The organism is Sphingomonas glacialis (assembly GCF_014653575.1).
Lineage (GTDB): Bacteria > Pseudomonadota > Alphaproteobacteria > Sphingomonadales > Sphingomonadaceae > Sphingomonas > Sphingomonas glacialis.
This window is the reverse complement of record NZ_BNAQ01000001.1, coordinates 512,470-569,230: the sequence shown is the minus strand read 5'-3', so window position 1 is coordinate 569,230 and position 56,761 is coordinate 512,470. Positions and strand designations below refer to the sequence as shown.

Annotated in this window: 53 protein-coding genes and 1 tRNA gene (2 of these 54 running past the window's edge); 39 read left to right on the top strand and 15 right to left on the bottom strand. The window is 64.9% G+C overall.

Going from position 1 to position 56,761, the window contains the following annotated elements:
- A protein-coding gene (locus IE187_RS02625; RefSeq protein WP_189674972.1) for a putative bifunctional diguanylate cyclase/phosphodiesterase crosses the window boundary here: on the top strand, positions 1-1,647 show its 3' portion. 249 nt of this gene lie to the left of the window's left edge; 1,647 of the gene's 1,896 nt are visible here — the last part of the coding sequence; the start codon falls outside the window, past its left edge; it ends in the stop codon at positions 1,645-1,647.
- Positions 1,647-3,509 carry a sensor histidine kinase gene (locus IE187_RS02620; RefSeq protein ID WP_229839190.1) on the top strand — a complete coding sequence of 621 codons (1,863 nt, stop codon included), beginning with the start codon at positions 1,647-1,649 and terminating at the stop codon, positions 3,507-3,509. The genes IE187_RS02625 and IE187_RS02620 overlap by 1 nt, the downstream gene beginning before the upstream one ends.
- A gap of 7 nt (positions 3,510-3,516) precedes the next feature.
- Here IE187_RS02620 and IE187_RS02615 read toward each other — a convergent pair whose 3' ends face one another.
- Complete coding sequence (locus IE187_RS02615) at positions 3,517-3,957, bottom strand: copper chaperone PCu(A)C (protein ID WP_229839189.1); 441 nt, start codon at positions 3,955-3,957, stop codon at positions 3,517-3,519.
- Between the two features lie 164 nt (positions 3,958-4,121).
- Between IE187_RS02615 and dnaK the strand changes: the two genes are divergently transcribed.
- Positions 4,122-6,020: a molecular chaperone DnaK gene (dnaK, locus tag IE187_RS02610; RefSeq protein ID WP_189674970.1), complete on the top strand. Its 1,899-nt coding sequence runs from the start codon at positions 4,122-4,124 to the stop codon at positions 6,018-6,020.
- Between the two features lie 139 nt (positions 6,021-6,159).
- Complete coding sequence (dnaJ, locus tag IE187_RS02605) at positions 6,160-7,275, top strand: molecular chaperone DnaJ (RefSeq protein WP_189674969.1); 1,116 nt, start codon at positions 6,160-6,162, stop codon at positions 7,273-7,275.
- 549 nt (positions 7,276-7,824) lie between these two features.
- Here the strand turns inward: dnaJ and purB are convergent.
- Positions 7,825-9,141 carry an adenylosuccinate lyase gene (gene purB, locus IE187_RS02600; RefSeq protein WP_189674968.1) on the bottom strand — a complete coding sequence of 439 codons (1,317 nt, stop codon included), beginning with the start codon at positions 9,139-9,141 and terminating at the stop codon, positions 7,825-7,827.
- 167 nt (positions 9,142-9,308) lie between these two features.
- Here purB and IE187_RS02595 point away from each other — a divergent pair, with 167 nt between their 5' ends.
- Positions 9,309-9,770 (top strand): EF-hand domain-containing protein, encoded by a 462-nt coding sequence (locus IE187_RS02595; protein ID WP_189674967.1) that lies wholly within the window; start codon positions 9,309-9,311, stop codon positions 9,768-9,770.
- Between the two features lie 3 nt (positions 9,771-9,773).
- Here the strand turns inward: IE187_RS02595 and radC are convergent, their stop codons facing one another.
- A complete protein-coding gene (gene radC, locus IE187_RS02590) occupies positions 9,774-10,457 on the bottom strand; it encodes a RadC family protein (protein ID WP_189674966.1) in 684 nt (227 codons plus the stop codon).
- Positions 10,458-10,649: 192 nt separating this feature from the next.
- Between radC and IE187_RS02585 the strand changes: the two genes are divergently transcribed.
- From IE187_RS02585 to IE187_RS02560, 6 genes are all read left to right on the top strand, one after another.
- On the top strand, positions 10,650-10,934 hold the full coding sequence (locus IE187_RS02585) for an AtpZ/AtpI family protein (RefSeq protein WP_133188849.1): 285 nt from the start codon (positions 10,650-10,652) through the stop codon (positions 10,932-10,934).
- On the top strand, positions 10,931-11,713 hold the full coding sequence (locus tag IE187_RS02580) for a F0F1 ATP synthase subunit A (RefSeq protein ID WP_133188847.1): 783 nt from the start codon (positions 10,931-10,933) through the stop codon (positions 11,711-11,713). Before IE187_RS02585 ends, IE187_RS02580 begins: the two co-directional genes overlap by 4 nt.
- A gap of 59 nt (positions 11,714-11,772) precedes the next feature.
- Entirely contained in the window at positions 11,773-11,988 is a 216-nt protein-coding gene (locus tag IE187_RS02575) for a F0F1 ATP synthase subunit C (protein WP_189675566.1), read from the top strand.
- Positions 11,989-11,998: 10 nt separating this feature from the next.
- Positions 11,999-12,493 carry a F0F1 ATP synthase subunit B family protein gene (locus tag IE187_RS02570; RefSeq protein ID WP_189674965.1) on the top strand — a complete coding sequence of 165 codons (495 nt, stop codon included), beginning with the start codon at positions 11,999-12,001 and terminating at the stop codon, positions 12,491-12,493.
- Positions 12,486-13,040, top strand: coding sequence for a F0F1 ATP synthase subunit B family protein (locus tag IE187_RS02565; protein ID WP_133188843.1), 555 nt, complete (start codon positions 12,486-12,488; stop codon positions 13,038-13,040). Before IE187_RS02570 ends, IE187_RS02565 begins: the two co-directional genes overlap by 8 nt.
- 135 nt (positions 13,041-13,175) lie before the next feature.
- The gene (locus tag IE187_RS02560; protein ID WP_133188841.1) at positions 13,176-13,502 is read left to right on the top strand and encodes a hypothetical protein; all 327 of its coding nucleotides are present in this window, start codon (positions 13,176-13,178) and stop codon (positions 13,500-13,502) included.
- A 40-nt stretch (positions 13,503-13,542) separates the two neighbouring features.
- On the opposite strand, the gene IE187_RS02555 is transcribed toward IE187_RS02560, so the two are convergent.
- On the bottom strand, positions 13,543-13,872 hold the full coding sequence (locus IE187_RS02555) for a hypothetical protein (RefSeq protein ID WP_189674964.1): 330 nt from the start codon (positions 13,870-13,872) through the stop codon (positions 13,543-13,545).
- Positions 13,873-13,964: 92 nt separating this feature from the next.
- Between IE187_RS02555 and uvrC the strand changes: the two genes are divergently transcribed.
- The gene (uvrC, locus tag IE187_RS02550) at positions 13,965-15,890 is read left to right on the top strand and encodes an excinuclease ABC subunit UvrC (RefSeq protein WP_189674963.1); all 1,926 of its coding nucleotides are present in this window, start codon (positions 13,965-13,967) and stop codon (positions 15,888-15,890) included.
- A gap of 51 nt (positions 15,891-15,941) precedes the next feature.
- Here the strand turns inward: uvrC and IE187_RS02545 are convergent, their stop codons facing one another.
- Positions 15,942-16,214, bottom strand: a complete 273-nt coding sequence (locus IE187_RS02545) for a hypothetical protein (RefSeq protein WP_229839188.1) — start codon at positions 16,212-16,214, stop codon at positions 15,942-15,944.
- 164 nt (positions 16,215-16,378) lie between these two features.
- On the opposite strand from IE187_RS02545, the gene IE187_RS02540 reads away from it, so the two are divergent.
- The gene (locus IE187_RS02540) at positions 16,379-16,618 is read left to right on the top strand and encodes a hypothetical protein (RefSeq protein WP_189674962.1); all 240 of its coding nucleotides are present in this window, start codon (positions 16,379-16,381) and stop codon (positions 16,616-16,618) included.
- A 70-nt stretch (positions 16,619-16,688) separates the two neighbouring features.
- Complete coding sequence (locus IE187_RS02535; protein ID WP_189674961.1) at positions 16,689-17,573, top strand: bestrophin family protein; 885 nt, start codon at positions 16,689-16,691, stop codon at positions 17,571-17,573.
- Positions 17,574-17,580: 7 nt separating this feature from the next.
- Here IE187_RS02535 and IE187_RS02530 read toward each other — a convergent pair whose 3' ends face one another.
- On the bottom strand, positions 17,581-18,579 hold the full coding sequence (locus IE187_RS02530; RefSeq protein ID WP_189674960.1) for a 2-hydroxyacid dehydrogenase: 999 nt from the start codon (positions 18,577-18,579) through the stop codon (positions 17,581-17,583).
- 96 nt (positions 18,580-18,675) lie between these two features.
- Between IE187_RS02530 and IE187_RS02525 the strand changes: the two genes are divergently transcribed.
- Together IE187_RS02525 and IE187_RS02520 are read left to right on the top strand one after the other, a co-directional pair.
- Positions 18,676-19,179, top strand: coding sequence for an SH3 domain-containing protein (locus IE187_RS02525; RefSeq protein WP_133188829.1), 504 nt, complete (start codon positions 18,676-18,678; stop codon positions 19,177-19,179).
- Positions 19,176-19,643: a GNAT family N-acetyltransferase gene (locus IE187_RS02520; RefSeq protein ID WP_189674959.1), complete on the top strand. Its 468-nt coding sequence runs from the start codon at positions 19,176-19,178 to the stop codon at positions 19,641-19,643. Before IE187_RS02525 ends, IE187_RS02520 begins: the two co-directional genes overlap by 4 nt.
- Positions 19,644-19,689: 46 nt before the next feature.
- Here IE187_RS02520 and IE187_RS02515 read toward each other — a convergent pair whose 3' ends face one another.
- Entirely contained in the window at positions 19,690-20,877 is a 1,188-nt protein-coding gene (locus IE187_RS02515) for an acetyl-CoA C-acyltransferase (RefSeq protein ID WP_189674958.1), read from the bottom strand.
- A 117-nt stretch (positions 20,878-20,994) separates the two neighbouring features.
- Between IE187_RS02515 and IE187_RS02510 the strand changes: the two genes are divergently transcribed.
- From IE187_RS02510 to IE187_RS02500, 3 genes are read left to right on the top strand one after another with little or no spacing between them, the layout of a single operon-like run.
- On the top strand, positions 20,995-21,750 hold the full coding sequence (locus IE187_RS02510; protein ID WP_189674957.1) for a prepilin peptidase: 756 nt from the start codon (positions 20,995-20,997) through the stop codon (positions 21,748-21,750).
- Positions 21,747-22,208 (top strand): hypothetical protein, encoded by a 462-nt coding sequence (locus tag IE187_RS02505; RefSeq protein ID WP_133188823.1) that lies wholly within the window; start codon positions 21,747-21,749, stop codon positions 22,206-22,208. The genes IE187_RS02510 and IE187_RS02505 overlap by 4 nt, the downstream gene beginning before the upstream one ends.
- Before the next feature lie 10 nt (positions 22,209-22,218).
- The gene (locus tag IE187_RS02500) at positions 22,219-23,631 is read left to right on the top strand and encodes a coniferyl aldehyde dehydrogenase (RefSeq protein WP_189674956.1); all 1,413 of its coding nucleotides are present in this window, start codon (positions 22,219-22,221) and stop codon (positions 23,629-23,631) included.
- A 143-nt stretch (positions 23,632-23,774) separates the two neighbouring features.
- On the opposite strand, the gene IE187_RS02495 is transcribed toward IE187_RS02500, so the two are convergent.
- From IE187_RS02495 to hppD, 4 genes are all read right to left on the bottom strand, one after another.
- Complete coding sequence (locus IE187_RS02495; RefSeq protein ID WP_189674955.1) at positions 23,775-24,371, bottom strand: DUF1989 domain-containing protein; 597 nt, start codon at positions 24,369-24,371, stop codon at positions 23,775-23,777.
- A complete protein-coding gene (gene gntA, locus IE187_RS02490) occupies positions 24,368-25,075 on the bottom strand; it encodes a guanitoxin biosynthesis heme-dependent pre-guanitoxin N-hydroxylase GntA (RefSeq protein WP_133191983.1) in 708 nt (235 codons plus the stop codon). The genes IE187_RS02495 and gntA overlap by 4 nt, the downstream gene beginning before the upstream one ends.
- Before the next feature lie 52 nt (positions 25,076-25,127).
- Complete coding sequence (gene hmgA / locus IE187_RS02485) at positions 25,128-26,420, bottom strand: homogentisate 1,2-dioxygenase (RefSeq protein ID WP_189674954.1); 1,293 nt, start codon at positions 26,418-26,420, stop codon at positions 25,128-25,130.
- Positions 26,421-26,527: 107 nt separating this feature from the next.
- Positions 26,528-27,604 (bottom strand): 4-hydroxyphenylpyruvate dioxygenase, encoded by a 1,077-nt coding sequence (gene hppD / locus IE187_RS02480; RefSeq protein ID WP_189674953.1) that lies wholly within the window; start codon positions 27,602-27,604, stop codon positions 26,528-26,530.
- A gap of 76 nt (positions 27,605-27,680) precedes the next feature.
- Between hppD and IE187_RS02475 the strand changes: the two genes are divergently transcribed.
- From IE187_RS02475 to IE187_RS02415, 13 genes are all read left to right on the top strand, one after another.
- Positions 27,681-28,127: a MarR family winged helix-turn-helix transcriptional regulator gene (locus IE187_RS02475; protein WP_133188813.1), complete on the top strand. Its 447-nt coding sequence runs from the start codon at positions 27,681-27,683 to the stop codon at positions 28,125-28,127.
- An 89-nt stretch (positions 28,128-28,216) separates the two neighbouring features.
- A complete protein-coding gene (locus IE187_RS02470) occupies positions 28,217-30,283 on the top strand; it encodes a malate synthase G (protein ID WP_189674952.1) in 2,067 nt (688 codons plus the stop codon).
- Positions 30,284-30,418: 135 nt separating this feature from the next.
- Positions 30,419-32,416, top strand: a complete 1,998-nt coding sequence (locus IE187_RS02465) for a BamA/TamA family outer membrane protein (protein WP_189675564.1) — start codon at positions 30,419-30,421, stop codon at positions 32,414-32,416.
- Entirely contained in the window at positions 32,416-36,660 is a 4,245-nt protein-coding gene (locus tag IE187_RS02460) for a translocation/assembly module TamB domain-containing protein (protein WP_189674951.1), read from the top strand. The genes IE187_RS02465 and IE187_RS02460 overlap by 1 nt, the downstream gene beginning before the upstream one ends.
- A gap of 77 nt (positions 36,661-36,737) precedes the next feature.
- On the top strand, positions 36,738-38,219 hold the full coding sequence (locus IE187_RS02455; RefSeq protein WP_189674950.1) for a flavin-containing monooxygenase: 1,482 nt from the start codon (positions 36,738-36,740) through the stop codon (positions 38,217-38,219).
- A gap of 86 nt (positions 38,220-38,305) precedes the next feature.
- Entirely contained in the window at positions 38,306-38,944 is a 639-nt protein-coding gene (locus IE187_RS02450; protein WP_189674949.1) for a CerR family C-terminal domain-containing protein, read from the top strand.
- The gene (locus IE187_RS02445) at positions 38,941-40,161 is read left to right on the top strand and encodes an HlyD family secretion protein (protein ID WP_189674948.1); all 1,221 of its coding nucleotides are present in this window, start codon (positions 38,941-38,943) and stop codon (positions 40,159-40,161) included. Before IE187_RS02450 ends, IE187_RS02445 begins: the two co-directional genes overlap by 4 nt.
- A 1-nt stretch (position 40,162) precedes the next feature.
- Positions 40,163-41,779, top strand: a complete 1,617-nt coding sequence (locus IE187_RS02440) for a DHA2 family efflux MFS transporter permease subunit (RefSeq protein ID WP_189674947.1) — start codon at positions 40,163-40,165, stop codon at positions 41,777-41,779.
- Positions 41,776-43,251, top strand: coding sequence for an efflux transporter outer membrane subunit (locus IE187_RS02435; RefSeq protein ID WP_189674946.1), 1,476 nt, complete (start codon positions 41,776-41,778; stop codon positions 43,249-43,251). The genes IE187_RS02440 and IE187_RS02435 overlap by 4 nt, the downstream gene beginning before the upstream one ends.
- A gap of 35 nt (positions 43,252-43,286) precedes the next feature.
- Entirely contained in the window at positions 43,287-44,456 is a 1,170-nt protein-coding gene (gene argE, locus IE187_RS02430; RefSeq protein ID WP_189674945.1) for an acetylornithine deacetylase, read from the top strand.
- 489 nt (positions 44,457-44,945) lie between these two features.
- Positions 44,946-46,259 (top strand): EAL domain-containing protein, encoded by a 1,314-nt coding sequence (locus IE187_RS02425; protein ID WP_229839187.1) that lies wholly within the window; start codon positions 44,946-44,948, stop codon positions 46,257-46,259.
- A 58-nt stretch (positions 46,260-46,317) separates the two neighbouring features.
- Positions 46,318-48,780, top strand: coding sequence for an ATP-binding protein (locus tag IE187_RS02420; protein WP_189674944.1), 2,463 nt, complete (start codon positions 46,318-46,320; stop codon positions 48,778-48,780).
- A 59-nt stretch (positions 48,781-48,839) separates the two neighbouring features.
- Complete coding sequence (locus IE187_RS02415; RefSeq protein ID WP_133188797.1) at positions 48,840-49,229, top strand: response regulator; 390 nt, start codon at positions 48,840-48,842, stop codon at positions 49,227-49,229.
- On the opposite strand, the gene IE187_RS02410 is transcribed toward IE187_RS02415, so the two are convergent.
- Positions 49,167-50,075 (bottom strand): methyltransferase domain-containing protein, encoded by a 909-nt coding sequence (locus IE187_RS02410; RefSeq protein ID WP_189674943.1) that lies wholly within the window; start codon positions 50,073-50,075, stop codon positions 49,167-49,169. The genes IE187_RS02415 and IE187_RS02410 overlap by 63 nt on opposite strands.
- Positions 50,076-50,119: 44 nt before the next feature.
- On the opposite strand from IE187_RS02410, the gene IE187_RS02405 reads away from it, so the two are divergent.
- The 7 genes from IE187_RS02405 (at position 50,120) to IE187_RS02375 (ending at position 53,852) form a co-directional block, all read left to right on the top strand.
- Positions 50,120-50,854, top strand: coding sequence for a ComF family protein (locus IE187_RS02405; RefSeq protein WP_189674942.1), 735 nt, complete (start codon positions 50,120-50,122; stop codon positions 50,852-50,854).
- Positions 50,855-50,889: 35 nt separating this feature from the next.
- Complete coding sequence (gene grxC / locus IE187_RS02400; RefSeq protein ID WP_133188791.1) at positions 50,890-51,147, top strand: glutaredoxin 3; 258 nt, start codon at positions 50,890-50,892, stop codon at positions 51,145-51,147.
- Positions 51,144-51,965 carry a carbon-nitrogen hydrolase family protein gene (locus IE187_RS02395; protein WP_189674941.1) on the top strand — a complete coding sequence of 274 codons (822 nt, stop codon included), beginning with the start codon at positions 51,144-51,146 and terminating at the stop codon, positions 51,963-51,965. Before grxC ends, IE187_RS02395 begins: the two co-directional genes overlap by 4 nt.
- The gene (locus tag IE187_RS02390) at positions 51,962-52,423 is read left to right on the top strand and encodes a DUF1178 family protein (protein WP_189674940.1); all 462 of its coding nucleotides are present in this window, start codon (positions 51,962-51,964) and stop codon (positions 52,421-52,423) included. The genes IE187_RS02395 and IE187_RS02390 overlap by 4 nt, the downstream gene beginning before the upstream one ends.
- A gap of 263 nt (positions 52,424-52,686) precedes the next feature.
- Positions 52,687-53,388 carry a class I SAM-dependent methyltransferase gene (locus tag IE187_RS02385; protein WP_133188785.1) on the top strand — a complete coding sequence of 234 codons (702 nt, stop codon included), beginning with the start codon at positions 52,687-52,689 and terminating at the stop codon, positions 53,386-53,388.
- A gap of 86 nt (positions 53,389-53,474) precedes the next feature.
- Positions 53,475-53,551: transfer RNA gene (locus IE187_RS02380), tRNA-Arg, on the top strand.
- A 115-nt stretch (positions 53,552-53,666) separates the two neighbouring features.
- The gene (locus IE187_RS02375) at positions 53,667-53,852 is read left to right on the top strand and encodes a hypothetical protein (protein WP_010186188.1); all 186 of its coding nucleotides are present in this window, start codon (positions 53,667-53,669) and stop codon (positions 53,850-53,852) included.
- 124 nt (positions 53,853-53,976) lie between these two features.
- Here IE187_RS02375 and IE187_RS02370 read toward each other — a convergent pair whose 3' ends face one another.
- The 3 genes from IE187_RS02370 to IE187_RS02360 all read right to left on the bottom strand — a co-directional run.
- Positions 53,977-54,258: an SWIB/MDM2 domain-containing protein gene (locus IE187_RS02370; protein WP_133188783.1), complete on the bottom strand. Its 282-nt coding sequence runs from the start codon at positions 54,256-54,258 to the stop codon at positions 53,977-53,979.
- A 41-nt stretch (positions 54,259-54,299) separates the two neighbouring features.
- A complete protein-coding gene (locus IE187_RS02365) occupies positions 54,300-54,503 on the bottom strand; it encodes a hypervirulence associated TUDOR domain-containing protein (RefSeq protein WP_133188781.1) in 204 nt (67 codons plus the stop codon).
- A gap of 76 nt (positions 54,504-54,579) precedes the next feature.
- On the bottom strand, positions 54,580-56,761 hold the 3' portion of the coding sequence (locus IE187_RS02360; RefSeq protein ID WP_189674939.1) for a TonB-dependent receptor. Its footprint extends 458 nt past the window's final position; the window shows 2,182 of its 2,640 coding nt (coding positions 459-2,640); its start codon lies beyond the right edge, outside the window — the gene reads right to left on this strand; it ends in the stop codon at positions 54,580-54,582.

Below are 56,761 nucleotides of genomic sequence, written 5' to 3'. Positions count from 1 at the left end.
TTCATCGACGTGCGCATGCCGCCGGGGATCGACGGCAAGGAAACCGCGACGCGGATCCGCAAGCTCGACCCCAACATCAATCTCGTCATCGTCACCGGCTATTCCGATTTCTCGCCGATCGAGATCGCCAAGGCGGCCGGCCCCGCCGACAAGATCTTCTACATCGCCAAGCCGTTCGAAGTCGCCGAGGTCACGCAGATGGCAAGCGCGCTCGCGCACCGCTGGCGCGGCGACCGCGAACTCGCCGAAGCCCGCGCGACGCTCGCTGCGCAAGTCGTCCAGCTCCAGGAGCAAGGCCATGAGCTCGCCGCGAACGAAAGCCGCGCGATCCACATGGCGAACCACGATTCGCTGACCGAGGCGCCCAACCGGCTCGCCTTCCGCCGCGCGCTGACCGACCGCGCACAGCTTTCGGGACAATTCGCGGTGGCGATGGTCGATCTCGATCGCTTCAAGCTCGTCAACGACACGCTCGGCCATCTCGCCGGCGACGAACTGATCCGCACGATCTGCGACATCCTGCAGACCTCGATTCCCGCAGGCGGCCTCGTCGCGCGGCTCGGCGGCGACGAATTCGGGCTGCTGTTCGACACGCCCGGCGCCGAGGCGGCCGAAATGGAATGCCAGCGCATCCTGAAAGCCTGCACCGGGACCTTCAAGGTGCTCGGCAATTCGGTCCAGGGCGGCGCGTCGTTCGGCCTGATCGTCACCGAGCCCGGCGAGACGCGCGACCCGACCGACTTGATGCGCCGCGCCGATCTCGCGCTCAACGACGCGAAACGCGAAGGCCGCGGCGTCGTGCGGCTGTTCGACGAGGGCATGGACGAGAACATCCGCCTGCGCCGCGCGATCGAGGGAGGCCTGTCGCAAGCGATCGCCAAGGGCGAGCTGAGCCTCGTCTATCAGCCAATCGTCGCGCGCGAGGAGCTCGAGGTCATCGGTTTCGAGGCGCTGCTGCGCTGGAACACCAACGAGCATGGCCCGATCAGTCCGGCGGTGTTCATCCCGATCGCCGAGGAAACCAACCTGATCCACGAGCTCGGCGACTGGGTGCTCGGCGAATCGCTGAAAGTGCTCGCCGAATGGCCGGGCCAATATGTCTCGGTCAATTTCTCGCCGCGCCAATTCCGCCGCCATAATTTCGTGGCAAGGCTCGTCGAGACCGTCCAGCGCGCCGGGATCGACCCGCGCCGCGTCCAGATCGAGATCACCGAGACCGCGATTTTCGACGATGCCGATCGCGCCGCCGACACGCTCTACAAACTGCGCCAGATGGGCTTCCGCATCGCGCTCGACGATTTCGGTACTGGCTATTCGAGCCTCTACAACATCCGCAAGTTCGCGCTCGATTGCCTCAAGATCGACCGCAGCTTCATCGACGGCATGGGCCGCGAGCGCGAGAGCGCGGCGATCGTCCATTCGATCATCCATCTCGGCCATGCGCTCGGGCTCGGCGTGATCGCCGAAGGCGTCGAGACCGAGGCGCAGTTGCAGGCGCTGCGTGTCGCCGGCTGCAGCCACATGCAGGGCTATTTCTTCTCGCGGCCCGTCGTGCAGGACCGCGCGCGCGAAATCGCCCAGGCGCGCTACATGCTCGATCCCGCGGCGGACGACGCGGTCGAACCGGGTAACGGAACGCACGGCTGATGCCCGCGCCCCCGCCGCCGTCCCCGCGCACCGCGCGCGGCCGGATCGAGGCGCTGCGCGAGCCGAGTTCGCTCGGTGCCAAGCTCGTCGTGATCCTGATGGGGATCGGCCTGATCGGTTCGGTCGCGCTGACGGCGTTGCTTGCGGCTTTGATCGTGCCGAGCTTCAACCAGCTCGAGGACAAGTCGGTCGCCGCGCATATCGAGCGGACGCGCGCCGCGCTCGGCGATTTCGCGACCAAGGTCGAGGGCGCAGTGCGCGACTATGGCGATTGGACCGCCAGCTACGATTACATGGTCCACCCGACGCCCGAGTTCGAGAAGGAGAGCTTCTCGACGCTCGCGATGGTCAATCTCAACGTCGACGGCATGGCCTATGTCGGCAAGGACGGCCGGATCGTCATCGCGCGCTGGCGAACGCCGCCGGGTCGCAGCGAATTCGTCGCCGCGCTTGGCCAGACAGATTTCAAGCGCGTGCTCGGCCAGAAGAACTCGGGGCATTATTACCTGCGGCTCGGCAACGAGCTCGTCGCGGTCGGGGTCGCCGAAGTGCGGCGCAGCGACGGCACCGGCGATCCGCGCGGCTATGTGCTGATGGCGCGGCGGATCACCTCGAAGACGCTGTCCAATGTGCTTCAGCTTCCCGCGACGATCGACCTCGCCGACCGCCCCGATACCGATGCGATCGTCTCGGCGCGCTCGACGCTGCGGATCGCGGTGCCGATCCGTGGCGCCGACGGCCACGCCGTCGCCAGCGCGGCGTTCAGCGTGACGCGCGATCTCTCGCTGCTCGGCCAGCGCATGTTGCTGCTCGCGGTCGCGGGGTCGACGCTGTTGCTGCTGCTCGTGCTCGCAATGCTGCGGCGGATGATTTCGATGCTCGTGCTGCGCCCGCTCGCGCGGGTCGAAAGCCATATGCAGATGGTGCGCACCTCGGGCTCGCTCGGGCTGCTGCCCGACGAGCCGCGCAAGGACGAAATCGGATCTTTGCGCAACAGTTTCAACGCGATGCTCGAGCAATTGAAGGATCTGCGCGAACAGGTCGAAGTGCAGAGCTTCGCGCTCGGCAAGAGCGAGAGCGCGGTCGCGGTGATGCACAACGTCCGCAACGCGCTCAACCCGATCAGCACGATCCTGAGCAAGGGGATCGCGCAAGCACCGCCCGTCGAGCGCAGCATGCTCGACCGCGCGATCGCCGAGCTCGGCAAGGACGATCTGCCCGCGGCGCGGCGCGCCAAACTGCTCGCCTTCGTCGCCGCGGCGATCGAGGCCGAAACCAAGGATCGCGCCGACCGTCACGGCGAATTGCAAATCGGCCGCGAAGCGATGAGCCATGTGCTCGAGATCATCGGTGCCCAGCAAAGCGCGGCGCACGAGCGGCCCGAAGTGGCGCCGTGCGACGTGACCGAGATCCTCGCCAAGAATGCGACGATCGCGCGCTATTCGGGCAGCGTGTCGATCGCGTTCAGCTTCCCCGCGCAAGCGTGCTATGTGATGGCGAGCCGGATCATCCTGAGCCAGGTGATCGGCAATCTCTTCTCCAACGCCGCCGACGCGATCGCTGCGACCGGCACCGACAGCGGATCGATCACCGTGACGATCACCGAGGCCGACGGCCGCGCCGTCATCGCGATCCGCGACGATGGCGAGGGGTTCGCCGCTGAGAACACCCCAACGCTGTTCCAGCGCGGCTTCTCGACCCGTCGCCACAAATCGGGCGGGCTGGGTCTGCACTGGTGCGCCAATTCGATGGCGGCGATGCACGGCTCGCTGCGGCTCGAAAGCGAAGGCGTGGGGAAGGGGGCCTATGCGCTGCTGACGCTCGACCTCGCGCCCACGATCGAACAAACGCTCGCGGCGTGACGCCCGCTTAGAATGCGGGGGCGGGGGCGCCCGCCGCGATCGTCGGCGCGTCGAACAGGATCCGCTGGTTGTTGGCAAAGGTGAAGGTCAGCGTGACGACGCGCCCCGGCTTGATCCCCGGGTTCATGTCGAACAGCATCAGATGCTTGCCGCCGGGCGCGAACGCGACGGTCGTGCCCGCGGGGATCGGCACGTCGCCGAGCGGCTTCATCGACGCCATGCCGCCCGACTGCATCGATTGGTGCAATTCGTTCTTGATCGACACTTCGCTGCTCACCGCGATCAGCGCAGTATCGGCGGTGCCGCCATGGATCGTGAAATAGGCGACCGCCGGACTGCGCGGCACCGCGGCGAGGCGGATATAGCCCTTCTCGACCGAGAGCTTGGGCGGCCCACTGCCGCACGCGCCCAGGGCCAGGGCAGCGATCAAAACCAGACGATTGCGCAAACGACGAACTCCCGCTTTGGGAACAACTTGTCGCGCCATACGTGCGGTGAAATCTTGCGACAAGCGAAAGCCCCCCTATATCGCCGGAGTGAAGTGTCGCGCTGCTTATTCTAAGGGCGCGATGGAATGGCAATTTTTCTAGCGATGGGGGCCCCAGAGGACCAATGGCAAAAGTAATCGGAATCGATCTCGGCACGACCAACAGCTGCGTCTCGGTGATGGAGGGCGGCAAGCCGAAGGTGATCGAGAACGCAGAAGGCGCGCGCACCACGCCGTCGATCGTCGCGTTCGCCAAGGATGGCGAGCGGCTGGTCGGCCAGCCGGCCAAGCGCCAGGCAGTGACCAACCCCGAAAACACGATCTTCGCGGTGAAGCGCCTGATCGGCCGTCGTTTCGACGATCCGATCACCAAGAAGGACACCGAGCTGGTCCCGTACAACATCGTGCGCGGCAACAATGGCGACGCATGGGTCGGCGCCGGCGGCAAGGAATATTCGCCGTCGCAGATCTCGGCGTTCACGCTGCAGAAGATGAAGGAAACCGCCGAGGCCTATCTCGGCGAGACGGTCACGCAGGCGGTCATCACCGTTCCGGCGTATTTCAACGACGCGCAGCGCCAGGCGACCAAGGACGCCGGGCAGATCGCCGGTCTCGAAGTGCTCCGCATCATCAACGAGCCGACGGCCGCGGCGCTTGCGTATGGTCTCGACAAGGACACCAACAAGACGATCGCGGTCTATGACCTCGGCGGCGGCACCTTCGACATCTCGATCCTCGAGATTGGCGACGGCGTGTTCGAAGTGAAGGCGACCAACGGCGACACCTTCCTCGGCGGCGAAGATTTCGACAACAAGCTCCTCAACTTCCTGTCGGAAGACTTCAAGAAGGCCGAGGGGATCGACCTCACCAAGGACAAGCTGGCGCTCCAGCGTCTGAAGGAAGCGGCCGAGAAGGCGAAGATCGAGCTCTCGTCGGCAGCGACGACCGAGGTCAACCTGCCCTTCATCACCGCCGACCAGAACGGCCCGAAGCATCTCGTCAAGGCGATCACGCGCTCGGATCTCGAGCGTCTCGTCGAGGACTTGATCCAGCGCACGCTCGAGCCGTGCAAGAAGGCGATGAAGGACGCCGGGATTCAGACCAGCGACATCTCGGAAGTCGTCCTCGTCGGCGGCATGACGCGCATGCCCAAAGTCCGTCAGGTCGTGAAGGACTTCTTCGGCAAGGAGCCGCATTCGGGCGTCAACCCCGATGAGGTCGTGGCGATGGGCGCGGCGATCCAGGCCGGCGTGCTGCAGGGCGACGTCAAGGACGTGCTGCTGCTCGACGTGACCCCGCTGTCGCTCGGCATCGAGACGCTGGGTGGCGTGTTCACCCGCATGATCGATCGCAACACGACGATCCCGACCAAGAAGTCGCAGACCTATTCGACCGCGGACGACAACCAGCAGGCCGTCACCATCCGCGTGTTCCAGGGCGAGCGCGAAATGGCGGCCGACAACAAGATGCTCGGCCAGTTCGATCTGGTCGGCATCCCGTCGGCACCGCGCGGCGTGCCGCAGATCGAAGTCACCTTCGACATCGACGCCAACGGCCTGGTCAACGTGTCGGCCAAGGACAAGGGCACCGGCAAGGAGCAGCAGATCCGCATCCAGGCCTCGGGTGGCCTGTCGGATCGCGACATCGAGCAGATGGTCCGCGACGCCGAGCAGTTCGCTGAAGACGACAAGCAGCGCCGTGCAGCGGCAGAGGCGAAGAACAACGCCGAATCGCTGATCCACACGACCGAGCGTCAGCTTGCCGACAATGCCGACAAGGTCGACGCCGCGCTCAAGGGCGAGATCGAAGCGGCGATCGCCGAGACCAAGACCGCGGTCGAAGGTGGTGATCCCGAAGCGATGAAGACCAAGTCGGAGGCGCTCGCGCAGGTCGCGATGAAGCTCGGCCAGGCAATCTACGAGAAGCAGGCGCAGGCCGATGCCTCGCCCGCCGCCGAGGCCGAAGCGCCCAAGGAAGACGTGGTCGACGCGGAATTCTCCGAGGTCGACGACCACAAGGCGTAAACTAAAGTCTCCCTCTTCCCGCTGGCGGGGAGAGGGTCGGGGAGAGGGGCCGTGTCGCGCTGCAAGGCGCAACGCGGCCTCCTCATCATTCCCCTCTCCCAAACCTCTCCCGCATGTGGACGAGGCCTAGAGGCGCAAGATGAGCACCGACATCGATTTCTACGAGCTTCTGGAGTGCGAGCGGACTGCCGACGACGGCACGCTCAAATCCTCCTATCGCCGCCTCGCGATGCGCTATCACCCCGACAAGAATCCGGGCTGCGGCGACTCCGAAGAGCGTTTCAAGGCGATCAGCGAGGCGTATGACTGCCTCAAGGACCCGCAGAAGCGCGCGGCGTACGATCGCTACGGCCATGCCGCGTTCAAGCAGCAGGGCGGCGGCGGCGGCGGCGCGCAGGATTTCAGCGGCTTCTCCGACATTTTCGAGAATATCTTCGGCGAATTCATGGGCGGCCAGCGCGGCGGATCGCGCGGACCGCAGCGCGGCGCGGATTTGCGCTACGACATGGAGATCACGCTCGAGGAAGCCTTTCACGGCAAGGCGAGCGACATCACGATCGATGTCTCGGGCGTGTGCGACGTGTGCGACGGCTCGGGCGCGACCAAGGGTACCGCCGCCAAGACCTGCCAGATGTGCAAGGGCCACGGCAAGGTCCGTGCGCAGCAGGGCTTCTTCGTCGTCGAGCGGACTTGCCCGACGTGCCACGGCGCCGGCCAGACGATCGCCGATCCGTGCGGCAATTGCCACGGCGAAGGCCGCGTCGAGAAGACCAAGACGCGCACCGTCAACATCCCGCCCGGCGTCGACGAGGGCACGCGCGTCCGCTTGACCGGCGAGGGCGAGGCGGGCTTGCGCGGGGCGCCGGCGGGGGATCTCTACATCTTCCTCCACGTCGCGCGGCATCCGCTGTTCGAGCGTGAAGGCACGACGCTGTTCGCGCGCACGCCGATCAGCTTCACCACCGCCGCGCTCGGTGGCGAAGTCCATATCGCCGGCCCCGACGGCGTCGATCACCAGATCAAGATCCCGGCGGGCACGCAGAGCGGGCGTGAGCTGCGTCAGCGCGGCGCGGGCATGCCCGTGTTGCAAGGGCGCGGTCGTGGCGATCTCGTCATCCAGATCGAGGTCGAGACGCCGACGCATCTCACCTCGCGCCAGCGCGAGCTGCTCGAGGAATTCCGCGCGACCGAGACGGGCAAGGAATGCCCGCAGACCAGCGGCTTCTTCAAGAAGATGAAGAGCGCCTGGGGCTGAGCAATTTCCAGCCCCTCCCCGTCAGGGGAGGGGCTGCCATGCTGGGTGCGTTGCCCCGAATTTTCTTGAAACCTGCTCTCGACCCCACGGCCCTGGCCGCCCCGTCAAAAGAAGGGGCGGGTGGGCCGATGGGTCAGAGGATGAGAACCTCGACCACCAGCGCGACGCCTGCAACAGCGAACAGGCCGCCGGCAAGGCTTTGAAGAATGCGCATGGTAGGTGTCTCCGATACCGGGCTCGTCCCGGCGAGGAGGCATGTGGAGATTGTTGCTTATCCGCGCAATTTTATTACGAGCATTCGCAGGTGCAGCATTTGCACGTTGAACTGTGCAAAATCATCGATGAAGGGTTTCAGGCGGACGCGGAGCGCTCCGTCTCAGGCGATTTCGAACGGGCGCTGTCCTACAAGGGCCGATTCGGGTATACTGAGTCGGCTCTTTGAAATCGTCGGGTTCACGCGTCGTATCGGTGCAGAAACCGAAACGATCGCCCCCGAACATCGCGCGTCCGGGGGTCAATCGAGTCAAGCTACCTGCGAGTCCGTCGCAATCAGGCCTGTCCGAACACGCGCGCGAAGATCGTGTCGACGTGCTTCAGATGATAGCCGAGGTCGAACTTGTCCTCGATCTCGGCGACCGACAGCGCCGCGGTGACCTCGGGATCGGCCTTGAGCAGCTCCATCAGCGACAGCGCGCCGTCCGAATCCCACACCTTCATCGCGTTGCGCTGCACCAGCCGATACGAATCCTCGCGGCTGACGCCCGCTTGGGTGAGCGCGAGCAGCACGCGCTGCGAATGGACGAGGCCGCCCATCTTGTTGAGGTTCTTCTCCATCCGCACAGGATAGACGACGAGCTTGTCCATCACGCCGGTGAGGCGCTGCAGCGCGAAGTCGAGCGTGATCGTCGCGTCGGGGCCGATATAGCGCTCGACCGAGGAGTGCGAGATGTCGCGCTCGTGCCACAGTGCGACATTCTCGAGCGCGGGGGTGACATAGCCGCGCACCATGCGGGCGAGGCCGGTGAGGTTTTCGGTCAGCACCGGGTTGCGCTTGTGCGGCATCGCCGACGAGCCCTTCTGGCCGGGCGAGAAGAACTCCTCTGCCTCGAGCACTTCGGTGCGCTGGAGATGGCGCACCTCGGTCGCGAGCCGCTCGATCGACGAGGCGATCACGCCGAGCGTGGCGAAGAACATCGCGTGCCGGTCGCGCGGGATGACTTGGGTCGAGACGGGCTCGACGCTGAGGTCGAGCTTCTCGGCGACGTGTGCTTCGACCACCGGATCGATATTGGCAAAGGTGCCGACCGCGCCCGAGATCGCACAGGTCGCGACATCCTCGCGCGCCGCGACGAGTCGCGCGCGGTTGCGGGCGAATTCGGCATGCGCCTGTGCCATCTTGAGCCCGAAGGTGACGGGCTCGGCATGGATGCCGTGGCTGCGCCCGATCGTCGGGGTCATCTTGTGCTCGCGCGCGCGGCGCTCGAGCACGACGAGCAGCGCGTCGATGTCGGCGATCAGCAAGTCGCTCGCCTGCGCGAGCTGGACCGCGAGCGCGGTGTCGAGCACGTCCGAGCTCGTCATCCCCTGGTGCATGAAGCGCGCCTGGTCGCCGACATTGTCCGCTACCCAAGTGAGGAAGGCGATCACGTCATGCTTGGTCACCGCCTCGATCGCGTCGATCGCGGCGACGTCGATCACCGGGTTGGTGTTCCACCACGCCCACAGCGCGGCAGCGGCTTCCTTCGGCACCACGCCGAGCTCGGCGAGCGCGTCGGTCGCGTGCGCTTCGATCTCGAACCAGATGCGGAAGCGATTCTCCGGGGTCCAGATCGCGGTCATGTCGGGGCGGGAATAGCGGGGGACCATGGGAATTCCTCGATGAGCTTGAGATCGGGCGGGCACGGAATCGCCGCGATCGACGATGAGGCGCGCGTTAGCAGGGACCAGCCGCCCCTTCAAATGCCCGCGCGTGGAGCGTCGCGTGGTCCGGTGCGTTGGGGAACCGACGCGATCGATTCGCACAGGAGATACCGATGGTGAACTTTACCCTGCTCGCGAGCGCCATCGCGCTTGCCAGCCCCGCTCTTGCGCAGGACGCGCCGCCCGCGACATCGCCCGCACCGCAATCCGCGCCGACCACGGTCGATCAAGCTGGGCCCCCGCAGAGCAGCGCGGCGCGCGACGCGGCGATCCCGGCGTCGATCGTCGCCCCCGAAGCCGAGGCTGCCGCCAAGCCCGCAGCGGCGGGAACGCCGGCGGCCGACATCATCAACGCCGAGTTTGGCAGCTATGACAAAGACGGCGACGGCGTTCTCAATGCAGCCGAGTTCGGCGCGTGGATGGTCGCGCTCAAGAAAGTGAGCGACCCGACGACCGATTCGGCTTCGCCGGCAATGAACACCTATCTCGCCCAGGCCTTTGCGCAGGCCGATGCCGACAAGAGTAAGACGGTCTCGAAGGCCGAATTGACGGCATTCCTCTCGCAGCAAGGGTGACGCTCAGAGCAGCCCCATCGCGCGCAAGCTCGAATGCCCGTTCGCCCCGATGATGATGTGGTCGTGGAGCGTTATGTTGAGCCGCCGCCCCGCCTCGGCGACTTTCCGGGTGACGTTGATGTCGGCGCGGCTCGGGCTCGGGTCGCCGCTCGGGTGGTTGTGCACCAGGATGATCGCCGATGAGCCGAGATCGATCGCGCGCCGGATCACCTCGCGGACATAGACCGCGGCTTCGTCGATCGACCCGTCGCTCATCACTTCGTCGCGGATCAGCATGTTGCGCGTGTTGAGATGGAGCACGCGCACGCGCTCGGTGCCGCGATGCGCCATGTCGGCGTGGAGATAATCGATCAGCGCCTGCCAGCTCGCCAGTACCGGCTGCGCCTTGGCCTCGACCTGCAACAAGCGCAGTGCCGCGGCTTGAACGATCTTGATGGCGGCCGCGGTCGTCTCGCCCATTCCGTGGACTCGCATCAGCGCGGCGGCATCGGCACTGAACACGCCGCCGAATCCCCCGAACTCGGCGATCAGCGCCTTGGCCAGCGGCTTGGTATCGCGCCGCGGGACCGCCAGCGTGAGTAAATATTCGACCAGTTCGTAATCGAGCAGCCCGTCGCCGCCTTGCTCGATCAGCCGCTGGCGCAGCCGCGCGCGGTGTCCGGCGTGGTCGGGGAGGGGCGCGTTCATCGTACCATTGGATAATCCTCGCGCGCCGCCCGCGCAACGCCGCAGCAGGACCGGGGTGGCCACAAGAGTTGACACTCTCAAGACAGCTTCCTAAACGGCGCGGGAAGCGGGGGCGTCGGTCTCCAACTTTCCGCATATCATCGTCGCGGTGCTGCACGCACGGCGGCGTTTTTCTATCAGGATACACGCCGCTTGGCCGAGAACCGCCCTAACGACGATCTGGACGCCCGCATTGCTTCGGCAAAGGCGGCTGGTCAGGCGCGTGGGTCGGGGCCCTTGCCGCAGGCGAAGGGCTATGGCCAGGGATCGAAGGTCCTTGCGCTGTTGCTCGGCGCCTTGTTCGGTGGCGGGATCATGGGCTGGGCGCTTGATCAGTGGCTCGGCACGTCGCCTTGGGCGCTGTTGATCGTGCTTACACTTGCGATCATCGGGGCGTTCCTCAACATCATGAAGATTTCGAAGGAGCGCGCAGAGTGAGCGCCGGCAAAATCGATCCGATGGAACAGTTCATGGTGGAGCCCGTCCTGGGCCGCCATCTGAACCTGTTCGGCTATGACGTATCCTTCACCAACTCGGCGCTGTTCATGGTCGTCGTGTTCGTGCTGCTCGCGCTCTTCATTTCGGGCGGCCTCAAGCGCCAGCTCGTGCCCGGTCGCTGGCAGGTTGCCGCTGAGGACGCGGTAAGCTTCATCGACAATATGGTGTCGGTGAACATCGGCAGCGGCGGCAAGAAGTTCGCGCCGTACATCTTCTCGCTCTTCTACTTCATCCTGTTCGCCAACCTGATCGGCGTGATGCCGCTGGCGATCCTGCCGGGGCTCCACACCTTCGCGGTGACGAGCCACATCACGGTGACGGCGATCCTCGCTTTCCTGTCGTTTGCGATCGTGCTCGCGGTCGGCTTCTGGAAGCATGGCCTCAAGTTCTTCACGCTGTTCGTGCCGCACGGCGCGCCGGCGTGGCTGATGCCGGTGATCATCCCGGTCGAGTTCGTCTCGTTCATGGTGCGTCCGTTCTCGCTGGCACTGCGACTGTTCGTTGCGATGACCGCGGGGCACATCCTGCTCGAAGTGTTCGGCAGCTTCGTCGTCCAGGGCTTCACCGCCGGCGGCGGCCTCGGCTCGGTGGTTGGCGTGCTCAGCTTCATCATGATCGTCGGCGTCAGCGCGCTCGAGTTGCTGGTGTGCGCGATCCAGGCTTATGTGTTTGCCCTGCTAACGTCGCTGTACCTGCACGACGCAGTGCATCTGCACTAGAATTTCCATAACCCAATCTACGTATTCCTAGGGAGCTTATCATGACTGATCTTGGTGCAATGTACATCGGTGCCGGCCTGGCAGCGATCGGTGTGGGTCTTGCCGCACTCGGCGTGGGCAACGTGTTCGGCTCGTTCCTCGAAGGCGCACTCCGTAACCCGGGCGCAGCAGACGGTCAGCAGGGCCGCCTGTTCATCGGCTTCGCGGCTTCGGAGCTGCTCGGCCTGATCGCGTTCGTCGTCGCGATCCTCATCCTCTTCGTCGTCAAGCACTAAGAGCGCATCGATGCCGCAGCTCGACCAAATCGGCGAGATCTACGCGTCGCAGCTGTTCTGGCTCGCGATCGTCTTCGCGCTGATCTATTTCGGGATCGGCAAGGCGATGGTCCCCAAGATCGAGGCGACGATCGAAGATCGTAACGGCCGGATCGCGGGTGACCTCGCCGCGGCGGAGACGGCGCGGGCGACCGCGCTGGCGTCCGAGCGCGATTATCAGGCGGGGCTCGAAGCAGCCCGGTCGCAAGCGATGATCGCGGTCGGCGAAGCCAAGGCGCGGGCGACCGCCAGCACCGAGGCCAAACTCAAGACGAGCGACGAAGGTCTGGCCGCGCAATTGCACGCGGCCACCGGACGGATCGAATCCTCCAAGACCGCGGCGCTCGCCGAAATCGAGACCGCGACGACCGACGCGGTCGAGCGGATCGTCGCCAAGCTTTCGGGCGTGGCGGTCGATCGTGCGACGATCGAAACGCAAGTGAAGGCGGAATTGGCGCATGGCTGAGTCCTCGACAGTCAAGACCGTGGCGCAGACCGGCGTCGCCGAACTGCACCACGAACCGTCGGTCTTCGGGATCACCGCTCCGGGCTTCGTCGCTTTGTCGATGTTGGTCGTGATCGGCCTGATGATCTGGAAGAAGGTCCCGAAGATGATCGCGGGCGCGCTCGATTCGCGCATCGCGACGATCCGGACCCAGCTCGACGAAGCCTCACAGCTGCGTGCCGAAGCCGAGGCGCAGCTTGCCGAAGCCAAGGCCCGCAATGCGGCAAGCGCCGGCGATGCTGCCGCGATCGTGGCGCATGCGCAGGCCGAAGCAGCAGCGATGCTTGCCAAGGCCGAGGCCGACCTTGCCGATTTGGTCGCGCGTCGTCAGACGATGGCTGAAGACAAGATCGCCGCCGCCGAGCGTGGTGCTATCGCGGAAGTCAGAGCGCTTGCGGCTGAAGCTGCGACTCGCGCCGCGGCGACCATCCTGGCCGAGCGTCACGGCGTCGATGCCGACAAAGCGCTGGTCGATCGTACGATCGCTGGGCTTGGACGTCTGAACTAAACGCGTCCGGCGCTCACATGCGGGGCAATTCCGCAGGGTTTCACTTGATCCAGTCCATTTCGTTTCGCCACTGGCCGGGGTAAACCCTGGTCAGCGGCGATTCGCGCCGCTTTCGCTTTCGAAAGAGGCTCTCCCATGACGTCTGTCCTTCTGCCCGTGCTCGTCGCTTTGACCGCGGCGCCGCTCGCTGCCCAGACCGCACCTGCGCCCGCCGTAACCACAACCTCGACGACCACTACTGCCTCCACCGCCAAATTCACGCTCGAAACCCCGATCGAGACGATCGCTGCCGATCCCAAGGGCAAGGCGGTGCTCGACACCGACCTCCAGAACATCACCGCGCACCCGATGTACGACCAGTTCAAGTCGATGTCGCTCGCGCAGGTTCAGCCGATGTCGCAGGGCGCGTTGACCGACGCTGCGCTCGCCAAGGTCAAGATCGACCTCGAAGCGATCAAATAAGTGCGTGCGGTGGCGGTGCCGGTGCACCGCCACCATCACATCAGATGATACGGCCATTCGCTCGGAGCAACGCCGGTACATCGGCCCACTCGGGCGCCGCTTCGCTTTCATAGCCATGGACCGCCCCCGTGCCGATGCTGCGAGACGCGCGCATGGCGTCCCGATGTGCACCGGCAGCCAGATAGGCGCACATCGCCCCCCGATCCTGCCAAAGCGACATCGTATGGTGCGTCCCGGCGATCGTCCGCGCCGCGACCGACAGATTGCCCGGCGCGCGCTGCGCCTGCTGCATCGAACGGATGGCGTGCCACCAGAAGCGCGGCACCTGGAACAGGCTTTTCGGCTTCAGGCCGGTGATCGAAACGTACATCGCGGGTCTTCTCCATCGCGGGCGAGCGCGCGGTGTGCGCGGGGATGCGCATAACCGTGGCATCCGCCGCGCGGACTCCCTAGATCAATCGCATGTCCTCGCCCAATGCGCCTGATCGTTTCAACGAAGAGAAATCCACCTTTGCCGTCCGCGGCGCCGGCGAGACGCCCGATCTCGCAGCGGGCGTCGCCGCGATTCGCAACGTGCTCGCCACGCTCCCGATCCGTCCCGGCGTCTATCGCATGCAGGATGCGCGCGGCGACGTGCTGTATGTCGGCAAGGCCAAGGCGCTCAAGAACCGTGTGACCAACTATACGCAAGTCGATCGCCTGTCGAAGCGGCTGCAGCGGATGGTCGCGCAGACGCGTTCGATGACGATCGTCACGACCAACAACGAGGCCGAGGCGCTGCTGCTCGAGGCGCAGCTGATCAAGCGCTATCGTCCGCCGTACAACGTGCTGCTGCGCGACGACAAAAGCTTCCCGTTCATCCTGCTGCGCGCGGATCACGAATTCCCGCGGATCCAGAAGCATCGCGGTGCGCGGCGCGCGAAGGGCAATTATTACGGGCCGTTCGCCAGTGCAGGATCGGTCAACAATACGCTCAACGCGCTGCAAAAGCTGTTCCTGCTCCGCTCGTGCACCGACAGCTTCTTTCGGAACCGCGACCGGCCGTGCCTGCTCTACCAGATCAAGCGTTGCTCGGCGCCGTGTGTCGGGCGGATCGACGAGGCCGGCTATGCCGATCTGGTGAACGACGCGAAGGCGTTCCTCGGCGGCAAGTCGACCCAAGTGCAGGCCAAGCTCGGCGGGCAGATGGAAACCGCCGCCGCGGCAATGGATTTCGAGCTCGCCGCGATACTGCGCGATCGGCTCCGTGCGCTGACCTTTATCCAGGGCAGCCAGGCAATCAACGCCGAGGGCCTTGGGGACGCCGACATCTTCGCAATGGCGAACAAGAACGGCGTGATCGGGATCCAGGCATTCTTCATCCGCGGCGGGCAGAATTGGGGGCACCGCAGCTTCTTCCCGCAGCACACCGCCGATGTGCCCGAGGACGAGATCCTCACCGGCTTCCTCGCGCAATTTTACGAGGAAGTGCCGCCGCCCAAGACGATCTTCCTTGATCGTGAACTCGAGGAAGGCGAATTGCTCGGCGAGGCGCTTGGGGCCGGGGTGGGCTTTAAGGTCTCACTATCGATGCCCCAGCGCGGCACGCGACGGCGGCTGCTCGACCAGGCCAAGCGCAATGCCGAGGAAGCGCTCGACCGCCGCCTCGCCGAGAGCACGACGCAGGCCAAGCTGCTGCGCGAGGTGGCCGAACTGTTCGATCTGGCCGAACCGCCAGACCGGATCGAAGTCTACGACAACAGCCACATCCAGGGGACCAACGCGGTCGGCGCGATGGTCGTCGCGGGGCCCGAGGGCTTCCGCAAGGGGCAGTATCGCAAGTTCAACATCAAGAACCCCGACACGATCCCCGGCGATGACTTCGGCATGATGCGCGAGGTGTTTCAACGCCGCTTCGCGCGCGCGCAAAGCGAAGATCCCGATCGCGATGCCGGCGATTGGCCCGATCTCGTATTGATCGATGGCGGGCGTGGCCAGCTCAACGCTGCCAAGGCGGTGCTCGAGGAAATGGGGATCGAGGACGTATGTCTGGTCGGCGTCGCCAAGGGGCCGCTGCACGGCCGCGACGGACGCGAGGTGTTCCACTTGCTCGACGGGCGCGAGTTCCAATTGCCCGTCAACGCGCCGGTGCTGTTCTACCTCCAGCGGCTGCGCGACGAGGTCCACCGCTTCGTGATCGGCGCGCATCGCGACAAGCGCTCAAAGGCGATCGGTGCATCGCCACTCGACGATGTCCCGGGAATCGGTCCGGCGCGCAAGAAGGCGCTGTTGATGCATTTCGGCACCGCGCGCGCGGTGCGTGGCGCGAGCCTGGCGGATTTGCAGAAGGCGCCGGGCGTGAGTGCCGCGGTCGCGCAGCAGCTCTACGATTTCTTCCACGCACGCTGAAAGGCGGCGGCGCGGTCTATTCAACCGCGCCGCCGCCTTATAATTTTCGGATCAAGCTTCGGCGGTGGGAGCGAGCGAAAGATCTTCGCTCGCGGCGGTCTCGGAAGGGGCGGGATGGCTGACGAGGCGGATGAAGCCGACGACAAGCAGCATGGCAGGAACGATGTTGAAATACGCCGGGGCACTGATGATGTGCAGCGCTGATACCAAGACAAGCGCCGCGACCACGGCAAACGACCCCATTCGGTCCATCATCACTCTCCATCTTTTATAATTGTCATCAAGCTGCAACGCCGTGCGGTAGGCGTCAATCGGAAAGTTCAAGGCGCGAGACCTGGAGTATTCCGCAGCGATGGCGGCGCGCTATCGCTTTGTCTTTGCTCGCTCTCTTATTCATGCTGCGCTGCAGCAATAAAACGTCATCGTTCGCTAACACGCGAGTTGCGACCTCTTCCCAGCTTGGTGGCGTTGGAAAGAGGAGTTCCGTTATGCACACGTCGCAATCCCCGAAACGCTCGAAGATGACCCCAACGGCGCGCGCTTCGCTGTCCTTGTTAGGGTTCGGTCTGGCGCTGCTGGCGTTCCTAATTGCAATCGACCGCCCGCAATGGTTCGTTCTGCGTCCCGCATCGGGCACCGCTGCTGCATTGGCCAAGGCGTCGGTCAAACCGGTGGATACGCATGAGACCGCACGGGTTGGTGCGGCGGCCGCGGACATCGCGCCGTAATGGTGTGGATTTGCCGCAGGCACCATTCGGCCCTATCGCGCAGCAGCGCCCTTGAAAGCCCTGAGAACCGATGATCGTCACCAACACCCCCGGCTATCGCCACATCCTCCGCGAGATCTGGCGGCCTGCTGCCTTGCTGTTCGTCTGGGATGTGATCGTGACGGTCACCTATTACGTCGTGCCGTTCACCGCGCCATCGCTCCCGCTGACGCTGTTCGGCACGGCGCTCGCGCTGTTCCTCGGGTTTCGCAGCAATTCGGCGTATCAGCGCTGGTGGGAAGGGCGCGTGCTGTGGGGGCAGATGATCAATGCCAGCCGCAGTCTCGCGCGGCAGGCTCGCAATTACCTGCCCGATGAAGCGAAGGACCTTAAGCGCACGATTGTCCTGCGGCAGATCGCCTATGTCAACGCGCTGCGCTGCCAGTTGCGGCGTCAGGCGCCCGATGGCGAGGTGCTGCGCTTCCTGTCGCGCGGCGAGGCCGACTTCGCGCTCGGTCGCGTCAACGTTGCCAACGGCATCGTCGACGGCACCGGTCGCCGGATCAACGGAGCGTGCGCGCAGGGCTGGATCGACACGATCCAGCAGGCATCGATGGAAAGCATCCTCGTCGACATCGCCAATGCGCAGGGCGGGATGGAGCGGCTCAAGAACATGCCGCTGCCGAGCCAGTATCGCTTCTTCCCGACGATCTTCACGCATCTGCTGTGCATCCTGCTGCCGATCGGCCTGGTCGAGACGCTCGGTTTCGCGACCCCGCTCGGGTCGAGCATCGCCGGGCTGATGTTCCTCGTGGTGCTCGCGATCGGCGACGATCTGGTCGATCCGTTCGCCAACACCGTCCACGACGTGCCGCTGACGGCGATGTGCCGGACGATCGAGATCGATCTGCTTCAGGCGATCGGCGACGAAGCGCCAGAGCCGCTGCGGCCCGATGCGCGCGGCGTGCTGTGGTAGGCGAGGTTCAGGCCCAACCCTCGAGCACTTGATCGGGCGGGCGGTGTCCGTCGGCCCACATGCGGATGTTGGTGATGACCTTTTCGCCCGTCGCCATCCGTCCCTCATAGGTCGCCGACCCCATATGCGGGGTCATCACGACGTTGGGCAAAGCCAGCAGCCGCGGGTCGATCTGCGGCTCGTGCTTCCACACGTCGAGCCCGGCGCCCGCAAGCCGCTGACCCTCGAGCGCGTCGATCAGCGCATCCTCGTCGACGATCCCGCCGCGTGCGGCATTGATGAGATAGACGTGCGGGCGCAGCAGCGCGATGCGGTCGGCGTTCAGCAGGCCCTCGCTGTCGGCATTGCGTGGAGTGTGGATCGTCAGAATGTCGATCGCGCCGAGCATCTCGTCGAGATTGGGGTGCCACTGCGCCTGCAATTCCGCCTCGACCACCTTCGGCAAGCGGTTCCGGTTATGATAATGGATCGACAGCCCGAAAGCGCGCGCACGCCGCGCGACCGCCTGGCCGATCCGCCCCATGCCGAGGATACCGAGCGCCTTGCCGCCGATCCGATGGCCGAGCATCCCGCCGGGCGACCAGCCCTGCCACGCGCCCGATCGCACCAGTTTCTCGCCCTCGGCGAGGCGGCGCGGGACAGAGACGATCAGCGCCATCGTCATGTCGGCGGTGTCCTCGGTGAGCACGCCGGGGGTGTTGGTGACGATGATACCGCGCGCACGCGCGGCCTTCAGCGCGATATGGTTCACGCCCGCGCCGAAATTGGCAATCAGCTTGAGCTGCGCGCCGGCATTGGCGATCAATTCGGCATCGATCTCGTCGGTGACGGTCGGGACCAGCACGTCGCAGTCTGCCATCGCGGCGGCGAGCTGATCGCGCGTCATGCCGACGGGCCCGCGAAACAGCCGGGTGTCAAACAGCTGCGTCATGCGTTCGATCACCGCGTCGGGCAATTCGCGCGTTACGGCGACTTTCGGGTTCGGCACGCGTCTCGTTTCGGGCATGGACATGGCTTGGCGGAGCGCTTTGGCCTCGTCAACGGTGTTGAAGCGTGTGCGCGAAGCACGATAAACGGGCGCGAACACAGACGGGGAAATAGCATGCGTATTGGGGCCAGAATTTTGCTGGCGGCAACGGCGATCACGCTCGGCGGCAGCGCGATGGCGCCGGTGCTGGCCGGGCTCGTCCAGAAGAAGCCGCCCTATTTCGCCTCGATCTCGGCGGGCAAGGCGCGGATGCGGACCGGACCGGCGCGGAGTTATCCGTCGAGCTGGCTGTACCAGCGCGCCGACCTGCCGGTGAAGGTGCTCGACGTCTACGACCATGGTGCGTGGTACAAGGTCGAGGATCCGGGCGGCACGCAAGGCTGGATGATGGGCACGCTGGTGAGCGAGAAGCGCACCGCGGTGGTGCTGGGAATGGTGGCCGAGCTCCGCGATTCGCCGCGCGATGGCGGGCGGATCCTGTGGCGCGCGGCGCCCGGCGTCGTCGGGCGGTTGAGCCGCTGTTCGCGCGGGTGGTGCCATTTCGACGTGCGCGGGCGCGGCGGCTATGTCGAAGCAAACCATCTGTGGGGCGTCGAGCCGACCGAAGAGCTCCCGTGAACGGCTGGCGCATCGTCGAGGATGATCTCACCCATCCTGCGGTGGTCGCCTTGCTCGAGCTGCACGTGCGCAGCGCCAACGAAAACTCACCGCCGGGCAGCGTCTTCGCGCTCGACCTCACCGGTCTGCGCGATCCCGCGGTGACGCTGTGGACAGCGTGGGAAGGCGCGGCGCTGCTCGGCATGGGTGCGCTCAAGCAGCTCGATGCGCGCCACGGCGAGATCAAGTCGATGCGGACCGCGCCCGCGCAGCTGCGGCGCGGTGTCGCTGGCGCGATGCTTGCGCATGTGATCGCCGCAGCGCGTGAGCGCGGCTATCGACGCTTGAGCCTCGAGACGGGGACGAGCGCCCCGTTCGCGGCGGCGCATGCATTGTACGAGCGCGTCGGGTTCGTCGAATGCGATCCGTTTGCGGGCTATAGCGACCGCGTGTTCGCGCGGTACTACACGCTCGCGCTGGAATAACGCCCTTCCCCTGGGCGCAGGGGAAGGGCGCTGCCGGGCTTACGCCTCAGTTCATCAATTCCACCGCGACCGCGGTCGCTTCGCCGCCGCCGATGCACAGCGAAGCGAGGCCACGCTTCTGCCCGCTGGTCTGCAGCGCCGACAGCAAGGTCGCGAGGATGCGTGCGCCGCTCGCGCCGATCGGATGGCCGAGCGCGCACGCGCCGCCATGCACGTTGAGCCTGTCATGCGCGATGCAGAGGTCGCGCATCGCGATCATCGCGACGACGGCGAAGGCTTCGTTGACTTCGAACAGATCGACATCGTCGACCGACCAACCCGCCTTGGCGAGCGCCTTGCGCATCGCGAACACCGGCGCGGTGGTGAACAGCTCGGGCGCGTGCGCGTGTGCCGCCTGCGCGACGATCCGGGCGATCGGCGTGAGGCCAAGCTTTTCGGCGACCGAGGCGCGCGTCATCACCAGCGCCGCGGCGCCATCCGAGATCGACGAGGCGTTCGCCGCGGTGATCGTGCCTTCCTTGGAAAATGCAGGCTTGAGCGTCGGGATCTTCGCGACATCGCCCTTGGCGGGCTGTTCGTCGAGGCTGACGGTGGTCGGGCCCTTGCGACCGCTCACCTCGACTGCGACGATCTCGCGGTCGAACGCGCCCGATTGCTGCGCGCGTTGGGCGCGGTGGAGCGACTCGATTGCGTACTCATCCATCTGCTGGCGCGTGAATTGATAGACGGCGGCAGTGTCCTCGGCGAAGTTGCCCATCAGCTTGCCAGGCTGATACGCATCTTCGAGCCCGTCGAGATACATGTGATCCTTTAGCACGTCGTGCCCGATCCGCGCGCCGCTCCGATGCCGCAGCGAGAGATACGGTGCGTTGGTCATGCTCTCCATTCCGCCCGCGACGATCAGATCGGTAGAGCCGGCAGCCAGCGCATCGGCGGCGAGCATCGTCGCCATCATGCCCGATCCGCACATCTTGTTGACCGTCGTCGCCTCGATATGGTCGGGGAGGCCGGCTTTCAGCGCGGCCTGGCGCGCGGGGGCCTGGCCGAGTCCGGCAGGGAGGACGCAGCCCATATAGATCCGCTCGATCGCGTCGCCTGAAACGCCGGCGCGCTCGACCGCGCCACCGACGGCGGCGGCGCCGAGCTCGGTTGCGGTGGCGCCGGTAAGCGCACCCTGGAACGAGCCCATCGGCGTGCGGGCATAGGAGACGATGACGACGGGATCAGCGGACATTGGCGATCTTTCGCGAGGATAAAGGATGGGTGTGATTTAGGACGGAGCCGGCGGTTTTACAAACGAGCCGCGATCGGGTGGCTTCCCGATGCGACGGGAATGGCGATAAGGAGGCGCATGGTGGAGATCCTCCTATGGCCGGCGCTGCTCGGGCTGCTCGGCGCCGTGATCGGGAGCTTTCTCGCAACGCTGGTGATCCGCTGGCCCGAGGGGCGATCGGTGATGCGCGGGCGGTCGCACTGCGACGGCTGCGGCGCGTCGCTTGGCGTGCGTGATCTCATCCCGTTGGTGAGCGCTGCGCTGGCAGGAGGGCGATGCCAGCGCTGTAGGGCGCCGATCGACGCGCGGCATTGGCAGATCGAGCTCGGATGCGTCGTGATCGGCGCGCTTGCCGGTTGGGCTGTGCCGGGGCCGGTCGGACTGGCGGGCGCCGTGTTTGGCTGGCTGCTGCTAACGCTTGCCGCACTCGATATCGCTGAATTCTGGCTGCCCGATGCGCTGACTGCGACGCTGGCAGGGGGCGGGCTCGTGACGGGGTTACTCGGTGTCGAGCCCTCGCTCGTCGACCGGCTGATCGGCGCGGTGAGCGGCTTTGCCGTGCTGTGGGCGATCGGGGCAGGGTATAAGCGTCTGCGGCACCGCGAGGGGCTGGGCGGGGGAGACCCGAAATTGCTCGGCGCGATCGGGCTATGGCTCGGCTGGCGGCTGCTCCCGGCGGTCGTTTTGCTGGCCGCGCTTATCGGGCTGGCGATCGTCCTGGCCGGTATGCTGAACGGGCGGAAAGCAGGGCTGGGCGATCGGATGCCGCTGGGGGCGCTGCTCGCGATCGCGGCTTACCCGGCCTGGCTGTTCCTGCTAGGCCAGTCGTCATGAAAGCGCTTCTCTTGCTCGCGCCGCTCGTGATTGCCGCAGCCCCGCAGGCGGCGCCGGTTCCGCCAGCCCAGCCGCTCGCTTCGGTGGATGGCCTGCCGATCGGCGCGATTCCGAAGCAGGATTTGCCCGCACGCGGCTGCGCTGCCTATCTCTGGACCGCGAGTGGGACTCGAGCGCTGATCGCGATGGTCGGGGCCGATCCGGCGCGACTGCGCGTCTCGGTTCAGGGCAAGGTGACCGATCTCGACCGCAGCGCGCAAACCGGCGCGAGCGGCTTCGGATTTCCCGAACGCGCCGAATATGGCGGCGGCCCGCTCGTCGCGAAATTGACGATGAAGGTTGAAACCCGCGAATCGATCAGTGGCGGAGCGGTCGTGCCCGAGGGATTGCTCGAGATCGACCAAGCGGGGCAGGATACGATCATAGTGCCGGTCGCGGGGTTGATCGGCTGCACGTGAGGGGAAAATGATGACGATGCTCGATGTTCTGAACGCTCAGCGCGCTGCCTTCATGGCCGAGCTGCCCGTCAGCCTCGCGGTCCGCAAGGACCGGCTCGCGCGCGCCGCCGCGATGATCGCCGACAATGCCGACGCGTTCTGCGACGCGCTGAGCGAGGATTTCGGGCATCGCAGCCGCGAGCAATCGATGCTCACCGACATCGCCTCTTCGGTCGCGCCGATTCGCCATGCGCTCAAATCGGTCGAAAGTTGGATGCGGCGTGACAAGCGCGCGGTGCAATTCCCGCTCGGCCTGCTCGGCGCGCGCGCCTGGGTCGAATATCAGCCCAAGGGCGTGGTCGGCGTGATCGCGCCGTGGAATTTCCCGGTCAATCTGGTGATGGGCCCAGTCGCCGGAGCCTTTGCGGCGGGGAACCGCGTGATGGTCAAGACGAGCGAGTTTACCCCGCGTACGGCGGCGCTGTTCGAAGCGGTGTGCCCGAAATATTTCGCAGCCGACGAACTCGCGTTCTTCAGCGGCGCGGCCGAGGTCGGCAAGGCGTTCTCCGAGCTGCCGTTCGATCATCTGATCTTCACCGGCGCGACCGGGATCGGGCGCTACATCCTGCATGCCGCCGCCGACAATCTCACGCCCGTCACGCTCGAGCTCGGCGGCAAGTCGCCGGTGATCGTCGGCAAGGACGCCGATATCGCCAAGACGACCGAGCGCGTCGCGATCGGCAAGATGCTCAACGCCGGCCAGATCTGCCTCGCGCCCGATTACATGCTCGTGCCCGAAGCGCAGGAACAAGCGGTGGTCGATGGCCTCAAGGCAGCGGTGTCGGCGATGTACCCGACGCTACTCGCCAATCCCGATTACACTGCGATCATCAACGACCGGCATCACCAGCGGCTCGAGGAATGGGTCGCCGATGCGCGCGCCAAGGGTGCGACGGTCGAGACGGTCAATCCGGCGGGCGAGGATTTCGCCGGCTCGAACAGCCGCAAGATGCCGCTCCACATCGTCCGCAACGCGACCGACGACATGATCGTGATGCAGGAGGAGATCTTCGGACCGATCCTCCCGGTGCGGCGCTATAGCGGCATCGACGCGGCGATCGGCGAGGTCAATCGTCGCGACCGGCCGCTCGGCCTCTATTATTTCGGACCCGATGCCGACGAGCGACGGCGCGTGCTCGACCGTACGATTTCGGGCGGGGTGACGCTCGACGACGTGGTGTTCCACGTCTCGATGGAGGAACTGCCGTTCGGCGGGATCGGTCCCTCGGGGATGGGATCGTATCACGGCACCGATGGCTTCAAGACGTTCAGCCACGCCAAGGCGGTGTTTAAGCAAGCCAAGCTCGATGTCGCCAAGCTGGCCGGCCTCAAGCCGCCTTACGGCAAGGCGACCTGGACGAGCATCAAGCGCCAGATGAAATAGGCGGTTACCAGCTTCCCCGTCTAACCGTCACCCCGGGCTTGTCCCGGGGCCCACCGGGCCGCGAGCGCTGCGGCCGTGGCGCGTGCGTCACGGTGGACCCCGGCACACGGCCGGGGTGACGAAGTAGGGCTTCGAACCAAATGTTAGCGAGCAGAGTCGATCCGGTAGTGGATCGGCTTGAAGCTCCCGCCATTGCTCGCCGGTGCCGAGCAGGCGGTGAGGCCGATCACGAGATCCATCGCCGCGCGAAAGACGATGTGATCGCCCGCCTTGCTGATCGGCGGCAGCACCGACAGCTTGCCGGTGGTCGCGTCCACCGGCACGTTCATGAAGCAGTTGAACGCGACCGGAATCCGGTCGGGCGCGACGCCATACGGCTCGAGCGCCGCCGCCAGATTGCCGAAGCATCCGCGGTGCGGCGGCATGTCGGGATAGAAGTGGTGGAAGGTGTCGTACGAGCACGGCGTGAGCAAAAAATCGTGCCGCCCGACGGTATCGGCAACAATCTCGAGCATCGGCCGCGAGCGGTTCGAATAGAGCAGATGGCCCGTCGTCAGGAAGATCGTCTCGGCATAATCGAGCGTCCTGCCCGACGATATCACCTCATCGATGTCTTCAGCGTTGAACGCGAGCAGATCGGCAACTTGCCGACCGCGTGGGTCGATCACCGTCAGCGTCTCGCCGTGCGACAGCCGGAAGGCGGTGCCGCTGCGTTCGGGGATTTCGATCGTCGCGCTCATTCGGGCGTGCCTGCATAGCTGAACGGGCATTTCCACTCGGCGTCGACCACCCGCCCGCTATATTGCCGCGCCTCGCTGATTTCGCCGTGGCGCGCGAGCATCGGATTGCGGCTTCCCGCCAGCGCCTCGTCGCGCACGAGGATCTTCTCGCGCATGCCCTCGTAGCGGCCCTGGTCGCGCAAGGTGGTGAACTGGTCGTGCAGGTTGAACACCATCGTCGGACGCGCAAAGCGGCGCGCAGGGCGACTGGCGTTGGGGTGCAGCCCGACGATGAAGAACGCTTCGCCGCCGAAGCTCAGCGAGAAATGCGGGCTGTCCGGGTCGGCACTGACGCCCTTGTCATAGCCCTGACCACGCCACACGTCCTTGTCCGAGATCGATTGAGCACGCTGCCACAGCGCCGTCTCGAACGCGTCTTCGCTGAGCGCATCGGGTCCATCGAAGATCACCGCGAAGCTGCGAAAAAGCCCGGGCTCGGCACGATAGTCGGCGGCGAAATGCATCAGCCCGTCGTGAATGCGCAAATCGTCCCACGCGCTGTCGATCCGATCGCACGCGAGGACCGCAAGCGTGCCCTTGGCCAGCGCGGCCTTGGCCCCGACGCACGGGAAATCGGCCGCCGCGACGTGCGCGTCGAGCAAGGCCTGGAAATCGCCCTGCGCGCGGTGGCGCCAGGGAAAGAGCGGAGTGGACGGGGCTGGCATGCCCATCAAGACGACTCCCGCCTGCGTAAGGTTCCCAAAAACCTAGTTGATCTCAATCAGACGCTTCACGAACTTGTGCCTTGGGAAAACCGTCCCACGCTTGATCGTAATCGACGTCCAGGGCGCTCGTTTCCAAGGCAAATTCGGTCGGCGTGAAGACCCAGCGGCTCTCGATCATGAAGGCCATCGTGCCGTCGAGCTTGTGCGGCTTGAGGTCGGCGGCGCTGGCACCCTGCCAGCTCGCGACGTCGGGGCCGTGCCCGCTCATCTGGTTGTGCAGCGACAGCGCGCCCGGCACGAAGCCGTCGGCCTTCGCATCATACGCGCCGTACAGCAGCCCCATGCATTCGCTCATCGTGTTGCGGTGGAACCAGGGCGGGCGGAAGGTGTCCTCGGCAACCAGCCAGCGTGGCGGGAAGATCACGAAATCGACGTTCGCGGTGCCGGGGACGTCGCTCGGCGAGGTCAGCACGGTGAAGATCGAGGGGTCGGGATGATCGAAGCTGATACTGCCGATCGTGTTGAAGCGCGTAAGGTCGTACTTCCAGGGCACGTAATTGCCGTGCCACGCGACGACATCGAGCGGCGAGCGCCCGAGGTCGGTGCGCCACAGGCTGCCGAGGAATTTCTGAACGAGTTCGTACTCGCCCTCGACATCCTCGAACCAGGCAACGGGGGTTTCGAAATCGCGCGGGTTGGCGAGGCCGTTCGCGCCGATCGGGCCGAGATCGGGCAGGCGGAAGGGCTGGCCGTGATTTTCGGCGACATAGCCGCGCGCCGTGCCATCGGGCAGCGTGACGCGGAAACGCACGCCGCGCGGGATCAGCGCGACCTCGCCCGGCTTCACGTCGATCCGGCCGAATTCGGTGAGCAGCGTCAGCGCACCGTGCTCGGGCAGGATCAGCAGCTCGCCATCGGCCGAGGCGAAGGCGCGGTTCGCCATGTCCTTGGTCGCTCGGTAGATGTGCATCGCGACGCCGGTCTGCGTCTTGGGTCCATCGCCCGCGACGACCATCGTGGTCAGGCTGTCGAGCCAGTCGGCATCGGACGTCTCGAGCGGCTTCCAGCGAAGCCGGTTGGGGGCGAGCGGGGCGGTCGCGATGCCGGGGGCGAAGAGCGGCGCGCCGTCATAGCGGGTGAACGCTGGGTGCGCCGCGGACGGGCGCAGGCGGTAGAGCCACGACCGGCGATTCTCGTGGCGCGGCGCAGTGAAGGCAGTGCCGCTGAGCTGCTCGGCATAAAGGCCAAACGCTGGCTTTTGTGGGGAATTGCGGCCAACCGGGAGCGCGCCGGGGACGGCTTCGCTCGCGAAGTGGTTGCCGAAGCTGGTCATGTAATCGGTCATCTCGCGATCCCATCGTCGCCCCGGCGGAGGCCGGGGCCGCTGCGTTCGTGTCGCGCCGCTCGCATCACGCGCAGCGGCCCCGGCCTCCGCCGGGGCGACGCACGTGCTTATGCCTCGACTGCGCCCGGCACCACGCCGCGGCGGATCTGGTCGAGCTCGATGCTCTCGAACAACGCCTTGAAATTGCCCTCGCCAAAGCCGTCATTGCCCTTGCGCTGGATGATCTCGAAGAAGATCGGCCCGACCATGTTCTCGGTGAAGATCTGCAGCAGCAGCCCGCCGCCGGTCTCGGGCGCGCCGTCGATCAGGATATCGCGCTTGCGCATTTCCTCGACGTCGTGGTCGTGCCCGGGAAGGCGCTTGTCGATCAGGTCGAAATAGGTCTGCGGCGTCGTCTGGAAACGGATCCCGTTCGCCCGCAGCGTATCGACCGTCTTGAAGATGTCGTCGGTCGCGAGCGCGAGATGCTGGATGCCTTCGCCCTTATAGTCCTTGATGAACTCCTCGATCTGCGAATGCTCGTCCTGGCTTTCGTTCAACGGGATGCGGATCTTGTCGTCGGGCGCGGTCATCGCCTTGGAGAAGAGGCCGGTCGACTGGCCCTCAATGTCGAAATAGCGGATCTGGCGGAAGTTGAAGATCCGCTCGTAATAATCCGCCCAATAGGCCATCCGCCCGCGCTGCAGATTGTGCGTCAGATGGTCGAGCGTGTGGAGGCCGACGCTGTGGTCATCGACGCCGGCGCCTTCGACCGGGGTGAAGTCGGTTTCGTAGATCCGCGACTTCTCGTCGACCAGATACAGGTTCGCGCCGCCAATGCCTTCGATCGCGGGGAGCTCGAGCTCGTCCGGGCCAACTGCGCCCTTGACCGCGACAGCACCGCGTTCGACCGCCATCTTCAGCGCGCTTTCGCCGTCAGCGACGCGGAACGCCATCGCATTGGCCGAGGGGCCGTGCGTATCGCGGAAGCCCGCGACCTGACCCGCATCATCCATGTTGAGCAGGAAGTTGATGTCGCCCTGCGCGTAGCGGCGGACGTTCTTCGACTTGTGGTTGCCGACGTGGGTGAAGCCCATCTTGACGAACAGGTCGGCCATCGCCTCGGGGTTGGGCGAGGTGAATTCGACGAATTCGAAGCCGTTCAGGCCCATCGGGTTTGCAGGCTTGGTGTCTGGCGCGGTCATCGGTCGGCTCCAACTGGTTTCAGATGAAACGATATAGCGGGCTTGCACGAACCGGTCCATCCCGTATCGATTGCGCATGGCAACGCTCAAACTCGACGACTTCCTGCCCTATCGCTTGTCGATCGCGTCGAACCGTGTGTCTGCCGCGATCGCCAGCGCGTATCAGGCGCTGTTCGGGCTCAAGATTTCGGAGTGGCGGCTCGTCGCGGTGATCGCCGAAGGGCCGGGGATGACGCAGCAGGCGCTGGGCTTGGCGACGCGGATGGACAAGGTCACCGTCAGCCGCGCCGCCGCCGCCCTGGTCGAACGCGGGCTCGTCGCGCGGCAGCCAAATCCGGGCGATCAGCGCTCGCACATGCTCGCGCTGACGGCGACGGGCCAGGCGTTGTACGACGATGTCGCGCCCAAGGCGCTCGAGCTCGAGGCGCGGGTTTTTGCGGGATTTTCGCCAGCGGAGATCAAGGCGTTCCGCGCGATGCTTGACCGGATCGAGGCATCTGCCGCACCGTTCGACCCGGAGTGAGGAGGGAGCAGGGTTGATAGCAGGGCCTTTGCTGGCCTAAGCGACCTCGGCCCTCCCCAGGCGAACCGTGTTTTTCCAGGAGGACATCCATGCCCGACATGCTCGATCGCGCCGGCCTTTCGGTGGCGGCGCCGCTCGCCACTTTCGTCGAGGAGCGTGTCCTGCCGGGGCTCGACATCGCGCCCGGCGCGTGGTGGTCGGGCGTTGCCGCGATCTATGCCCGCTTCGCGCCGGAGAACGCCGCGCTGTTGCGCGTGCGCGACGATCTCCAGGCCAAGATCGATTCGCGCTATCAGGCGGGTGGGGCGGTCGATGCGGCGTATCTGCGCGAGATCGGCTATCTCGTCGACGAGCCGGCGCCCTTCACCGTCACCACCGAGCATGTCGATCCGGAGGTCGCGACGATGGCGGGGCCGCAGCTCGTCGTGCCGATTCTCAACGCGCGCTTCCTGCTCAACGCTGCCAACGCGCGCTGGGGCAGCTTGTACGATGCCTATTACGGCACCGACGCGTTGCCGGGGATGGCGGTGCCGGGCGGCTATGATCCGGTGCGCGGGCGCCAGGTCGTCGTTGCCGCAAAGGCGTTTCTCGACCAGGCCGTACCGCTTGCGGACCGTCCCTGGGCCGAACTCGCCGACAAGGAGCCGGTATTGCGCGATCCGGCGCAGCTGGTCGGGCGCAAGGGCGCGTCGTGGCTGTTCGTCCATAACGGGCTGCACATCGAAGTGGTGGTCGATCGCGACCATCCGATCGGGCGTGACGATCCGTCGGGAATCGCCGACGTCATCCTCGAATCGGCACTGACGACGATCTGCGACCTCGAGGATTCGATCGCCGCGGTCGATGCCGAGGACAAGGTCGCGGCCTATACCAACTGGCTCGGGCTGATGACGGGGGCGCTCGAGGAATCGTTCGACAAGGGCGGCAAGACGATCACGCGACGGCTCAACCCCGATCGCGTCTATGATGACGGCCTGACGTTGGCGGGACGCAGCTTGTTGTTCGTCCGCAACGTCGGGCACTTGATGACGACGCCCGCGCTGCGGCTCGGCGACGGCAGCGACGCGCCCGAGGGGATTCTCGACGCGATCATCACGAGCACGATCGCGCTCTACGACTTGCGCAAGCTCGGCGCGTTCCAGAACAGCCGCGCGGGTTCGGTCTATATCGTCAAGCCCAAGATGCACGGGCCGGCCGAATGCGCCTTCACCAATGCACTGTTCGACGCGGTCGAAGATCTGCTCGGCCTGGCGCGCAACACGCTCAAGGTCGGCGTGATGGACGAAGAGCGCCGCACTTCGGCCAATCTCGCCGCCTGCATCGAAGCGGTGAAGGACCGCATCGTCTTCATCAACACCGGCTTCCTCGATCGCACCGGCGACGAGATGCACACCGCGATGCGCGCGGGGCCGATGATCCCCAAGGCCGAGATGAAGACCAGCGACTGGATCAAGGCGTATGAGGACCGCAACGTCCGCATCGGTCTTGCCGCCGGCCTGTCGGGCCGGGCGCAGATCGGCAAGGGGATGTGGGCCGCGCCCGACCGGATGGGCGATATGCTCGTGCAGAAGATCGCGCATCCGCAAGCTGGCGCCAATACGGCGTGGGTCCCGTCCCCGACCGCGGCGACGTTGCATGCGATGCACTATCATCAGGTCGACGTGTTCGCGCGGCAGAAGGCGATCGCCAAGGAATCGATCCCGTCGCTCGATGCGCTGCTCAGCGTGCCCGTCGCGCAAGGCCGCAACTGGACGCCTGACGAAATCCGTGCCGAGCTCGACAACAATGCGCAGGGGATTCTCGGCTATGTCGTGCGCTGGATCGACCAGGGCGTCGGATGCTCCAAGGTGCCCGACATCCATGATATCGGGCTGATGGAAGACCGCGCGACACTGCGCATCTCGTCGCAGCACATCACCAACTGGCTGCTCCACGGGGTTGCGACCGCGGCGGACGTCGATGCGGCGTTCGAGCGCATGGCGGCAAAGGTCGATGCGCAGAATGCCGGCGACCCGCTCTATCATCCGATGAGCGGGCATCCCGACAGCCTGGCGCTGCAGGCGGCGCGCGCGCTCGTTTTCGATGGCGGCGCGCAGCCCAATGGCTATACGGAGCCGCTGCTCCACACCTATCGGCTGATGCTGAAACAAAGGTAGGGAAACCAACGCCGTTTCGTGCGTTGGCAGTCAGGTGGGAGTCGTTCGCGAGAGGTTCCTGCGCAGAAGCGGGGAAGTGAGTCGTTGAGCGTATCGGTGTTTTCGAGTGGGATTTTGGCTGTCGCTGCTGCAGGGATGCAGCAGTCGGAGCCTCCTTTAACGCCGTCGACTGCACCGGTTGCCGCGCAACAAGCGCCCGAACCCGCGATCGTTCCCGATGCGGAATTCACCAAGGCGCTGCCGCCTTTGTCGAACGATATCAACGCCCCGCTCGAGCCGATGCTGCCCGTCGCGCAAGCGCCGGCCGAGACAGCGGCGCCGGAGCTCGCGCAACCGTTGCCGTCGCTCCAGGGCTTCGATTCGACTCCGCTGGTCGATGCGACCTTCAAGGACACGAAGTCGCCGGACATTCGCTACGATACCGAGGTTCGCGGTCTCGATGCGGTGAAACTGAAGGGCCAGTTCAACGGGCTTTCGGCGCTCCGTGGTGGCAAGGGCAAGGCCGCCAACGCGACCGTCGTTTCGGCGCGGGCGCGTGAGGACGAGGCGCTGGCGGTGCGGTTGATGAAGTCGCTCGGCTATTACGACGGCACCGCGGTTTCGACGCTCGAGCCGATCCCTGGCGATCCGACGAAGCTGCGCGCGATCGTTTCGGCGACGCCGGGCAAGCAGTACAAGCTCGGCACGATCACCGTAAAGGCTGAACCCACCACGCCGCCGGGGCTGATCGAAAGCCAGCTCCCGCTCAAGGTCGGCGATGCGATCGAAGCCGATCGCGTCCAGGGCGCCGAAGCCAATGTCGCGCTGATCCTGCCGCAGCGCGGATACCCGTTCACCAAGGTCGGCCAGCGCGACATCCTGCTCGACGATATGACCGGGACGGGCGACTATACACTGCCGGTCGATACCGGGCCGCGCTCGTCGTTCGGGACCTTCACCACCGAGGGACGGCTCGCCTTCGGCGCCGAGCATGTCAGCGTGCTGACGCGCTTCAAGCCGGGGCAACTCTACGACAACCGCCTGACCGACGATCTGCGCGCCGCGCTCGTCGCGACCGGACTGTTTTCGACTGTCTCGGTCGAGCCGGTGCGGACCGGGAACATCAACCCCGACGGGACCGAGCAGGTCAATCTGCTGGTCAAGCAGGAACGCGGCAAGCAGCGCTCGCTCGCGGTCAGCGGTGGCTACAGCACGGGACAGGGCGTCCGGCTCGAAGGGTCGTACACTGATCGCAACCGCTTCGCGCCCGAAGGCGCGCTGATCTTCACCGCAGTCGGCGGCACGCAGGAGCAAGGCGCGAGCGCGACTTTCCGCCGGTCCAACGCGGGCAAGCGCGACAAGACCGTGACGTTCACCGCATCGGCCAACCGGACGAGCTATGACGCGTACAATGCGTTGACCGCGACGCTGTCGGGCAAGGTATCGTACGATTCGACGCCGCTCTGGCAGAAGAAGTTCACCTACGCCTATGGCTTCGAACTGGTCGGGACCAACGAGAGCGTCTATGATTTCGGCCTCGGCGCGCGCAAGCGCGGGACCTATTTCATCGCAGCCTTGCCCGGCCAGGTGTTGTTCGACCGCTCGGACAGTCTGCTCAACCCGACCAAGGGATATCGCCTCAAGCTTAGCCTCAGCCCCGAGACCTCGGTCCGCGGCGCGGTGCGACCGTATGCCCGCACGCTGATCGAGGCGAGCGGCTATTATCCGATCGGGGACAGCATCGTCCTCGCCGGACGGCTCCGCGCGGGCTCGATCGCGGGTACCGGGCGGGACGAGCTTGCGCCGTCGCGGCGCTATTATGGCGGCGGTGGCGGCTCGGTGCGCGGCTACGGCTATCAGCGGCTCGGCCCGCTTGATCCGCAGGGCAATCCGGTCGGCGGGCGCTCGATTAACGAATTCGCGCTCGAGGCGCGCTATCGCTTCGGCAATTACGGTATCGTACCGTTCTTCGACGGCGGCAACGCCTATGAAGGCCCGATCCCCAAGGGCACCGACCTGCGCTACGGCGCGGGGATCGGCGGGCGCTTCTACACCAATTTCGGGCCGCTGCGCGTCGACGTCGCCACCCCGCTCAACCCGCGTAAGGGCGACGGCAAGGTCGCGCTCTACATTTCGATCGGACAAGCCTTTTGATGGCCGAGGAAGAGGTCGTCGTCGTGCGCCGTCCGCTGTGGCAGCGTATCGTAAAGTGGGTGGCGATCACGCTGGTCGGGCTGGTCGTTCTCGTCGGGCTGTTCGTGCTCGGCCTCAACACCGCGCCCGGGCGGCGCGTGATCGCCAATTACCTGGGCGGCTACACCACCGCATCGGGGCTCAACATCAAGGTCGGGCGGATCGACGGATCGCTCTATGGCGCGATGGTGCTGACCGATGTGCGCGTGAGCGACCAGAAGGGCGTGTTCCTGGCGTCCCCGCGGATCGCGGTCGATTGGCGGCCGTTTGCCTATGCGCAGAACCATATCGACGTGCGCTCGGCGCAGGCGGCGTTGGTGACGATGACGCGCTCGCCCGCGTTCAAGCCGACGCCGACCGACCCCAACGCGCCGATCCTGCCCGATCTCGATATCGATATCGGTCGGCTGACGGTCGATCGCATGATCCTCGCCAAGCCGGTGACGGGCGAGGCGCATATCCTCAAGATCGACGCCGCGACGCACATCGCCGACAAGCGCGCACAGGTGACCGCCAATGTTGCGGCGCTGACGGGTGCTGGCATCGCTGGCGGCGATCGTCTGGTGCTGAAGCTCGATGCGGTGCCCGATCAGGACAAGCTCGACCTCGATGCGCGGCTGACCGCGCCGGCCAACGGCGTCGTTGCGCGAATGGGTGGCCTGAAGGCGCCGCTCGACTTTACCATCGGCGGCAAGGGCAGCTGGAAGGCATGGTCTGGCAAGGCGACGGGCACGCTCGGCGGCGCCCAACTCGCCGACCTGTCGCTCGAGGCGCATAGCGGCACGTTCAAGGTGCGCGGCACGACCAATCCCGGACTCTATCCAGGCGGCGCGCCCAAGGACAAGGCGACCCCGGTCAACCCGATCGCGCGGCTGACTGCGCCGGTCTTGCAAGTCGCGCTCGACGCGACACTCGACCAGCGCAAAGTCAATCTGACGACGACGCTCCGCTCGGACGCGCTTGCGCTCGACGCCAAGGGCCTGCTCGATCTCGCGCAGAGCAGCTTCGGGCAATTCGCCGTCAACGCAAAGCTGCTGACCCCCGGCGCGATCGCGCCCAACCTCAATGGGCGTGATGTCGCGGCGCGCGTCGTGCTCGACGGCAAGTTCGCTACGCCGACGGTCAATTACGTCATCACCGCCGGCGTGCTCGGCTTTGGCGAGACGCGGGTCGAGCAGCTGTATGCTTCGGGTCTTGCGCGCGTGAATGCCGATCACATCGTCGTTCCGGTCGCAGCGCGCGCCGCGCGTGTGACAGGGTTGAACGCGGCGGCGGGCGGGCTGCTCGACAACGTCGCGATCAACGGCGACTTCGCGATCGCCAAGGGCAAGGTGCTGTCGGACAATCTGCGGATCCGCTCGCGTAAGATCGATGCGACCGCCGTGGTGGTCGCGGATCTTGCGACAGGCCTGTATCGCGGCGCGCTCAACGGCCGCGTCAACGATTACAAGGTCGATGGTGTCGGCATCCTCTCGCTACGCACCGACGCCAAGCTGGTGACGGTTTCGAGCGGTGGCTTCGGCATTACCGCGCATGTCGCGGCCAAGACGTCGCAGATCTTCAACGAAGGCGCGCGCAGCTTTCTCGGCGGGAACGCCGCCGTCACCGCCGATGTCGGTTATGATCCCAACGGCATCATCACCTTCCGCAACCTGCGGCTGAATGCGCCGCAATTCCGCGTAATGCGTGGGCAGGGGCGGTATGATCCGAAGGGGCCTCTGCTCGTCGACGCCGACGCGTATTCCAACCAATACGGCCCACTCACCGCGCGCGTGACGGGCACGGCGACCAAGCCTGTCGTGCTGCTCCGCGCCGCGCGGCCGGACGTCGGCGTCGGTCTGGTGAATCTTGAGGCGCAGATACGCGGCAACGGCGCATCGTACGCGGTGCTGGCGAAGGGCGGGACCAATTACGGGCCGTTCACCGCCGATGTCCTCGTAACGCCGTCACCACGGCTGACCGCCGATATCCATAACGCGCGCTTCGCCGGCGTCGATTTCAAGGGCCGGGTCGAGCAGCTTGCCGCCGGGCCGTTCGGCGGGCGGATCACCTTTGCCGGATCGGGCATTAGCGGCGCTGCCCTGCTCGGCGCGCAAGGCAAGGTCCAGCGCGTCGATGTCGCCGCTCGCGCCAGCAACGCCAAGATCCCGGGGGCGACCGACTTCACGATCGGCCGCGCGATCATCAATGCGCAGGCCGTGCTCTATCCGAACGCGCCGCAAATCGTCGCCGACGCGCAGGTCGCCGATCTGCGCTACGGCGCCGCCGTGCTGTCGGCAGCGCGAGCGAAGATCAATTACGTCAACGGCAGCGGCACCGCGCAAGTGCTCGCGACGGGTTCGAACGGGGTGCCGTTCCGAGTTGCTGCCAACGCGCGCTTGAGCCCCAAGCTGTGGCTCGTCGCGACGCAGGGCCAAGCCAACGGTATCGCCTTCAAGACCGGCAATGTCGCGCGCATCGAGATCGATCGCGGCACGTATCGCTTGCAACCGACGCGACTCGATTTCGGCGCCGGCGCGAACAGCGCGGGTGGCAGCGCGCGGATCGCAGGCGAATATGGCAAGGGGCTCTCGGCAAAGCTGCGGCTCGACTCGCTCGACGTGTCGGTTGCCAACGCGCTTGTTCCCGATCTTGGCTTGGGCGGCACCGCGACGGGGTCGCTCGATTATACCCAGCCGCAAGGCGCTTCGGTCCCGCAGATCGCTGGCCGGTTCCGCATCAAGAACTTCACGCGGTCGAGCCTGGCGAGCGTTTCGCAGCCGGTCGACGTGATCGCACAGGTCGGGCTGACCAATGCTGGCGGCGACGCGCGTGCGCTCATCCAGCGTGGCGGCGCGACGGTCGGTCGCCTGGTCGCGACCTTGCAGCCATTGGGCGGTGGCAGCAGCTGGACCCAGCGCTTGCTCGCCGCGCCGTTGTCGGGCGGGATCCGGTATAACGGCCCGTCGAGCGTGCTGTTCTCGCTCGCTGGTCTGGCCAAGCAGCAAGTGTCAGGGCCGATCGCGGTTGCTGCCGATTTCGGCGGGCGCGTCGATGCGCCGCAACTGACCGGCTTGGTTCGCGCCGATGCGCTGACCTATGACAACGAAGTCTACGGCACGCGTCTCACGCAAATGAAGATCGCCGGTCGTTTCACCAACGATCGTTTCGACCTGACGCAATTGTCGGCGCGCGCTGGCGAGGGCACTGTGCAGGCGCAAGGCTCGGTTGGCTTCTCGTCGGCGGCGGGCTTCCCGATCGATATCAAGGCGACGCTCAACAACGCGCGGCTTGCCAGCAGCGACGCGCTTGGCGCGACCGCAACCGGCACCGTCTCGGTCAGCAACAGCAAGGCCAAGGGTGGCTTGATCACCGGGGACATCCGTATCCCCAATGCGCGTTACGAGATCATCCGCCAGGGCCAGGCCGAAGTCGCCGAACTGACGGGAGTCCGCCGCAAGAGCGATGTGGTGAAGGCCGCCACGCAACCCGCCGCCGAGGCCCCGATCGGCTTGTTCAAGCTCGACATCCGCGTGCGCGCGCAGAATCAGTTGTTCGTGTCCGGCATGGGGCTCGAGTCCGAGTGGGAGGCCGATATGCGCGTGGCCGGAACCTCGGCCGCGCCGCAGATCCTCGGTCGGCTGCAGATCGTGCGCGGGACCTATTCGTTCGCTGGCAAGCGGTTCGACGTGACCAAGGGCGATGTCCGCTTCGCTGGCGGAGCGCTGGTCGATCCCGAGATCAACATCAGCGCGACGACGACGACCAACGACATCACCGTCGTGATCGACATCACCGGCACCGGCCAGAAGCCGCAGATCGCCTTCAATTCGACCCCGGCGCTGCCGCAGGACGAAGTGCTCAGCCGGCTGTTGTTCGGCAGCTCGGTGACCAATCTGTCCGCGATCCAGGCGATCCAGTTGGCATCCGCGCTCAACTCGCTGCGCGGATCGGGCGGCGGGCTCAATCCGCTCGGCAAGTTGCGCAGCGTCGCCGGGATCGATCGACTGCGGATCCTGGGGGCCGACTCGGCAACGGGGCAGAGCACTTCGCTCGCCGCCGGAAAGTACATCACCAAGAACATCTATGTCGAAGTGATCACCGACGCGCGCGGCTTTACTGCGACTCAGATCGAGGTGTCGCTGACCAAGGCGCTCAGCGTGCTGTCACAGGCCGGGTCGTTCGGCGGGTCGAACGCGACGGTGCGCTACAAGCGCGACTTCTGACGGGGTGGAGCCGCCGATCGGCGGTTCCGCTTTCGCTTCGTGTAAAAATCGAATATCCGGTATCCCGGAGAGTGACGATGCGCACAGAACATTTCGACGTCGTGGTGGTTGGGGCCGGGCTTTCGGGGATCGGTGCGGGGTATCACCTGCAGACGCTGTGTCCCGACCGCAGCTATGTAATCCTTGAGGGAAGGGCGACGCTCGGCGGGACGTGGGACCTGTTCCGCTATCCTGGCATCCGTTCCGATTCGGACATGTACACGCTCGGCTATGCGTTCAAGCCGTGGACCGAGGCGAAAGCCATCGCCGATGGTCCATCGATTTTGCAGTATGTCGGAGACACGGCCCGCGACTATGGCATCGATCAGCACATCCGCTTCGGGCATCACGTTCAGACGGCAAGCTGGTCGACATCGGACGCCCGGTGGACGGTGCGCGCCGACGGTCCCGATGGTCCGGCCAGCTTCACCTGCAATTTCCTCTTCATGTGCAGCGGCTATTACAATTACGCACGCGGCCATACGCCCGACTGGGCGGGGACAGAGCAGTTTGCGGGGCGGATCGTGCACCCGCAATTCTGGCCCGCCGATCTCGATTATGCCGGCAAGGAAGTCGTCGTCATCGGCAGCGGCGCCACTGCGCTGACGCTCGTGCCTGCCATGGCGCAGACCGCCGCGCATGTGACGATGCTGCAGCGCTCCCCGACCTATGTCGTGTCGCGTCCGGCCGAGGATGCGACGGCGAACTGGCTGCGCCGGAAATTGCCGGCGATGCTCGCCTACCGGCTGGTGCGGTGGCGCAACGTGCTGCTGGGCATGGCGTTCTTCAACTTGGCGCGCAAACGGCCGTCCAAGACCAAGGAACGGCTGATCAACATGGTGCGCGACCAGCTCGGGCCCGATTACGATGTCGCGAAGCATTTTACGCCGAGCTACAATCCCTGGGACCAGCGGCTGTGCCTCGTTCCCGATGCGGATTTGTTCGATGCGTTGAAGACGGGCAAGGCTTCGGTCGTCACCGACACGATCGCCCATTTCACGCCGGACGGCATCACGCTCACCTCCGGCGCGGAAGTGCCAGCCGACATCGTGGTGACCGCGACCGGCCTCGAACTGCAATTGCTCAGCGACGTCGCTTTCAGTGTCGACGGCGAGGCGGTCGATTTGGCCGACACCTATAACTACAAGGGCATGATGTATTCGGGCGTGCCGAACATGGCGTCGTCCTTTGGCTATACCAATGCGTCGTGGACGCTGAAGGCCGACCTGACCTGCGGCTATGTCTGTCGCTTGCTCAACACGATGAAGACGCGCGGCCTTCGCCAGGCGACGCCAACGCTCGAAGGTGCGCTGCCCGAGCCCAAGCCGTTCCTCGACTTCACTTCGGGCTATGTCACGCGGGCAATGGCGCGGTTCCCCAAGCAGGGCGACAAGTCGCCGTGGCGGCTGCATCAGAACTATGCGCGAGACTTGCTGACGCTGCGCTTCGGCTCGGTCGACGATGCGATGGTGTTTTCAAACCCCGCGTCGACCAAGCGCACCGACAAAATCGCCGCCTGACGTCGGAACCACGGTCGATCGTCCGTGTTCTTGCGTAACGAAAGATTGCTCTTGCCCTGTTCGTTCGAACGAATTAACGGCGCCGGGTGCTTCAACAACGCCTCCTCGAAATCGCGATCGCAGAATTCGCCAGCAAGGGCCTGGAAGGTGCGAGCACGCGTAGCATCGCCGCGAAGGCGGGGACGGCCATGTCGTCGATCACATACCATTTTGGTGGCAAGGAAGGCCTCTATCTCGCCGCCGCGGATTATATTGCCGCGCAGATCGGCACCGACTTCGAGGCAACGCTTTCGATCGATGAGGTGCCCGCGGGGCTGACTCCCGATCAGGCGCGCGCCTTGCTGCATGGCATGATCCGGCGCTTCATCGATACGATGACGGGGCCGAAGAGCGCGATGTATTCGCTGTTCATCATGCGCGAGCAGATGGAACCAACCGAAGCCTTCGAGCGCATCTATGGCGGATTGATGGGGCGGATGCTGGCCATGCTGGTCGAGCTGATCTGCATCGCGACCGCCCGCCGCGACGCCACCGTCGCGCAAGTCACCGCGATCACGCTGATGGGCCAGGTGATCGTGCTCCGTGGCTCGCGCGCGACGGTCCTCAAATTGCTGCAACGCCGCGACATCGACTCGGCGGCGATCGCGCTGCTTGCAGCCCGGATCGCGGCCAATACCGACGCCATTCTCGACCAACTGATTGCCGAACGACAGGAACTTCCATGAGCGAAGACCAGAGCACCGCCCGAAAGTCCGACGACGCCGAAGATCGCAAGCCCACGAATGGGCAAGGCGACGAAGACGGTGCGTCGGCCCATGTGCAAAAGGGCGATACCAAGGACGATGCGGGCGACAGCGATGCGTCGCAGGATGATGATTCGTCCGATGACAAGACGAAGAAGCCGTCGATCTTCACCAAACCGCTGTTTTGGATCATTCTCGTGATTGTCGTCGCGGTCATCGCGATAGGCGGCACGTTCTATTATCTCGACGCGCGCCAGTATGAGACGACCGACGATGCGTTCGTCGATGCGCATATCGTGCGCATCTCGCCCAAGGTCGCCGGCACGCTCAAGTCGGTTGCCGATATCGACAACCGGCACGTCGAGGCCGGTCGCCTGCTCGCGGTAATAGAGCCGTCGGGCCCCGAGGCGCAGGTCGCCGAAGCCGACGCGAACGTAAAGCAGGCGCAGGCGCAATACGAGCAAGCGCGCGCGCAAGTCACCGCAGCGCAGGCGAGCCGCGATCAGGCGGCAGCACAGGCGCGTAGCCCGCTCGCCACGGCGGCCAAGGCGCAACAGGATCTCGCCCGCTACCAGGCACTGGTGCGGCTCGATCCGAATGCCGTCGCGGCGCAGCAGCTCGACGCCGCGCGCGCAACCGCACGATCGACCGCAGCCGATGCCGCCGCCGCGCGCCAGCAGATCGACAGCGCCGCCGCCAACATCACCGTCGCACGCCGCCAGGTCGCCGCTGCGCAAGCCGTGATCGAAGCGCGCCGCGCCTCGGTCCAGCAAGCCAAGGTCACGCTGGGCGACAACCGCCTCGTCGCACCGGTGTCGGGTCAGGTCGTCAACCGCTCGGTCAATGTCGGTTCCTATGTCGGGCCGGGCACGCAGCTGATGGCGATCGTTCCCGACCACATCTGGGTCACCGCCAATTTCAAGGAAACCCAGCTGCAGTTGATGACGATCGGCCGACCGGTCGAGATCAAGGTCGACGCCTATCCCGACGTCAAGTTCAAGGGGCATGTCGATTCGATCCAGCGCGGCGCCGGCCAGGCTTTCGCACTCCTGCCGCCGCAGAACGCCACGGGCAATTACGTGAAGGTCGTCCAGCGCGTACCCGTGCGGATCGAGTTCGACCTCAAGAACGGTCCCGATCCGCGCAAATATCCGCTGGGGCCGGGCATGTCGGTCGTCCCGACGGTCAAGGTCCGCTAAGATGGCCGCCGCCCCGGCAAAGACCGGGAAACGCGCGGATGGATGGGATCCGACACGATCGGCGGCGGGCAGCTACAGCCCGTGGCTGATCGTCGCGATCATCTCGATCCCGACCTTCATGGAGGTGCTCGACACCTCGATCGCCAACGTCGCGCTCGATCACATCGCCGGCGGCCTGTCGGTATCCAACGACCAGGCGACGTGGGTGCTGACCAGCTACCTCGTCGCCAATGCGATCATCATCCCGATCAGCGGCTGGCTGTCCGACGTGATCGGGCGGAAACGCTATTTCATGATTTCGATCGGTCTGTTCACCCTGTCGTCGCTGATGTGCGGCCTGGCGCCGAACCTGTCGACGCTGGTCATCGCGCGTGTGCTGCAAGGGATCGGCGGTGGCGGCCTCGCGCCGGTCGAGCAATCGATGCTTGCCGATACCTTTCCGCCCCGACTGCGCGGGATGGCATTTGCGGCCTTCGCGATCGTGGTGGTGGTGGGGCCAGTGCTCGGGCCAACGCTCGGCGGCTATATCACCGAGAATTCGAGCTGGCATTGGGTGTTCCTGATCAACGTGCCGATCGGCATCGTGTCGCTCTTCCTCGTCAATCTGTTCGTCGACGAGCCGAAGGCGATCAAGGACGATCGCGCCAAGTTGCTCAAGCGCGGCATCCGTGTCGATTATATCGGCATCCTGCTGATTGCGCTCGGTCTCGGCTTCTTCGAGCTGACACTCGATCGCGGCGAGCGCGAGGACTGGTTTTCGAGCGGGCTGATCATCACCACCGCGACGATCTCGGCGCTGTCGTTGATCGCGCTCGCCTTCTGGGAAACCAACCACCCCGAGCCCGTGCTTGACTTGAAATTGCTCAAGAACCGCAATTTCTCGCTAACGCTGCTGGTGATGGGTGTGACCGGCATGATCCTGTTCGGCACGACGCAGCTGATTCCGCAGATGTTGCAGCAGGTGCTGGGCTACACGTCGTTCCAGGCAGGGCTCGCATTGACGTTCGGCGGGGTGGCGACGCTCGTGATGGTGCCGTTCGCCGGTCGGCTGTCGGGCGTCGTCGATGTCCGGCTGCTGCTCTTCCCGGCGCTGCTCGTCCAGGCTTTCGCGCTGTGGAATATGACGCACCTCAATGCCGACATCACGTTCCTCGATGCCGGCGTTGCGCGGCTCTATCAGGCGATGGGGCTGCCGTTCCTGTTCGTCCCGATCAGCGCGGTCGCTTATGTCGGGTTGCCGCAGAACAAGACCGCGCAAGCGTCGAGCATGCTCAACGTCGCGCGCAATCTTGGCGGGTCGATCGGCATCTCGGCGTCGCAGACGCTGCTGGCGTCGGGCTTGCAGCGTCATCAGTCGGAACTGGTCAACGGCCTGAGCCCGCTCAACCCCAATTACAACGAGTGGCTCGCCAAGGCGGGGGGCGCGTTTGGCGGGGTAGGGGATCCGACGACGACGCCGCTCGCGGTGCTCTATCAGACGGTGCAGCGCCAGGCGTCGATGCTGGCGTTCCTCGACGTCTTTCATTCCCTGATGATCGTGGTGCTCTGCATAGCCCCGGTCGTCTTCTTTATGCGCTCCGGCAAGTCCGGTGGCTCCGGTGGAGGCATGGCCCATTGACCCGCTCTCTCGTCACGACTGCGCTGCTGGGCGCGACTCTGCTCGCCGGCTGCACCGTTGGCCCGAACTATCACGCGCCCGAAATGGCGGTGCCGCCCGCCTTCAGCGAGCCGCAAGCCGCCGCGCCCGGCGCGACGATCGACCCGGCGCATTGGTGGACCGCGTTCGGCGATCCGACGCTGACCTCGCTCGTCGAGCGCGCGCTGAAGGACAGTCCGAACATCGCGATCGCCGGCTCGCGCGTCCGCCAGGCCCGGCTGCAGGAAATCGCGGCGCACGCGATCGGCAAGCCGACGGTCGATGCGACGGGCAATGTGACGCATGTCGAGTTCAGCAAGAATGCCGGCTTCTCCTCGCTCGCCAGCCTGTTCTCGGGCGGCGGCGCGGGGGGTTCGGGGAGCTCGGGGGGAATCGCGCTGCCGGGCAGCGGCATCACCACCTATGCCGCAGGCTTCGATGCGAGCTGGGAGATTGATCTGTTCGGCGGCGGCCGGCGGAGCGTCGAGGGCGCTCTGGCGCGCACCGACGCCGCGATCTGGTCGCAACGCGATGCCGCGGTCACGCTCGGCGCTGAAGTGGCGCAGGCCTATTTCGCGATGCGGCTCGATCAAGCGCAGATCGCAGTGGTCGAGGACGAACTCGGGCGACAGCGTCGATCGCTGCAGATCGCGGGCAATGTCGCCAAGGTCGGGCTCTCGCCGCAGATCGACGTGACGCGTCAACAGCAGCAGATCACCACGCTCGAAGCGCGGCTCGAGCCGCTACGCGCGGATGTGCGCGTCCGCATCCACGCGCTGGGTATCCTGCTCGGCGCGCAACCTGAAAGCCTGACCGCCGAGCTGACCGCGCCGTTACCGCCATTGCAGGCCATGCCCGTCGTGCCGGCAGGGCTGCCATCGGATTTGCTGCGGCGGCGTCCCGATATTCGCATGGCCGAGCGCAATCTCGCGGCGTCGACCGCCGATATCGGTGTCGCGGTGGCCGATCTGTATCCCAAGTTCAAACTCACCGGGATGGCGGAGCTCCTGTCGACGTCGCTCGCCTCGCTGTTCTCGCGCGACAGCATTCAGGCAACGGGCGTCGGCGGCGTGACGTTTCCGCTGCTCGACTGGGGCCGGCGTCGCGCGACGGTCGGCGTCCGCAAGGAGGACCGCGAACAGGCGTATCTCCAATATCAGGCAACGGTGCTTGGCGCGTTGCGCGATGTCGAGGATCCGCTCGCGCGGATCGACGCCGAGCGACGGCGCAACGCGGCATTGCGTCGCGCGGTCGCCGATGCGGAAGCGACCAACCATGCGGTCTATGCGCAATATAGCGCAGGGTTCGTTGCGCAGAACGCGCTGATCGACGCGCAAGTCACCGTGCTCAGCGCGCGCGAGCAACTCGTCGCGAGCGACGCGCAGTTGCGGCAGGACACGGCGGCGTTGTTCAAGGCGATCGGCGGGGGCTGGGAGGAAGCCAAGGCCGGGTGATTGGCAGCGGTGCGCTCGACGCCTAGGATTGGCCGATGGACCTTTCCGACGACCTGCAAACCGCCGCGCTGACGCATCTCGAAGCGCTGATCGGTTTCGACACCACATCGCGCGATTCGAATCTCAGGCTGATCGAGTATGTCGAGGCGTACCTCGGCGGCCTCGGCGTTGAGTCGCGTCGCGTCGCGAATGCCGATGGTTCGAAGGCCAATCTCTACGCAACGGTCGGGCCGGCCGTGCCGGGCGGGGTGGTCCTGTCAGGGCACACCGATGTCGTGCCCGTCGACGGGCAGGCGTGGGCGAGCGATCCTTTTACGCTGACACGCCGTGGCGAGCGGCTTTACGGTCGCGGGACATGCGACATGAAGGGCTTTCTCGCGCTGGCTTTGGCGGCGGTCCCGGCCTTTGCGCGCGGCGAAACCGCTCGGCCGCTGCATCTGGCCTTCTCCTATGACGAGGAGGTTGGCTGCCTCGGCGCGCCGTCGATGATCCGCGCACTGGTCGCCGAGCTGCCGGCGCCAATCGCCGTCATCGTCGGCGAGCCGACCGATATGGAGGTCGTGAGCGGCCATAAGGGCATTTCGACCTGGCGCGTGACGGTGACGGGGCACGAGGCGCACTCGAGCCTGACGCACCTCGGAGTCTCGGCCAATATGGTCGCGATTGGGCTCATGACCCAGTTGCGCGTACTGGCCGAATCGTTCGAGCGGCATCCCGATCCCGAATCGCTCTATCACCCCCCGCATGCGACCCTCACGATCGGCCTGATGCAGGGTGGGACTGCGGTGAACATCCTGGCACGCGAGTGCGGCTTCACCTTCGATCTGCGGACGCCGCCGGGGCAGGATCCCGATACGATCATCGCGCCGTTCCTTGCGGCCTGCGCGGAGGAAGATCGGGCGCTCAAGGCGCGGTTTGCCGACGCCGGTGTCGTCGTCGCGCGTCGCTCCGCAACGCCTTCGTTCGCGCCCGAGCCCGGTGGTGCGGCCGAAACGCTGGCGCGGCGCCTGGCTGGAGACAATGGTCCGGCGCGTGTCGTGCCCTATGCAGCCGAAGCCGGGCAATTTCAGGGTGCGGGGTTTTCGACGATCATCTGCGGGCCGGGCTCGATCGAGCAGGCGCATCAAGCGGATGAGTATCTGGAGGTCGCTCAATTCGAGCGCGGCGCAGCGTTTATGCGGCGGTTGATAGAGGCGTTGCGTTAAACGCCACAAAAAATTATTTGTTGGCCGAAGTGTCGGCCGAACTGAAATCTAGTGCGTCCGCCAGATCAGAAACGATCATCGGGTACGCAGTTTTATATTGGGCAATCTTCACTTCGAATATGAGGTCTAGGAAGAGATGACCCGACACTGCCGATAACTCGCTCCAAAAAGGACCTGATTTCGTTCGTGTCGGGTCGGAACGAGGTTTAGAAGGGGCGAGCGTTTTCGCCGTAGATCATCGCGAGGATAAAACGCAACATTACTTTTCTCCCATACGCATCCAGTTGGATGCAAAACATCCTTAATGCACTGTTAACGATGAATCAATCAGACTTTGCCCGGTCGGCCTCGTTCCGGGTGTGCCTTAACTGTTCTTTCAATGCTGGCGGTTAGCCCAGTGTCATGGCGCGCATCCTGCAACCTCACCTTCCTCCCCGGCGTCCGGCCCGGGGTTCATCGCCACGCGGTGCTGCCGATGGCGCCACTACCGTGGCCAGCGTCGCACCCTCGCGCCGCACCAACGTAAAACGTGGTCTGCAACGCGGCGCGGCGCCTGTCCGGATCGGTGCATGGCAGTTCGTGTGCCTCGTCCAGATCGGAAATTTTGCCGCGCTGCGCCGTCATCTCGGGCCAACCCGCGCCGAAGACCTCGCGCGCGAACTCGAGGCGCGTATTGCGGTGGCGTTGCCCGAGGCGTCGAGCCTGGCGATTGGTCGTGCTACGATCGAAGTGGCGTTTATCGGTGATGGCTTCGGAGCGCTTGAAGCTGCTGTTGCAAAGTTGCGAGAGGCAACGGCGCGACCGTTCGACATCGACACCGAATTGCACGCTTTCGAGATTCTGGTGGGGGCAGCCGGGGCGCCGCGTGGTACGACCGAAGACGTCCGCTTGGTCGAAGAAGCCGAAGGGGCGCTCGACGATACCCATGCCGATCAGGACACCGTCCTGCGCGATCTGTCGGCGGGCACTGCCGCGTTCGATCGGCTGACACTGACGCGCGAGCTGCCGCGTGCCATCGCCGGTGGCGAGATGTTCCTCCAGTATCAGCCCAAGGTGCATGTTCGTAAGCAGGAAATCACCAGCGCCGAGGCACTGGTTCGCTGGCAGCACCCGACTCGCGGATTGATCCTGCCCGGTGACTTCATCACGGTCGCCGAGGAAGCTCGGCAAATTTCCGCACTGACGCTTTGGACGATCGATGAGGTGATCCGCGACCAGCGCGTGCTCGCCGCCGACGGCCATGACCTGACGATCTTCATCAACATTTCCGGCCAGTTGCTCGGCGACAAGCATTTCGTCGAAACGGCATGCGCCGCGGTGCGCGAAGGCGGCGTCAAGATCGGCTTTGAGATCACCGAGACCGCCGTCATTCGCGATCCGGAATGCGCCATCGCCAATCTGCAGATTCTGGCTGATCAAGGCATCGTAATTGCGATCGACGATTATGGGGCGGGGCTTTCGTCGCTCGCCTATCTCAAACAGCTGCCGGCGCGCGAGCTCAAGATCGACAAGATGTTTGTCTTGCAATTGACCAGCAGCAATCGCGATCCTTTGATCGTGCGGTCGACGATCGACCTTGCGCATGCGCTCGACATGGAAGTGACGGCCGAAGGCGTCGAGACCCAAGCGGCGATGGCGCTCCTATCGGTGATGGGGTGCGACATGATCCAGGGATATCTGATCAGCCGCCCGGTCTCGATTGATGCCTTCCGGCGCTTCCTCCACGATTACCGCGAGCGCCCGGCAGAGGATCCGCGCAAGTCGATGTTCCAGCGTTCGGCAGCGTTCTGGAAAAGTGCCTGAACCTTCAAAATTTAGAAGTTAGCGCGCTTTTAACACTTCATATAATATCATACCGATAATGTGGCGGCCCTTCCTACGCGCGATTGCGATTTTGGTAGCGGTGGCGATTGCTGCTGGTTTCGTCGCTCATCAGGCTGGCGCTCGTGATCTTCAATCTACGTCCGCTAGCTTTGAGGCTTTGACAGCAGAAGCTAAATCCAAGATGGTCGTCGCTCCCGCGCAAGCTATCGAACTTGCGAGACGGGCAGAGGCGCTGGCTTCCCGCAAGAGTGGGCGCAACCGAGCGATTGGAGTCGCAACCGCGCTATGGTTGCAGGGCGAAGCCTATCTCCAACTCAATGAAAGCGGCCGCGCGACACCTCTCATCGATCGTGCGATAGCGCTTGTTTCAACTGCAGGGCCTGTCACCAAATTAAATGGTGATTTACTGCTTTCCAAGGGCGGTTTCCAAACATCGACGGCGGACGTGGCAGGTGCCTTATCGTCTTATCAACGAGCTCACCAGATTTTTCACGAGGTTGGCGAGACGCGAAGCCGTTCTATTGCCTTGATTTGTATCGGAATTCTATATCAAGAGGCAAATGACAACCAAACTGCACTGAGGTATTACGGCCAGGCTCTAGACGTATTTGACGGTGACCCGCAGCTACTTTACTCAATCCACAATAATCGTGGTAATGCTTTAAAGGAACTGGGTCGATTCAAGAGTGCTTTGGCCGAGTTCCAGACTACGCTGATTATCACTCGCAGTCTTAAGAGTTCTTTGCTCACCGCTAAAACATTGCGGAACATAGCCCGCGTCGAGCTCCTCGAGGGGCAAGTGCGTGCCGCAGACCAGACGATTGCGCAGGGTGCGGAATTATCGCGTGGCGCGGAAGCGCTCGCCGATCGCAATCAATTTCTTGTGCTCTCCGCTTGGTCCGCTCGATTACGCGACCATTTGACGCTCTCCGAACGATTGATCACGCGCGCCCTCGTCAATGTCGATCCCGAAGCCCCCACGCTCGACGTTCGCGAGGCGCATCAGACCGCTTATGACATCTTCAAACAGGCCGGGAATCAGGCGCAGGCGCTGATCCATCTCGAGGCGCTCAAGGCGCTCGACGACAAGACGTCCGAGTTGGCCGCTTCGGCCAACACCGCGCTCGCCGCCGCGCGGTTCGATTTCGCGAGCCAGGAGCTCAACCTCGAGAAGCTCCGGCGCGCGCAACTGCAGCGCAACATCGACGATGCGAAGCTGCGTGCCCGCACTCAGCAAACGATCTTCGGTGGCGCCGCGGTCGCGACGCTGATCATCATGGCGATGCTCGCTTTCGGCTTGATCACTATCCGCCGCAGCCGCAACGAGGTGCGCGCTGCCAACGTCGACCTTGCCAAGACCAACGCCGCGCTCGCCAAGGCGCTCGCCGCCAAGACCGAATTTCTCGCGACGACCAGCCACGAGATCCGGACGCCGCTCAACGGCATCCTCGGCATGACGCAGGTGATGCTCGCCGACCGGACGCTAACCGATTCGTTGCGGGATCGGATCGGCGTCGTCCACGGTGCGGGCGTCTCGATGCGGGCCCTCGTCGACGACATTCTCGATGTGGCGAAGATGGAAACCGGCAACCTCACGCTCGAAGACGTGCCGTACGATCTCAAGGCTACGCTGCGCGACGTCTCACGGCTGTGGGAGGAGCAAGCGCGTGCGAAGGGCGTGCGCTTCGTGCTCGACCTCGACGGTTGCCCCGATCACGTGGTCGGTGACGCCGCGCGCGTGCGGCAGATCGCCTTCAACCTGTTGTCGAATGCGCTGAAGTTCACCGCGGCGGGTGAAATCCGGCTTGCCGCATCGGCGAGGGATTCGGTTCTGGCGATCGCGGTCACCGACAGCGGGATCGGCATTCCCGCCGACAAGCTCGGCATCATCTTCGAATCGTTCCGACAGGTCGATGCGGGCACGACGCGGCAATTCGGCGGTACGGGTCTTGGCCTTGCCATCTGTCTGAACCTGGCCGAGGCGATGGACGGCGCGATCGGCGTCACGAGCACAGTCGGAAGTGGGTCGACCTTTACGCTCGAACTGCCGTTACGACTGGCTGCAGCCCCCGCGGCGGTCGCGGTGGATCCGGCCGTGGAGGCGACCGCACTCCTCATTCTCGACCGCAACCCCATTTCGCGAAGCATGTTGCGCGCCGTGCTCGCCGCGCGCGCGGGCGAGATCGTGTTCGCGTCGTCGGTTGACGAAGCGGTCGCCCGGATCGGGGAGGGCGGTGTCGCCCATGTGCTGATCGATGACGGCACGATCACGGCCGAGCCGGATCTCGATGCGGCACTTGCCACGCTCGGTAGCTGTCCCGTACGGACGACATTGTTGTGGCCTGCACCCGATGAAGCGCACCGTGTCCGTTTTTCCGTCGCAGGGATCGATCAGCTTGTCGCCAAACCGATCGCGGGTGTTGCGCTTGCGGCGGTGTTGTTCGACAGCGCCCCCGATGATGGTCGCACCGTATTCACCCGTGTCACTCAAGCGGCATGAAATAGAGATTCCGTAATGTCGTATGTGTCCTACCCCTTTAATCGCTTGGCTATGGTGTGATGAATATTCTGTTCATCGAAGACGACCCAATGAATCGCCGTGTTGTGAAGGACATGCTCGATGTCGCGGGCGCAACCATGACTGGTGCCGAGAGCGGCGAAGCCGGTCTCGCGCTGATCGACACTCAAGACTTCGTGATCGTGTTGCTCGACCTGCGCATGCCGGGGATGGATGGCTTTGAGACATTGCGCCGCATCCGCGGGCGCGGCGACGCAAAGGCCGATCTGCCGGTCATCGTCCTCACCGCCGATACTGCGGTCGATCTGCGCGAGCGATGCCTTGCCGAGGGGGCCGACGAAGTGCTGTTCAAGCCCGTCGCGATGGACTCACTGTTCGATGCGATCGGACGGATGCTCGCCAAGGGGATTGGCGACGGGATGATCGGCTAAGTGCGCGCTGCCGGCCGGTCGCCCGAGCACGCCCTCCATCGATGCGGTCGCGCTGCCGCGTCGCGCCGGTTTGGATTGCGACGGGGCAGGGGACCAGCCGGTAAGATAGACGATATCGAAATGCTCGACGGTCTTGCCGTCGGGCTCCGCGCGCGCCGCGAACAGGTCTGCCGCGCGCGCGAGCGTGTCGCGGCGTAACGGGGTGCGGTCGCGCAGGATGTTGGTGCCGCCCATCCCGCGCAGATCGCGGAGCAAGCCACCGATGCCGCGATAGCGCACGCTCAGCGGCTCGATATCGGCAACCGGGAGCGCGAAGCCGGCGCGCATCAGCAAGTCCCCCGCTGATCGCACGTCGATTTGCGGATGGATCCGCGCCGCGGGGCGATCGCCTTCGGCCTCGCGCAGGACCGCGCGCAGCGTCGACAGCGTACCCATCCCGCAAAACGCCGCGAGGAACAGCCCATCGGGCCGCAGCGCACGCCGCGCGAGCGTCAAAGCACCCGGCAGATCGTTGACGCTGTCGAGCACGCCCACCGAGACGACCAGGTCGAACGCGCCGGCGGCAAAGGGGAGCCGGTCCTCGTCCGCCTGTATGCCGCCTGCGCGCGCCGCGAACGCCGCGCCCGCGTCGCAGCGCGTGACGGTCGCGCCTTCGGGGCCTTGCAGCGCGCCGTCGAAGCAGCCGAGATCGAGCATGTCGGTGAAGCGATGCGTCACGCTCGCCAATCGCTCGGTGATCCCGTCGAGCATCGCCGTGCGCAGGAAATCGAACGCGGCAAAGCCGGGGGCGGCGCGGTCGCGGCGAAGGCGGCGCGCATCGCGGTCGAAGATATCGGGGACGCTCATTGCCGCGCTTGTGCCGCTGGCGAGGCCGCGCGACAAGGGCCGGCGTGTCGCCCTGGCTTATCCCCTTGCGCTTCGTCGCCGATTTCGCGCTTCCGCCGCGCTGCCCGGGATGTGGCGGCGTAACGGGCGACGACCATCAGTTCTGCGCCGAGTGCTGGGGCAAATTGCGCTTTCTAGCGCCGCCCTGGTGTGCCGGATGCAACGGTCCGTTCGCCTATGATCGCGGCGACGACGCGTTCTGTGCGCGGTGCCTCGCCGACCTGCCCGACCATGCCGGCATCCACGCCGCAGTCGCTTATGGCGAAGTCGCGCGCACCGTTGCGCTCCGCCTGAAATATGGTGGCCGCACCGCCCTCGCCGAGACCGTCGGGCGGCAAATGGCGCGGCTGATGCCCGCCGATGCGGCGTTGCTGATCCCGGTGCCGTTGCATCGCTGGCGCTTATGGTCGCGCGGCTTCAACCAGGCGGCGCTGATTGCGCACGCGCTGACGATTGCATGCGACGTGCCGAACGATCCGCTTCTGCTTCGCCGCGTGCGGGCCACACCGCCGCTGCGCGGTATGGGCGCCAAGGCACGGGCGCGGGCAGTGGCGGGGGTATTTCGCGTGGTCGATCCGCACGCCTGCCTGCGCGACAAGACGGTCGTCCTGATCGACGACATCTATACCAGCGGCGCCACCACCGATGCGTGCGTACGCGTCCTCTTGCGCGCGGGGGCCGCGAAGGTCTCGATCCTGTGCTGGGCGCGCGTCCTCGACGACGCGCGCGACGCTCGCTGATTGACAACACCGCCTTGCGTCCACATCTTTGATCGATGCCAAAGATCGAAATCTATACCAAAGCCTTCTGTCCCTATTGCGCGCGTGCGATGAAGCTGCTCGCCTCGAAGGGCGCCACGCCCGAGGAGTTCGACATCACGATGGGCGGTCCCAAGCGTGCCGAAATGCTCGAACGTGCCAATGGCGGCACTACCGTCCCGCAGATCTTCATCGACGGGAAGCATGTCGGCGGATCGGACGATCTCGCCGCGCTCGAGCGCGCGGGCAAGCTGGACGCGCTGCTGGCGGCATGAAGATCGCGCTGGCGCAGATGACGAGCGGGATCGATCCCGCCGCCAACGCCAGGACGATCGTATCGGCCGTTGCGGACGCCGCCGCGGCCGGTGCGGCGATGCTGTTTACCCCGGAAATGTCGGGGCTGGTCGATCGGGACCGCGGCCGTGCGGCGCAGCACCTCCGCCGCGAGGAGGACGACCCGGTGCTGTCGGCCGTGCGATCGGCCGCGGCGGAGCATCGCCTTTGGGTCCATCTCGGATCGCTTGCGGTGCTCGGCCCTGACGGTCGGCTCGCGAACCGCGCATTCGTGATCGACGATAGCGGCGCGATCCGCGCGCGTTACGACAAGCTTCATCTGTTCGATGTCGATTTGCCGAGCGGGGAGAGCTGGCGCGAATCGGCGAGCTATGCCCCGGGCGCGGGCGCCGTTGTCGCGCAGACACCGGCAGGAGCGCTTGGCCTGTCGATCTGCTACGATCTTCGCTTTGCTGATCTCTATCGCGCGTTGAGCGACGCCGGCGCGACGGTGCTTGCGGTGCCTGCGGCGTTTACCAGGCCGACCGGTGCCGCACACTGGCATGTGCTGCTCCGCGCACGCGCGATCGAGGCGGGCGCCTATGTCGTCGCCGCTGCACAGAGCGGGACGCACCAGGACGGACGGGAGACCTACGGCCATTCGCTCGTCGTCGATCCATGGGGCGAGGTGATCCTCGACATGGGCGACGCGGCGGGGCTCGGTTTTGCCGAGATTGACGCGGTCCGTATCGCCGATGTGCGAGCGCGGATTCCGGTTCTCGCGCACCGTCGCCCGATCCCCGAGGTCACGTCGGCGTGATCGTGTTCGATTTGCGCTGTTCGAAGACGCACGTGTTCGAGGCGTGGTTCGGGTCGAGCCGCGCGTTTGAGGACCAGCAGGAAAGCGGCCTTCTGGCGTGCCCGATCTGCGGCGATCGGACGGTGACCAAGGCCGTGATGGCGCCCAACGTCGGCGCCAAGGGGAATAGCCGCAGCGCGATCGCCGTCACCAAGCCGGATTCGCCAGCGCAACCCACGCCGCAAGCAATCAAGGCCGCGCTGCACGCTCTGGCCTCTGCACAGGCGCAAATGCTTGAAACCTCGCAATGGGTCGGACGCGGTTTTGCCGACCAGGCGCGTGCGATGCATGTCGGGGAGACGGCGTCCACACCGATCCACGGAGAAACCACGGTGGCGGAGGCGAAGGCGTTGATCGACGACGGCGTCCCGATCGCCGCGCTACCCCTGCCAGTCGTCCCGCCCCGATCGGTGAACTGACCGGGTTTGTTACGGCAGTCGGGTGCGGCTGACCCTATTGCGGGCGCTGGCTGGCGTGTTTTGCTTGGTGACCTGCCCGTGATACAAACATCGTGCGCAGCGTTGGTTAGAGCGGATTTGCGGTTGCCCCGCCCCGGCAGCTATGGTTCAGACCAACGGCACCGCAGGGGCCGCCGGGCTCGATCCTCCGCCAATGCTGCGAGCCTTGGCACCTCGTTCGAAACCTATCGCGACGTAACCGATAAAAGCAGGGAATACCGTAAGTGGCGAATCTAGCTGATTGCGTAGCGCATGGCATTCAATGGTTTCATTCGTTCGACTTGCCCGACGGTGAATCGATCAAGGGCTATAAGTCCGAAGCGATTCTCCGGCGCGAGGCCGCGGCGATCCTGCCCGATGACCTGACCGGCAAAAGCGTGCTCGATATCGGCGCTTGGGATGGGTATTTCTCGTTCGAGGCTGAGCGACGCGGTGCCGCGGATGTGCTGGCGACCGATCATTTCTGCTGGTCCGGGCCGGGCTGGGGCACCAAGGACGGCTTTGATTTCATTCATTCCCGGCTTGGCTCCAAGGTCCGCTCGTTCGACGTCGAGCCATTGGGTCTGACGCCCGAAAAGTTCGGTCAGTTCGATGTCGTGCTGTTCCTCGGCGTCCTGTATCACGTCACCGACATCTACCGCCATCTCGAGGCGGCCGCGGCAATGTGCCGCGATCATTTGGTCGTCGAAACCGAGACGACGATGATCAATACCAAGGCGCCGTTGGCACGTTTCATCCAGAGCCACGAGCTCGGCGGGGATCCGACCAATTTCTGGGCGCCCAATCCCGCGCTGGTGCGCTTGCTGCTCGAGCGCCTGGGTTTTTCGCGGATCGACGTCACGATTGCCGGCAAGCCTCATGCAGTTTCGTGGTTGCCGCGAGCAGACTTGAAAACCCGTCGCATGATCGTTCACGCCTACCGCTGACAGGCCGCGTGCAACTCAACTCTGCACGGGCTGTGATGTGATCGAGATTGACCTGGGGGCGCTGCAAATCTAGGGACATCCCCGGAGCCCCCGTAGCTCAGGTGGATAGAGCGACGGTTTCCTAAACCGCAGGCCGGTGGTTCGAATCCACTCGGGGGCACCATTGTCGTCCGACGGGGGTTTGGAGCGCCGCGATAGCTGAACGCACGCCAGACCACCCTTGCTTGCCGCAACCTAATGAGACGGGCGGATCGCCGCCCGCGGAATCGTGAAATCCTATGACACCCAGCGAAACCTACCGCGCCAACGCCGCTGCGCAGCGTGAAGCCGCGCAGAAGACCACGCTCGCCAACCGTCGCGAGATGCACGAGCGGTCGGCTTATGCGTGGGAAGCGATGGCGGAAGCCAATGAGGCGACCGCGGCGCGCGCTGTCGTGAACGCGGCGGCAAAACTCGCGGGCTGATCCATCGCCGCGAAGACGCGGTTTCTGCCCGATGGCAGGCCGATCATTCGAAGGCGCTCAAACGCAAGACACCGACAGTCCGTGAGGAGTGTCGGTGCCATGGTGCTAAACTGTGTGGAAGCGCTCAGGCCTTCATATGGCCAGCGAGATGCTTGTTCATCTCGAACATCGTGACCCGGTCCTTGCCGAAGATCTTCTTCAGCTTTTCGTCGGCGACGATCTCGCGCTTGTTCTCCGGGTTCTGGAGCTCATGCTGCTTGATGTACGCCCAGACCTTGCTGATCACTTCGCTCCGCGGCAGCTTGTCCGCGCCGACGATCTCGGCGAGGTCGGCCGAAGGCGTGATGGGCGCAAAGATGCCGCCAGTCTTGGGGGCGTCGCTCTTTGCGGTTGGGGTCTTGGCCATAGATTGTCCTTCCTGATGTGCCGTTAAAACCGACATCGGTTTCACGCCTTCGTTAGCGCTGCGCTCTTGTGCGCTGCCTTTCCGCCATTGTCACTCCTAACAATGAACTCGGGATTCTCGGGTGTTGCGGCGACTTTGTGCCCCTTGATCGTGGTCGGTTTGGTCTGCTTCTTCTCGACCACGCCGTGTGCCGTGCCGCCGTGCGATTTCCAGGTGACGTGATCACCCTTCTTTGGTTCGGTCATTGCTACGCTCCTTGTCTGTAGCAATGCAGCGCACGGCGCAGGCATTCGGTTGCATCGGGGGGCTCCAACCGACCGATCAGAACGCCTTGCGCAGCGTCAAGCCATAGGTCCGCGGCTGATTGGGATAGCCGCTATAGCTCCCATCCTGTGCGACCGTCGGGAATGCGCTGATCAACTGGTTGTCCTTCGTCAAATTGCGAACCCACAGCATCGCCTCGAGCTTGGCCTTCTCGAAGGTGAAGCCAAGGCTCGCATTCACGTTGTTCTGGCCATAGGTGTTGAGCGCCGGTGGCACCGTATCGGTGAGCTGGAACTTGCTGGTATAGTCGTATTCGCCGCGCAGATAGGCGCTGACGCTTGGGCTGAAGGTGTGCGAGATGACCGCCGAAACCGACGAGCTCCACTCGGGAATGCCCGTCGGCTTCGTCCCGGTGAGGTTGCGGAAATTAGGAATGAGGCCGGTCAGCGGATTGATCGGGCACCGCACCGTGTCGTACGAAACGCACGCCGCGCCAGTGAAGCTGTCATATTTCGGATCGAGATAGGTCACCGCGCCGTTGAGCGACAGCCACGAGATTGGCTTGTACGCGGCGTCGATCTCGAACCCTTTGACAGATTGTTGGCCGGCATTGACCAGGCTGTAACCCAGCCCGGTGAACGCGTTTGACTGGAAACCCTTGATGGTCTGCTTGAAGACCGCGACGTTGAAATAGCCGCCCTTGAACCTGGCCTTCAGTCCGGCTTCGTAAACGGTAACATTCTCCGGTGCTGCGGTGCGTCCGACGCCGTTGAGCGGTGGGCGGCTGTCCGACGACAGGTTGAAGGCACCCGCCTTCCAGCCGGTCGAGTAACTGATATAGGCGTTCACGACCCCGAAATTGTACGCCGCGCGAGCCGCATAGGTGACCTTGTCACCCTTGAGAATGCCCGATTCCGTCGCGTTGGGGAAGTTGATCGGCGCGTGCGCAGGGCTGTTGCCGTAGAAGAACTGGAGAGCGTTGAGGCCGAATGGATTGAGTCCGGCCGGCGAGGCTGGGCAGGGTGCGCTGCCTGGACCCGGCAGCGAGGAGCCGAGCGATGCGCCGAACAAATTGACGGGCACGTTGCCCGCGGTCGTCGCCGGATTGAAGCCCTTTTGCAGCAGGCAGCCCGAGATCGATGCAGGCAGCGCGGCAAATGGGAGAACGCCCAGACCGGGAACATTTTCAAGGTTCAGAAGCGAGAAACGGTCGTTGAGGACGACGTTGGATACCGCGGCCTTGCGATCGTTGAGATAGGCGAGCCCGCCTGTGATGGTGAGACGATCTGTGATCTTATAGTCTGCCTGGCCAAAGATCGAATAGCTGTCCTGCTTGAGCTTGTAGCGATCAGAGATCCCTTGGCCTTGCGTGAAATAATAGCTGCCGGGGGTAATTGCAGGGTTGGTGGCGCGCTGGAGCGATTCGAGCGCGAAGATCAGTCCCCCAGGCCCGCCGGTCAGCCCGTTCACGAAAGTGCGGATGTCCTTGCCGAAACGGATGTCGCGGCCAGTGTCGACGTTTTCGTGCTGGTAAAAGCCGCCGAGCAGCCAGCTGAACGGGCCGTCGCTGTTTGACGTCAACCGCACTTCCTGCGTGAACGTCTTGATCTTGTTTGCCGTGATGTTGTTCGAGACATCGGCGCCGGTGAAATCAATGTCTTGGTTCGACTCATTCACTTGCTCGCGATACGCGGTGATCGAGGTCAGTTTCGCGATCCCGAGGTTCCAGTCTATCTCACCGGAAATGCCCTTACCTTGCAGGCGATTTTTAGGGTCGGTGTTGAAGATGACGTTGCGGTCGAAGATCTTGGTCGTGTCGGAGATCGCGAAGCCCGCCGCCCCGATCGCAAGGGTACGCGGCCCGTTGAAGATCGACGTGACGCCGCAGCAGACTTCCTTGACGAGGTTGTAGTCGCCGATGACGCGGACCGAGAAGTCCGACGACGGCTCGAACAGAATGTCGGCGCGGATCGAGGCGCGATCGCGGTCATTGATCTTCGCACCGGTCGTCAGATTTCTGAAATACCCGTCGCGCTGATTGACGCTGCCCGAAAGCCGGAAAGCGAGCGTGTCGGTGATCGGTCCAGTGATCGTCGCCTTAGGGTTGATCAGCCCGTAATTGCCGATGCTGACCTCGGCCTTGCCGCCCCATGCAAAGGATGGGCGCCGCGTCGTGATGCTGATAGCGCCGGCCGAAACGTTCTTGCCGAACAATGTCGACTGCGGGCCGCGCAGCACT

Excerpts from the sequence above, each read along its gene's own strand:
- IE187_RS02620 (WP_229839190.1), top strand. The coding sequence starts at position 1,647 with ATGCCCGCGCCCCCGCCGCCGTCCCCGCGCACCGCGCGCGGCCGGATC.
- dnaK (WP_189674970.1), top strand. The coding sequence starts at position 4,122 with ATGGCAAAAGTAATCGGAATCGATCTCGGCACGACCAACAGCTGCGTC.
- dnaJ (WP_189674969.1), top strand. The coding sequence starts at position 6,160 with ATGAGCACCGACATCGATTTCTACGAGCTTCTGGAGTGCGAGCGGACT.
- purB (WP_189674968.1), bottom strand. The coding sequence starts at position 9,141 with ATGGTCCCCCGCTATTCCCGCCCCGACATGACCGCGATCTGGACCCCG.
- IE187_RS02595 (WP_189674967.1), top strand. The coding sequence starts at position 9,309 with ATGGTGAACTTTACCCTGCTCGCGAGCGCCATCGCGCTTGCCAGCCCC.
- radC (WP_189674966.1), bottom strand. The coding sequence starts at position 10,457 with ATGAACGCGCCCCTCCCCGACCACGCCGGACACCGCGCGCGGCTGCGC.
- IE187_RS02575 (WP_189675566.1), top strand. The coding sequence starts at position 11,773 with ATGTACATCGGTGCCGGCCTGGCAGCGATCGGTGTGGGTCTTGCCGCA.
- IE187_RS02570 (WP_189674965.1), top strand. The coding sequence starts at position 11,999 with ATGCCGCAGCTCGACCAAATCGGCGAGATCTACGCGTCGCAGCTGTTC.
- IE187_RS02565 (WP_133188843.1), top strand. The coding sequence starts at position 12,486 with ATGGCTGAGTCCTCGACAGTCAAGACCGTGGCGCAGACCGGCGTCGCC.
- IE187_RS02560 (WP_133188841.1), top strand. The coding sequence starts at position 13,176 with ATGACGTCTGTCCTTCTGCCCGTGCTCGTCGCTTTGACCGCGGCGCCG.
- IE187_RS02555 (WP_189674964.1), bottom strand. The coding sequence starts at position 13,872 with ATGTACGTTTCGATCACCGGCCTGAAGCCGAAAAGCCTGTTCCAGGTG.
- uvrC (WP_189674963.1), top strand. The coding sequence starts at position 13,965 with ATGTCCTCGCCCAATGCGCCTGATCGTTTCAACGAAGAGAAATCCACC.
- IE187_RS02540 (WP_189674962.1), top strand. The coding sequence starts at position 16,379 with ATGCACACGTCGCAATCCCCGAAACGCTCGAAGATGACCCCAACGGCG.
- IE187_RS02535 (WP_189674961.1), top strand. The coding sequence starts at position 16,689 with ATGATCGTCACCAACACCCCCGGCTATCGCCACATCCTCCGCGAGATC.
- IE187_RS02530 (WP_189674960.1), bottom strand. The coding sequence starts at position 18,579 with ATGCCCGAAACGAGACGCGTGCCGAACCCGAAAGTCGCCGTAACGCGC.
- IE187_RS02525 (WP_133188829.1), top strand. The coding sequence starts at position 18,676 with ATGCGTATTGGGGCCAGAATTTTGCTGGCGGCAACGGCGATCACGCTC.
- IE187_RS02515 (WP_189674958.1), bottom strand. The coding sequence starts at position 20,877 with ATGTCCGCTGATCCCGTCGTCATCGTCTCCTATGCCCGCACGCCGATG.
- IE187_RS02510 (WP_189674957.1), top strand. The coding sequence starts at position 20,995 with ATGGTGGAGATCCTCCTATGGCCGGCGCTGCTCGGGCTGCTCGGCGCC.
- IE187_RS02505 (WP_133188823.1), top strand. The coding sequence starts at position 21,747 with ATGAAAGCGCTTCTCTTGCTCGCGCCGCTCGTGATTGCCGCAGCCCCG.
- IE187_RS02500 (WP_189674956.1), top strand. The coding sequence starts at position 22,219 with ATGACGATGCTCGATGTTCTGAACGCTCAGCGCGCTGCCTTCATGGCC.
- IE187_RS02495 (WP_189674955.1), bottom strand. The coding sequence starts at position 24,371 with ATGAGCGCGACGATCGAAATCCCCGAACGCAGCGGCACCGCCTTCCGG.
- gntA (WP_133191983.1), bottom strand. The coding sequence starts at position 25,075 with ATGCCAGCCCCGTCCACTCCGCTCTTTCCCTGGCGCCACCGCGCGCAG.
- hmgA (WP_189674954.1), bottom strand. The coding sequence starts at position 26,420 with ATGACCGATTACATGACCAGCTTCGGCAACCACTTCGCGAGCGAAGCC.
- hppD (WP_189674953.1), bottom strand. The coding sequence starts at position 27,604 with ATGACCGCGCCAGACACCAAGCCTGCAAACCCGATGGGCCTGAACGGC.
- IE187_RS02475 (WP_133188813.1), top strand. The coding sequence starts at position 27,681 with ATGGCAACGCTCAAACTCGACGACTTCCTGCCCTATCGCTTGTCGATC.
- IE187_RS02470 (WP_189674952.1), top strand. The coding sequence starts at position 28,217 with ATGCCCGACATGCTCGATCGCGCCGGCCTTTCGGTGGCGGCGCCGCTC.
- IE187_RS02465 (WP_189675564.1), top strand. The coding sequence starts at position 30,419 with ATGCAGCAGTCGGAGCCTCCTTTAACGCCGTCGACTGCACCGGTTGCC.
- IE187_RS02460 (WP_189674951.1), top strand. The coding sequence starts at position 32,416 with ATGGCCGAGGAAGAGGTCGTCGTCGTGCGCCGTCCGCTGTGGCAGCGT.
- IE187_RS02455 (WP_189674950.1), top strand. The coding sequence starts at position 36,738 with ATGCGCACAGAACATTTCGACGTCGTGGTGGTTGGGGCCGGGCTTTCG.
- IE187_RS02445 (WP_189674948.1), top strand. The coding sequence starts at position 38,941 with ATGAGCGAAGACCAGAGCACCGCCCGAAAGTCCGACGACGCCGAAGAT.
- IE187_RS02440 (WP_189674947.1), top strand. The coding sequence starts at position 40,163 with ATGGCCGCCGCCCCGGCAAAGACCGGGAAACGCGCGGATGGATGGGAT.
- argE (WP_189674945.1), top strand. The coding sequence starts at position 43,287 with ATGGACCTTTCCGACGACCTGCAAACCGCCGCGCTGACGCATCTCGAA.
- IE187_RS02420 (WP_189674944.1), top strand. The coding sequence starts at position 46,318 with ATGTGGCGGCCCTTCCTACGCGCGATTGCGATTTTGGTAGCGGTGGCG.
- IE187_RS02415 (WP_133188797.1), top strand. The coding sequence starts at position 48,840 with ATGAATATTCTGTTCATCGAAGACGACCCAATGAATCGCCGTGTTGTG.
- IE187_RS02410 (WP_189674943.1), bottom strand. The coding sequence starts at position 50,075 with ATGAGCGTCCCCGATATCTTCGACCGCGATGCGCGCCGCCTTCGCCGC.
- grxC (WP_133188791.1), top strand. The coding sequence starts at position 50,890 with ATGCCAAAGATCGAAATCTATACCAAAGCCTTCTGTCCCTATTGCGCG.
- IE187_RS02395 (WP_189674941.1), top strand. The coding sequence starts at position 51,144 with ATGAAGATCGCGCTGGCGCAGATGACGAGCGGGATCGATCCCGCCGCC.
- IE187_RS02375 (WP_010186188.1), top strand. The coding sequence starts at position 53,667 with ATGACACCCAGCGAAACCTACCGCGCCAACGCCGCTGCGCAGCGTGAA.
- IE187_RS02370 (WP_133188783.1), bottom strand. The coding sequence starts at position 54,258 with ATGGCCAAGACCCCAACCGCAAAGAGCGACGCCCCCAAGACTGGCGGC.
- IE187_RS02365 (WP_133188781.1), bottom strand. The coding sequence starts at position 54,503 with ATGACCGAACCAAAGAAGGGTGATCACGTCACCTGGAAATCGCACGGC.